Consider the following 57671-nt stretch of genomic DNA (forward strand, 5'->3'; position numbering starts at 1 on the left):
GTCTCGGAGATTGGAGTTTCCCTGGTTTCGGCCTTTCGCGACATGTATACTCTGGCTCTTGGCGTCCCCCAGCCCCTCTCATGGGGATGCTCCACGCACGTATCTCCGGGTAAATGACAGATTCGTCCATTTAGCGAAGGAATAGTCGATGTCTGTGGCGCAGAACCGTTCCATCCTATGGGACCGCATCTTCGTTTACGGATTCCTTCTGGCTCCGACCACAGTCATCTTTCTCATAACCTGGTGGTACTCCCTAGACTGGGATACCGTGATTGACGTGCCCGTCTTTTTGTACACGGGATTTCTCATGGACCATTTTAACATGGTCCCGGTGCGCGATTTCTTCACCTACAACCTTCTCACGACGCACGAAGTCTTCCGCTGGTTGTACCATTTTTTCGGGAGCAGCAACCGTGGCATGCGTATCGCGGATACATCCATCCTGGTGGTCATTCTTCCCCTTATGGCCCGGATGTTGGTCCCGTTTGGGCGGCGCGCAGTGTGGATTGGGGCCATTGGTTTCGGATTGCTTCATATTCGCTACGGTGCGCTCAGCTATCTGCAACGCGACTACCTCGCATTGGTGCCGCTGTCGCTTATGGTCCTTTCGGCCACAGCGTGGTTTGGCGCCAAGCAAAGACTGCGCTGGATATTGTCGGGTTTCTTCTGTGGAGCGCTTGTGACGATCAAGCCCCATCTTATTGTCGGCGGCATGGTCATCTATCTCTACATGATCATGGATCGGGATTCCGAGGAGCCGCTCAACTGGCGTCAATGGGGCAGCCGTGGGCTCAGCATCTTCTTCTATTTCAGTCTGGGCGGTTGTCTGCCACTATTGTGGATGGCCGCCTACTTTGCTTACTACGGTGTCTTGGGCGAGTTCGTCAGAACAATCGTCGAGTTCTTTCCGCTTCACGCCGATATCAGCGGCAGGCGATCCGTTTTTGAACCCGGAGAGCGTCTGCCGTATCTCGTGTACATGACGTTGCTCGTGACTCCGTGGGGAGATTTTCAGCTGGCCGTTGGGGCCGTTACTGGGGTGGCGCTATTCCTTTTCTTGCCAGGATTCGACAAGCGGGAACGCCGGTTCGGCAATCTGATGCTTGCCTTGCTGATCGTCTATTTGCTCTATCCGTGTTTGGCGGGTCGATTCTACGAGCACCATTACTATCCGTTCCGGTTCTTCGCGTGCGCATGGCTAGCATTCTGTTTTCGCAAGTGGCCAAGCGGAACCCCAGTCCGAGTGAATGTCTTTTCAAGGGCAGTCTCGGCGTACATCATCGTCAGCCTGTTCTATTCTGACCCTAGTCTCATGTTCAAGCCAGTTCAGACCTTGCCAAGCTCCATTGCGCCGGAGCCTCGCACGAAACGCATTGCCACGTGGCTGGAACGGCGCCTGCAGCCCGGCGATACGATTCAGCCTATTGAATGGGGATTCTGCGGGATCATTCACGCGGCCCTGCTGACCGAGGCCAAGGTGGCCACCGATATCATTTGGGCCGAAGGACTGTTTCACCACCTCTCCAATCCTTTCATACAGGACTTGCGAAAGAAATTTATCCAAGATCTCACTGAGAACAAACCCCGCTTTGTAATTCGCAGCAAGATGGACTGGGACTACATGTCGGGGCGCGATTGTTCGCAGGACTTTGAGGAACTGGACGCATTGCTTAAGCGAGACTATTTTTTGGCAATAGACTCGAGAGACTTCCGCATTTGGGAACACAACGATTCCCCTACTGCCGACGAGGATCGTGCTCGCGCGCCGGACGACAGCAACGAGAAGAGACCGGTCGATCCGCAGGAGTTCAGTCTTGAATAGCTATAGGTCCAAGGTGTCGTGATGGCACGTGACGCGAAAAGTCCATTCGGGACGTTCCGTCTCCTGTTCACGGAAAGTGTGTTGGTATATGGTCTCTTCCATGTGCCGATGGCGGTACTTCTCGCCTTGGGAATGTGGACTTCGTTGTCGTGGATGACGATTTGCGACGGCCCTATCTTCATGTATTCGGGATTCCTTATGGATCGATTTGGCATGGTGCCCGTCCGCGACTTTTTCACGTACAACCTAATCGGCACCCATGTGATGTTTCGATGGTTGTATCACATCTTCGGCGGGTCGGTGATGGGTATTCGCATCGCGGATGCCACGGTCATGCTGCTTACGATGATCCTTATGGTCCGCATGCTTGCTCCATTTGGCAGACGGGCAGGACTTGCCGCCGCGCTGATGCTAGGTCTGCTTCAGTACTTTTACTACGAACACGCGAGTCTGGAACGAGAGTACTTGGCGATGGTGCCGATTGCCCTAGCCGTGCTGTCGACAACGATCTGGTTCGCTGGCCGGCCGCGACTGCGCATGTTCATGACGGGACTTTTCTGCGGGGTTCTCGTGACCCTAAAGCCGCACCTGGCAATATGCGGAGCAGCGCTGTACGGCTATCTGCTCTTTGACCGCGATGCGAGTGATGAGGCGCGGTCCACGAAGTGGTTTTCGAGAGCATTGCATGTCGCATTGTGGTGTTCGTTGGGTGGCATCATTCCCATTCTGTGGATGATTGCTTATTGCGTCTATTACGGCATTCTGGGCGAGTACATGCGGACCATGACGGTGTTCTTCCCGCTGCACGCAGACATCAATCTGTGGAACCGCGTGTTTGAACCGGGCGAACGCTGGCCCTATCTAATCAAGATGGTTTTGAGTTGGCGACCCTGGGGTAATTTCTTATTGGCCACGGGGACAATTGCCGGTGTATCGCTGTTGATTCTATCTCCCACGACTACACCGAAGGAACGCAGATTGGGCTATCTCTACCTGGGTCTTCTGGGCGCGTACATGCTGTACCCGGCGTTCAGTCTGCGATTCTACGACTACCACTACTATCCGTTTTGGCTCTTCAGCTGTGTGTGGATGGGACTTTGTCTGAAGAAGTGGCCGGAAGCGACTCCGCTGCGCTATCGGGTCTTTTCACTCGTCCTTGCCGCGTACGTTGTCGGAGGACTCTTCTACACCAACGTCAGCGAAATCAAGGAGACGCCGCTTGAGCTTGTGAACCCGGCGGCCCGCACAAAACGTATGACCACATGGCTTGCAAAGCGTCTCAAACCCGGCGACACGATTCAACCGATAGAATGGGGCTTTTGCGGGACAATTCACGCCGCATTGGAAACCGAAGCCAAAGTTGCCACCCGCATTGTATGGGGAGAAGGTTTGTTTCATCATGTATCGAATCCCTTTGTTGTAGATTTGCGCAAGGGATTCGTGGAAGAACTTGAGACGGCGAAGCCGCGGTTCATCCTCAGAAGCGAAATGGACGTGGAGTTCATCAAAGGTCGAGATTGTTCTTCGAATTTCCCGGAATTGGATGCGTTTCTCAGGCGGGAGTACTTCCTGGCGCTAGAATCGAAGGACTTCAGTATCTGGGAATCAAATGAGTCTCCGACAGCGGAGGAGGATAGAGCCAGGCGCAAAGTAGAAATTGAGACTCAAAGAAGCGAAGGTATAGGGGAAGAGAATCTCCCTTCTATCCGAATAGCGCGATGACTCCAGGTCATTGAGGGTGTTGCGTGCGCTTCTTTGCTATGTTTGCTTTGCTGCTTTGCCCATGCTAGACTCCGCATCGAAGCGACGTCCCGCAGGTCGAGAGTCTATCTATCGAACGGATCGCGAACGCCCAATGGAGCAAGTCAAGCAAAGGGAATGGCACGACCAATGGACGTTGTTCGATGACCGCGAAGAGTTTCTCTTTCTAGACTGGATCCACCCCGCCACGCTTGAAGATTTTCGCGGCATGGACGTCCTTGAATGTGGGTGTGGCGGCGGACAGCATACTCGCTTGGTCGCTTCGCAGGCATCCAGTATCACGGCTGTCGACCTCAATACCATCGATATTGCCAGGGAGCGTACAAGGCAGTTCCCAAACGTCACGTTTGTCGAAGCCGATATCGCGACGATGGAACTGGGGCGGCAGTTCGACATAGTGTTTTCGATTGGCGTTATTCATCACACGGACGACCCCGACAAGACGGCAGCAAATCTCACGAAGCACGTTAAGTCTGGTGGCCGGCTCATCATTTGGGTGTACAGCAAGGAAGGCAATGCGCTTGTTCGCTGGGGTGTGGAACCAATCCGCCGGTTGTTGTTACGCGGGGCCTCTCCAAAGTTCTTGCTGTGGTTATCGAGGTTTATAACTGCGGCGATGTATTTGCCGATCTATACGGTGTATCTTTTGCCGTTACGCTTCTTGCCGTTTTATGAATACTTCCGGAATTTCAGAATGCTCGACTTCAATCGGAACGTTCTCAACGTATTCGACAAGTTGAGCGCGCCGCAAGTCGAATTCATCGATGAGGCCCGCATCCATCGCTGGTTCGAGCAGGACAACGCGTTTTCAGCCGTTCATATCAGCCGGTATTGCGGAGTGAGCTGGCGTGGATCGGGGATTAAGCGGTGACGCTTCAGCGACGAATGGCAGCAGTGCGCCGCGAGGAGGTTTAATGGCGTCCATTTCCGTGGTTATACCCGCATTCAACGAAGAGAATGGCGTGGGGGACACTGTGCGCGCCGTACGCAAGGCCTTCGAGACTACGTCGCACGATTTGGAAATTATTGTAGTCGATGACTGCTCGACCGACCGCACGCGACAGTTCGCCGAAGAGGCTGGCGCCTATGTAATCACGCATCCTCGAAATGCCGGTTACGGCAACTCCATTTCGACTGGCGTCCGCAATGCGCGCCATCCCTGGATTGGCATTACCGATGCCGACGGCACCTATCCTGTCGAAGAACTCCCTGGAATGCTTGAAGAGACGGTATCTCGCGATCTCGATATGCTCGTGGGGGCGCGCCAGGGAAAGCACTATCGTGGCAGCGCGATAAAGTCCTGGGTGCGCGTGGCTTTTAAGTTGCTAAGTGAATTTACAGTCGGCCAGAAGATCCCGGACATCAACAGTGGCCTGCGCGTGATGCGCCGCGATATGCTGTTACGTTTTGCGCCGGTAATGTCAGGCGGGTTCTCCTACACAACGACCATCACGATAATCGCGTTTCTTACGTATCACTTCGTGGACTATCGGCCCATCGCTTATCATCCCCGAATCGATGCGAGTCATGTTCGCTATGTCCGCGACACGTTGCGGGCCGCACAAATCATCATCATGACGATACTCTTCTTCAATCCAATTAAACTCTTCATTCTCGAATGCTTGTTCGCGCTGCTCTGCGGCTGCGTAATCGCTGTTTTGGCTTTCCTTATTCCACAGGTAGCCCCCGCGCTTCTAATTCTTGCCGTGACTATCGCCGCCGTGAACACGCTGGCCGGACTGGGTTTCCTTGCCGAGCAACGGCGCATCCAGTATTCGGGGATAGCCTTCCCCGAGCGTGGCTATGTGCCTCTTGACCGGCGCGGCCCCTAGGCGAAAGCGAATAGCCCGTGTGCGGAATCTGCGGTATCGTCTACACTGACCGAGCGCGAACTCCGGATCGCGATACGCTCGATTCGATGATCGATGCATTGCGGCGCCGAGGACCCGACGGCGAACGCATACAAATTGAGCGAGGCTTTGCCTTAGGGCACACGCGTCTGTCGATAATCGATATCGAAGGCGGTGCGCAGCCCATGTCGGATGAAACCGGTTCGGTGTCCCTGGTATTCAATGGCGAAATCTACAACTACCGGGAATTGCGTTCTCAACTCGAAGCGCGAGGTCGCGCATTTCGAACACAGAGCGATACCGAATCGATTCTCCACGCGTATCTGGAATGGGGAATAGACTTTCTCGACCGAATCGTCGGGATGTTCGCTATCGCAATTTGGGATGACCGAAGCGAAGAGTTGTTCTTGTTGCGCGACAGACTTGGCGTTAAACCGTTGTACTGGCTTGAACTTGGAGGCCAGCAAGGAATCGCTTTTGCGTCTGAGGTGTCGGCACTTCTCCAATCCGGCCTCAGTTCACGAAGGCTTAACCGCACCGCTGTCTGCAATTACGTCGCGCTGAGCTATATTCCTGGCGATGACTCGATCATAGAGGGATTGCACCGGCTTCCGCCGGCAACGATGCTCCGATGGAAACGGGGCGAAGCGCATACCTTGCGCCGGTACTGGGACTTGGCGGCGATATGGGGTAATGCGCATCCTGCCGTGCAAAATGAGTCGGATGTTGAAGCTGAGTTCCTTGCACGCCTCGAGAAGGCTACGACGCGTCGGCTCGTTTCGGACGTCCCTCTCGGCGCGCTGCTTAGCGGGGGAATCGATTCAAGCGTCGTATGCGCACTCGCTGCCAAGTCCAAGGAACGTCTCATCACGTTTAGTGTCGGATTTAGCGAAGCGACATTTGACGAGCTTCCATATGCGCGAGCGATGGCAAAGTTCCTCGATGCGGAACACCACGATTCTGTCGTGTCGTGCGACAGTCCTGATCTTTTACTTGAAGTTGCCGGGCGGCTCGATGAACCGTTTGCCGACACCTCAATTCTGCCCACATACGTTCTTTGCCGGACTGCGCGCAGTCGTCTAACAGTTGCACTATCGGGCGACGGAGGAGATGAACTTCTCGCTGGGTACACGACTCACACCGCCGACGCGTTGCTACGAACGATCGGTTGGCTTCCTCCATCGGCATTACGTGTCGCTGAGCGTCTTGCAGCCTTGATTCCCGATACACGGAGCAAAGTTGGGGCAGTCTTCAAGTTGAAACAGTTCTTGCGCGGCGCTTCACTCGACTCTGCTTCCGCGCATGCATCGTGGCGCATGTTGGCTGTTTTTGACGGCTTGCGTGAACTCATCAATCCGGACTTCTGGTCGCGGGATACCGACCCCTTCGGTCCCGCGCTTGCCGCGGATAGGGAAGCCCAAGGTCTCTCTCCGCTGGATAAGGCACTCTATGTCGATTACAAAACCTGGCTGCCCGACGATATTCTGACGAAGGCCGACCGTGCGAGTATGGCTCACGGGCTCGAGGTGCGCAGTCCGTTTCTGGATCATGAACTCGTCGAGTACTGCGCGGGGCTGCCGAGCCGATTCAAGATGCGCGGTCTTCAGCGCAAGTATCTACTTAAGCGCGTTGCCAGCCACTTGATTCCACGCGACATCGTGCGACGGCCAAAGCGCGGGTTCAATGCGCCTGTCAGCCATTGGATTCCAGGGCCATGGAGGGAGCTGAGCAATGATGTGCTGAGCAAATCGGCGTTACAGGCTGGGAGCGTATTCAATGCCGATGCTGTAGGTCGGCGCCTTCGGGAGCATGTCACCGGACAGCATGATCACGGGTTTCTGCTCTTTTGCATCTTGATGTTGTGTTTGTGGCAACAGCAACACAAGCTTTGATAGCACTGCTCTGGTCAAGCGCGACTACCCCGGATTTCCAAGTAGGCGACAAAATGCAGCTTGCGATCGAATAGAAGCGATACAGGAAATGGATACAAGCCCAATTTGCGCTCCATCCGATCTATTTTGAGTCCTGTCTGATTGAAGGCATTATTCCACGTTTGCCAATCCCAGTAGTCGTACACAAGTGTCACTCCGTGACCGCGATTGCCAAACCAATCCATGAATCTCAACGCTGCGATGTCCCAGCGGGATTCGGCGACATGATCCTTGATGACGATGCCCATCCTTGCCACGCGAACCGCCTCGCACAGTAAAGTTATCGGAGCTTTTGCATGATGAAGCACGTCACTTAGCAAGCATGCGTCGTACGCGCCATCGCCATGGGGAATCTTCGTCCCGTCAAATTCACGTACATCGATGAGGCGCTCTGGCCATAACATCGTATCAACGCCGTCGATCCTTACGTCAGGCCGGAGACCCATGATTGCCCTCGCCAACTTGCCGTTTCCTGCGCCGATATCCAGCACGCGAGAGGATTTCGGCAGCATCGACGCAATATGGCTTGACAAAGCACGCGCGCGGCGCTTCATGACCAGCCCCGAATGGAGGCGCGCCATTGCGCTCAAAGCCGACTGTTCGAGTGAATCGCTGCCCTTGCGAGTGACTTTCTTACGCATCGTGATTAGGTCCAGGAGCAGCGTCACGCCTGCCAGCATTGGCGGACTTGCTATTCTGGCTCAGGTGATATAGCGATAGGCAACAGAGCAATTGAAGAATAGGACCAAGTGGCGTGATGTAGGGCACTTTCAAGGTGTCGAAGGACATCACGGTGACAACACATAGCACCGCAGTCCGTGACGCGAAGAAGACAAGCAGAATCAGGTTGATGGTTAGTATCGGACTCAATGACCGCGAGCGAAGTGCACGTATGACCGTTACCGCAAACGCCAAAATGCCACACACGGTCACCACAGGGACAATCTTGAGAAAGTATGAGTTGAGCGCACGCAGTATTTCGAAACGGAACTCATTCAGGCGGGCCTGATTGGGGGGTGTTGGCGTAGCACCAATTCCTGTGGGATCAGGCGTCAAGCGCGCGCGCCCGATGTCGGCGAAGATCGCCCTCAGGTTAATCGGACCTGTCGATTCAAGTTCGCGCACCTCGACTCCCGTAAGCATCAGCTGGTTCCAAAGGCACTGAGACAAGCTATCCAGGAGCAGTGGGATGTACTCGTTTCGCCACGGGGGCATCATCGAAGAACGCTCCCTTCCGCATTCAAGACGCCCGTCTTCGCATGCAGCATTAATTTCGTCGGCGATGCGATCGAAATAAGATGCGGCTTCTATCGCGCTTGAGTAGTGCCCCTGGACATCTGTCGCCTGGCGCATGGCCCACACGAAAAATCCTCCACGTATATCTTTGGGACTGGGGGTTCCTCCCTCAAGCCAGGACTCTGCGCCCCTACCCCATGCTTCGCCGGGCGGACCTTCTAAGAAGCCCTTCAATTCCGCAAATGCCGGACTGACCTCGTAGATCTTCATCCGGACCTCTTGAGGGACGTTATCGTACTGGTTCCAGCTTTCGTGCTTTACACGCATGAGGGCGCCATTGGCCCGTTTGAATGCTGTGCTTTTGAACTCAGACAATTCAAAGACACCGTAGTGAACATAATTCAGCGCACAGACTGTGACCGTACCGGCTGCGCACATCAGAGCGGGCAAAACAAGTATCATGGTTTTGGGCAAGGCGCTGTCACGGCACCTCCAAACGATGTAAAGTGCATACCCCAGAGCAGCCAGCAATCCCGGCACAATCCAGACGGCCTCTTCGCGACTCGTCCAAAATGCGGCGAGGGTTGAGCCAAGAAGAAGTGACCATCTCAGCAAGCTGCGTGGCGAGCGGTCAAGCCTCGTCAAAATAGCAATCATTGCAGTGAGGATAATTAATGTCATCGGGGTGTTAATGGCGTCGCGAACAACGTGGGAGGCCATGTAGCTATACATGACCGGATCAAAAAGAAACCAAAGGAAGATCGCAAATCGAGTGGCTTGTCGTGGAATGCTTGGTCGTAGTGCCGCCGCAAGTAGGAGACAAGCACCCGCGTGCAAAAGCTGATAACTGACGAGCAGCGGGATGTTCAAATAGAACATCGCCGCGATCCAAATGGGAAAGAACGGACATTTTACCAGCGTATACGTGTCGTAGGTTCCAAGCCATTGTCCAGAGATGATGTTTTGGGCAAGGGACATAAAGAGCCGGTCATCTTCAGGGGCGTCTCCGCCAGCTCGCATTGCAAAGCAAAGGACCAGCCAAATTTTGACCGCAACCGCGAGCGTAAACGCAACGCGCACGAGATTGTTCATTGCCGATTCCGAGATATGAAACCGTGGCGGGGAGGGCTTGAGACTTGTGAAAGTAGCGGCTTCCGGAATTTCACTATTCGAAATGCTCACGGTCACGGCTCTTTCGCGGGGTTTAACCACGAATCATGGACGTCACGCGGAACGCGCTCGAGTTGGAACAATGTTCCAATTATCCTGCCGTCCTTCCTATTTGTAAACCCCTTCATCCCGGCCATATCAGCGCCGACAGTATTGGGATTCCAGAATTCCCAGACGACCTCTCCTTCCTTGGTGACTTCGATGGCTTTCCCTTCATTGCTGACAACGATGAGTGTGTTTTCATTGGCTAACCGTTCTGCGGTGCACGAGAACAATGAGAAGAACTTGTGCTTGGGATCGTTGCCCGAAACCTGCCACACGGGCCCTTGCTCTGGGTACGCGTACTCAAATACGTGCGATGCCTCGTCTTCCGGACCGTCAGGAGAGAGTCCGTTATGAAACAACAGATAGTTGCCGTTCGGCAGGAAGGTCGGCTGATGAATGCCCCCTTTCCAGGGGCCGAACCAGTTCCACACGACTCGTTCGCGTTCAAGATCGATAATGAAGATGCACGGATGCACCGGCGAGCAAAACACCGCATTGCCTTTCCTGAGCAATGGAGACACATTCGACAGGGATCCATCGAACACTTCAATGGTATTCGTGTGAAACGTCTCGACCGGTATCTTGGAGTCGTGAACCGTTAAGGCAACGAAGTCGCGAACCTTCTTTGTGATCGCAGGGAACCATTCTGTACCTCTAAAAGCATTATAGATCGAAAATCGTTTTATGCGTTTTCCAGTCGAGTCAAAGAGTACAACGGTGTCGTCAATGACCTCTTTTACCGGGTCAATCTCTGGGATGATCCCCACACGACGGCCGATTGCATAGACCATTCCCGTCGTATCAACAAAGAAATCATGATGTAGAAGATCTTCTCCGTCCGTATGCCAGATGAGTTCCGAAGTCCTATTCAACTTGATGATGCCGTTTGTGTCAACGCACGCATATAGATCGCCGTTCTTACACAAAAACACTCGCCGCCAATAGTCCTGTGTCGGATTGACTGGGTAGAGAGTTCCAGCGTTGAATTCCCACGTATGCAAGACTGTTCCGGACATATCGGTTAGAAATGCTGCTTGCGTGTGACCGGACGTATAAAGGTTGTACCCAGGCTGTGCTCGCCTTTCATCAAAAACAGTGACTCCAGTTTGCTCTGGCTGCTCGGTGTATCCGGCTAGATATCCTATTGAAGCAAGCTGATCGCGCGTCTCCTGATCCGGCATAGCATTACTATCTGAAGAAACACTTGGACTAACAGAGTGCGTTGATTCCCCGTTCGAAGGTGGAGGAATCTGAACAGGTTGACCCGACAGCGGTTTTGTGCAGCCGATCAATAGAAGCAGAACACAAGCAGAACAAATTGTAGAGAAATGGGCAGAACAAAATGACCTACTGTGGAAGCTGTGGTTCGATGTCGTCAGTCTAGGCAATCTTAGTTTCCCCAAAGATGTGCTTATTGAAAACGTTAAAGAGGTCAATATTCGCGGAAATGATATCCTGTTGTGATCACACGGATAGAAGCAGCAGCTGCAAGCGTCGCGACTAAGGTGCCGGTTTCGTGACCGTCACGACACGTGTTTGAGTGCGCAATAGGCATAAAGTCAGGCACTTAGTTCTCTTCAACTCTTTTTGCCATGCTATCGTAAGGCAAATATTCCTTTCAAGAACAGTGAGTGGAACTGATATCTGTGGGCAGTATTCGAAGTCAACCCTTCGACCCTGTGTCCAGCTTCTTGCGTTGCTCGGGAATCCAACGTTCCAGCAGGTCGCGGCAATTGAGGACTTTCTCGCCGAGATCGACATTCACGAAGAAATACTGGCAGGCCGCCTCGAATCCGATACGAGAGTCGTCGCTTTGGAGCTCGCGAAGGCGGCTGGCAAGCGCGATTTCGCTCTTGAGGATTTCTTCGAGGGAGTCCAGAAGTCCTTTGGCACCAGGGTTGGCGTCCCATGTGTCAAGCTGGATTAACTGGTCCCGTTTGATGACAAACCACGTTTGATTGGCTACGCTCTGGAAGTTGGCTGCGGATGCCTCGGCAATTCCCGCCTCCAACGTTAGCGCCGGATTAGTTTCTTTGCCTGTCTCGAACTTGAACTTTTCAAGCGTATCGCGAAATCCGCTCGCCACACGACCGAATTGGGCCGCGAAGACTTCCGGAGGATACGGACCTCGCCAAAAGTCGATCGCGTCGAATGGATACGCGAACCCAGTTGCACCACGCTCTCGATAGCTCGTCGTGGTGTCCCAAAGCAAGTTCGCGGGTCCCATGTGAACAGGGCTGTTGTACAGGACGGCGGTGGAGAAGGGGTATTCGCGCAGGGCGGCGCTATAGCCTTTCCATGCGCGTACAATCGCAGGTGCCGCGGATGCACCATAGCATCGAGTTGCTACGGTCATCAATGCATCGTCAACGGAGGGTTTGTCACGGCGCCCCATTTCAATGGCAGCTTCCATATTCACCGAGGGATACCCACCGAGCGTCCAGCTCATCATAAGACCGTTGATACCCGTGTCACGCAGATTGGCAACATGCTGAGCGACATTCTCGACGGCCGGGATGTAGGGCACGGAGCCGATCTCCCAACAGGTACCGGCCTGAATCTTCGCAATGGTCTGAAGACCTTGCTTGCGTGCCCACTCCCAGTGGCGTAGCGCGCGCGGACCGGGCCCAATCGTAGAGAGGGAGTATTCGCCAATCGTGCTTGAAATACCGCCGCGCGTAATCGGGAGGGACCACTCGCTGACACTCTGAAGGGCGGCATTCTTCGGCAGACGGTTGATGATGCCCTCGGCCCATTCGTCTTTCCAACCCCAATCCCAGACGATCAAGCGGCATGAGCTGCCGGACTCGGCAATGCCTTGAGCCATTAAGGTGTTGACCTCGGCGATGACTTCCTCGGGTGCGCGTTTACTACACCGCGGACATTGGTCTCCGCTCATGTGCGACCAGCAATTGGTGTAGTTCTCGGAGGCTGTAATGGTGAATATTCCTGCCAAATCCGGTACGGCCTTGCAGAGGTGCGAAATGCCGTCGCGGAGGTAGCCCGCGACTTCCGGAACGCTCGTACACAGTGTGGCTACCTGCCCAGCAATCACGCCGGTGTCGTCAACACCTTTAAGTTCGGGATGTTTCTCGAAAAAGGACATGGGCATTGGGCGCGGCTCGTTCATGTAGAGGTAAATGCCGATACCGCGTTCGCGGGCGCGCGCGACGAGGTCCTTCAAAATTCCGAGGCGGGCCTCATTGCCCTCGCTCAGTGCGGGATCCCATGGAAACGGAGCAAGATGGTAGAGGGGCTCGTGGAGCCACACCCCGTCGATTCCGCGCGCTGCGAGCTGGTCGAGGTAACCATTGGGATAGGGATCCTGCTTGCCGTTGAGCGGGTCGCGGAAAGCTCCGAAATAGGAGAAGCAATAGCGCGGCGTAAAGATGCTTTCTTTCGATTGCCTGATGTGCTCTTCAGGTTTGGAAGAGGAGAGCCGATCGATGAAGGAGAAGAGGGGATCGCGTGTCCGATCGACGCCATTCGGAAATACCTCGCTGATGATTCGAGCGATTTCTGCTTCGCGGGCCTTCGCCGCGGCATCCGGAGAGGAATAGCGTAAGGGGTCGAGTTTCGGTTTGTAGCCACCCATCCACCAAAGGAGTCCATCGCCTTCACGCAACGTATAATCCAGTTGGTCGAGTGGCCACTTCAGCAGTTCTGCAATCTGTTCGTAGGGCAACAAGTGCCAGTTCCTGCGAATGATGGTGATGTAAGTGCGCGCGAGTTGGTCGTCCGATATCGAGGGAGGATCGGAAAGGCCCATCGCTTTGCCTAGGGCAACGATATCCTCAGGCTTCGTGCCGACGACGGTTGCGAGCCGCTCCGTAGGGACCAGCGTCCAGTTGCGCCAAACATAAGCGTGCAGACGGTCAGGGAAGTGTTGAAATTCGGCTGGCTCCGGAGACCACCCCATGGGCAGGCTCGCGGAGACTGTGACAACCAGTAACAGTGTCGGCAGCATGGACATGGCCCCCCTTATCGAAGAGGTGCGTCTGTCGATGCCACGCATACACACAGACGCACCTCATATTTTAGACGCTACAACTCAACTATACGCATGTACTTCGATGAGAGTTTTTCCACACCTGTCTTCGTGACGCGGACGCCATTCTCCCAGCGCAAGCCAAAGTCCGAGCCTTGGAAGAATGTATCGACCTGAAATGTCATGTTCTCCTGGAGATCGTAGGTGGACGTCGATTCCATCCATGGGCGCTCGACTTCCATCATCCCGATGCCGTGGCACGGACCATAGAGCATGTTCTCTTTGAAACCGCGTTTCTCGACGAAAGCTTCGTACTCTTTTACGACTTGCGCGGCCGGTTTGCCGCCCTTCATGAGTTCGATGGTTTTCAAGTGCGCCTCAAGGCCGAATTCGACCAGGCGCTTCTTTCGCGGGGGCAGTTTGCCAATGCTGCACGGAATGCCAACGCTGGACGAATAGCCTCCCACGCGCGCGCCTATGTTGAGTTGAATGATCTCACCGCGTTTAAGTTTGTTGTGTGTCGGGCGTGAGATGGCGTGCTTGGTGCCGTGACCCGAGAAGCAGTACAGGGCGTGTCCTTCATATTCGCCGCCATGCTTGTAGATTTCGCGCTGAGCAATGCCTATGACCTGAAGTTCGGTCATGCCCGGCTTCATTTCACCGAGGATGGCGTCGATGGCGATTTCACTGATCTGGAATGCGCGCTTCATGAGTTTGATTTCATTCGCGCTCTTGGCAATGCGCAGACTCGACAATGTTTCATCGGCCTTGATTAACTTCACGTTGGGCAGTTCCCGCTGCAAGCTGAAGTAGACCGGAAGGGGCATTACGGAGAAGCCCACAAGGCCCAATTTCTTCAGTGCGCGTTTGCCCATCGCCATTTTCACCACGTCAGGAAAGTGCGCGACGGGGATGCCCGGATATTCAGGCTCGGCGGATTCGCGGTACTCGACCATCAATGCAATAGTCGGGATGACGCTGCGGCCTTGCGCATACGCTTCGCTTTCCGGGCCGATGATGAGGACCGGGGTTCCGGTCGCGGGAACGAACACCCCAGCCGCCTCGAACGTGGGCCAGTATTCGGTCAGGTAGCGAACGTTGGCGAAATCGGCTTCGTTGGCGTGCACCAACGCGGCGTCGAGCTTTGCCGCTCGAATGTTCGCCTGAAACTTCTCGATTCGTTGCAGGTACTCTTTCTTTGGAATAGCCAGCATTTCAGATCTCCTTTACCGCTTGCCGCGCCTGGATGAATTCCGCTTCGCGTTCCAGCAGCGCATTGATCAAACCATCCAATTGTTCTGCTGCGTACGGCCCACAATTCCTCACAATGAAGGGGTCCGGACGCACGGCTCCCTCTCCGTACCAAATCTCTCCTTCGGGCATCGGGTGAAATTCCCAAGGATGGAAATAGAAACACAGAAACGGCGCCGTGGCCTTCTCTTCGCAGTAGCGCGCATAACCGTCAATATGACGCATCACCGCGTGCGCACCTTCGGTGCGAAAAAGCGGCCACTGGTCCATATCGCGACCATAGGGGTCCTTCGAATCCATCGATAGGTCTGCGAAGTTAGGTAGTTCGACGATACGAAGGTCTCCTTCCTTCGTCCAATCCTCTCGACTGGGGTGATAGGGACGCAGGCGTTCGCGAAAGTAATACATGGGATAGGTCGCATCGGCCACGTAGCCGAGGTCTTCTAAAGCATTTACGACCGCCGTTGAACCGAAAAGACGCGGACAACGGAACGAGACGGGCCGCGTGCCTGCAATCTCCTCAATCCATTCTGTACACAGCCGTAGACGGTTGGGTACTTCTTCCGGGAGGATGGGCATCATGCCCGGTATTTCGAACAGCGATTCGCCGATTGTTTCGTGGAAGAGGGTGTGCGCCCCGATCTCATGGCCACACGCTTGAACCGACTGCACGACTTCCGGGTGCTTGCGCGCGGCATCACCGGTGAAGAAGAACGTGGCGGTGACGCCGTTGCGCTCAAGGACATCGAGAATGGCCGGCGTCCCGTTCACGAGGCCTTCGTAGAATGGGGTCCAACTGCCGACATCGGTTTCCATGTCGAAACCCAGAACCACCTGCATTCGACTCATTTCGATATCTCCGCTTACAAAGACGCCATTATGCAAAGAGCCGGTCCATTCGTTTGCTGAACGGAACCGGACCTTTCTGCGTGATTTCGTATCCCGTCTCGATGCGCGCGCCGTGCCATTCGGGGTGACCAAAGAAGCTCACGTCGACGCAGACCGCCATGCCCGGCCTCAGGGCGTCATCGCCGTTGGGACCAAAGAAGGGGGCCTCCGCCTCATGCAAACCGATGGTATGCGCGAACGGGCATACAAGATATTTCAGCAGGCCGTGTTTCTCGAAGTAGGCTCTTCCCGGCTTGTCGATCTCGCGTCCCGAATTGCCAGGTACCAGCATTTGCTTGGTCAGATGAAACACCTCTTTCAGGTGTTTAAGGGCCTCTGATTGGCTGCGAGAGCACGTGCCGGAGACGGGAATGCTGTCACCCACGACACCCGCATATCCGCGAACTTTGGGCGCGATACCAATCATCACCATCTCGCCCTTCTTGAGCTTCTTGGAGGTTGCGGTGGGTACCACCGCGTTTGAGCGCGCGCCTGAGCCAACGATTGCGCTGAAGCCAAAACCAGTCGCCCCGCGGCTGCGGGCGGCATACTCGCCGGCTGCGGCAACCTGAATTTCCGTGACGCCAGGCTTGATGGCGCCTTTCATCGCATCGTAACACTCGTCCGCCAGCGCAAATGCGGCGCGTATCTGCTGCAACTCCCACCGCGACTTCATATACCGAAGGCTGACGAAGTCCAACGTTATGTCAACCAATTCGACACCTTTGAACCCCTCCGCAATCTGCCGATAACACGCGGCAGGCATCCGGTCGCCGCCCACAAGGCCGATTCGCTTGATGCCCCGTTTGCCCCCCGCCGTCAGTTCACGGAATAAAGCCGGGAAATCGATGATGGTTGCGTTTGGGTATTCTTCGTCGGGGACCATGAATACGGGGAAGTTGCGCGTTTCCGTGATGGCGCTGTCCAGCTTCGCAAAGGGCTCGCTTTCGGGTCCTCCCAACAACATCGGCTTGCCGTTCTTGGGAATTAGCACTGCCCCGCTTTCGAACTGGGGACACCATCCTGTCAAGTACCAGCCGTTTCCGATGTTGAACTCGTCGTAATAGACGAGAGCCGCATCGAGCTTTCGCTTGCCTAGAATTTCCCGAACCTTCGTCAACCGCGCATTCATTTCGTCTGTTGTCAGATAGCCCATGTTATGCTCTCCCCCGGCGCGATGCCGTGCCCTGTGTTATTGAAACCCTATTTGAAAGCCCGGTCATAGGTCTAGCCCAAGTCGATTGACATCTGCTCCTGCTCGCCCAGTACCCTGCGCAATGTCTCCAGATTGCCTTTCATGATCGTCGTCTCGGACGTTAGTTTACTTGGCGCGAAGACTCCGTCCTCGACGTTCATCGCGCCGATCGTCTCCAACTCGTAGAAACCGAGTCCACCGCCGTTGAAAATACTGAACAGATCCGCCGCCGAGTGAGGGCCCTGTGGCTGGTCGTTGTCGGCGATGTTGAAATAGACACCGGGAGATTCTTTGGCGCGGCGCAGGATAAGCATGGAGCGGTTGATATCGAACGCGCCAATCAGTTCCGGAGACGAAGCTACGGTGACTCCGATCTGATGCCGATCCTCGCCGCCGAGGGCAAAGGTGAAATGCGTATCGGTGCATGCAATTCGATCGCCCGGTTGGCCGTAGAAATCGAAGTTGATGGCGTGCTTCGAGTCTTTGACCTTGCCGAAGGCAACGATACCTTCCGCACCGGGAAACTGCTCAAGCGACCACGGCGCAATGAGAACGTGTTCTGTCTCGTATTGACCAAGGGGAACGAAGCTGTCTTCCGTTTGGTAGGCCAGCGCCGCAAGACCATGGACGTTGGCCACATGGGGAAGATCCAAGAGTTTTACCAAGCGCCGCCACAGCAAGTCGATTGCATACCCTTTTCGATTGGTGAGCTGGATCTGCTTTTCGATTTGTACGGAGCAATGGTCCGCGTGTATTACCGATGCTGGCGTCCGATTGATGCCCGGTTGCACGTACCATTGGTCCGTTCCCGGGACATAGTTGAAGGCGAAGGGCCCGCCTTCAGGCGCCGGCCATAGACTGTTGCCGCCGACGTTGTTGAAGGCCGTATCCGATGGAGCAGATAGTGCGTCCGCATCCAATCGATGCACCAATTCGCCTTCCAGCGAACAGAAAATCCGCCCCTGAAGTCCCGGAGCCACGAGAACGCTCCCGCGATCGCATTCGAGTTCGACAAGCGACGGATCGCCGCTGCGTAACAATGAAAGCAAGACGTTTCCCCCCTCAGCCGTAAACGTTGGTCGGGAGACCGTGCACAGAACGTAACGAAGATGACTCTACCAAAACGTTCCGGTGCTAATCGATCTCTCCCTGCACCCCTTGCTGTTGCGGGCGCAATGCCTCACGGAAGTAGCTGCTTGAATAGCCCTTTTCACGCATGCCAGAATCCTCCCAAGGGGAAATTTCCCAAGGCCGCGCCGGTTCCTGACGGTATACGACAGGGGGGTACACGTGTCGCACTTCGGATGGCTTGACGGAAGTATCGTGGGATGTTACATCCTCGCCACGATGGTGGCAGGAATCGCTGTTCGCAAGTATGTGGGGAAAGTGGAGCATTTCCTCATTGCAGGCCGCGAAATGAACCTGTACCTCGGCATCGCGTCGCTCGCGGCTACCGAGTTCGGCGTCGTCACGTGCATGTACACCGCGCAGAACGGGTACAAATTCGGTTTTGCGGGCGCCACTCCCGGTATTCTGGCCGCCTTGGCGATGTTCTTTGTCGGCTACACCGGGTTCTGCGTCAAGCCGCTCCGCGACTCGGGTGTGATGACGATTCCCGAACTCTTCGAAAAACGATTTGGCTCGCGCATACGTTGGCTCAGCGGCGTCGTGATAGTTCTGGGCGGCCTGCTTAACATGGGCGTGTTTCTTCGAACCGGGGGAGATTTCCTGGTTGCCGTGTGCGGGTTCGATGCCAAGTATCTCGAAATCACCATGACCGCCCTTCTCTTGTGTGTGGCGGTTTATACGATCCTTGGCGGCATGCTGTCTGTGCTTATCACAGACTTCCTTCAGTTTGTTGTGATGAGTGTTGGTCTTATAGCTGTGACCCTTCTTGTCCTTGTAAATGTGGGGTGGGAACGTCTCACGTCAGTCGTCGCCGAATATCACGGGGCCGGTGGATTCAATCCATTCGTGAACTCGGAGATGGGCTGGGAATTCGTTGCCGCCAACAGCTTGCTGAGTCTTGCCATGGTGATGACATGGCAGACGACCATACAACGTCTGCTGGCAGCGAAGGACACACAAACCGGACTGAAGGTGTATACGCGAACCAGCTTCTTCTTCCTGTGCCGTTGGCTCATTCCCGTTATTTGGGGTATTGCCGCGCTGTCCATGTTCAGCCCCGAGGAAGTGGGCAAGGATACCCTGCTCGCGATGCCGCGCATGCTGAGTCAATTGGTGCCCATGGGGTTGATGGGAGTACTGATCGCGGCAATGCTGGCTGCAGATATGTCGACCGATTCGTCCTACATGCTCACGTGGTCCAGCGTCATCTACAACGATATTCTGGCGCCGTTTCACAAGAAGCAATGGACGGAAAAGCGTGGGTTGATTGTCAGCCGAAGCATCGTCGCCATCATAGGCGTGTTCTTGCTTGTGTACGGACTCTGGTATCCACTGCAAGGCAACCTTTGGGATTACCTCACCGTGACGGCCAACATCTACATGACGAGCATGTCTGTTCTGCTTGTTGCGTGCTGCTATTGGAAAGGCGCGAACAGTTGGGGAGCCGCGGGGGCGATCATCTTTGGCGCCATTATCCCCATTGCGTTTCTGGTCATGGAACAGTTGCCCAGCACGCAGCATTTCGCAAAGGAAGTGGTCGGCCCACACTTCGCGAATATCGGGGCATACGTCATCGCAGGAATGGCGATGGTCGTAGGTTCTTACTTGAAGCCGCGCACGGGAGGTCAACATGCCTGAGCATTTGTTTTGGCTGACGCTTACAACTGCGTGTATCGTCTGGTACTCGACCATAACGGTTTACGTCGCGGTGCGCGGCGTGCTGGACATCAAGGGGATGCTAAGCCGTTTAGCCGAAAACGGTCAGAAACCGGATGCCTGATCGAGGTTCATCTACGAGCTTTTGAATTGGGAGAGGATCGCTCCGCCTTGTCCCAGGAATGAACTGGTGAGGCCGATGATGGCTTGCAGCAGGTAGATCAGTTCCCACACAGGCTCCAATCCTGCCATGGAAGGGCGAGCGTGCGACAGCGTCCGAATGTGTGTTGACCGTTTCATAGTCTTAATCTCCTTGTACACTATCCATTTTCGTCCTTTGCATAGTGCGCGGCCAGCGAGGATGGGCTCTCTTCAAGCGCCACGGGATCGCGGCCAGGGCATCGGATGCCGCGCCGCTCCAACAACGATCCTTCCAAGCGATAGAGGTTCACAATGGACTTGAGATAGGCGGTTCGTGCCTGGACTTCGCCAATCTGGGCTGTCAGCAAATCCCGCTGGGCTTGCGTGACCAGCAACACAGTAGACCTGCCCAAACGGAACTTCTCAACCTCAGCCTGCATCGTTTGCTCCTGCAATTCACGCGTGGCCGTGGTTGCCGGAATCTGCTCCCACGCGCGCCCGACTTCGATGTAGGCTGCCCGTACGTCTTGTTCCACGAGCTGAGTCATATTCGCCAACGCGCGCATGTTCCGCGTGCGCGAAAGGTCGGAACGTGTGTCGCGCGCGCGCGCGGCGCGATTACCCAGCGGATAACTGAACTGTGCGCCAACCTGCGTCGTATAACGATCGTCATCTTCATCCTGGGAAGGTCCCTCGAACGACGCTGCGTAATTTGTTTCGCTGAGATTCTTGGAAATGTTGAGAAAGAGGTCGAGTTGAGGCAGTAGTCCGTTCTTTGTCTTGACTACTTCCAGATCGTCGCGCTTAATCTGCAGACGCGCTTGATTCAGGTCCGGGCGCATTCGTTGCGCCAACTGGATGGAAAAGTCCACGCCGCTGAGTCCAATTTGAGGTGTAATCGGATCGCTCTGCAGATTCAGATCGACTGGGCGCAGCGAATCGTTGTTGGGATTCACCAATCGCAACAGCGATAAACGCAGCGTGTCATAGGTGCTATGGGCGTCAATCAACGAACTCTTGCGCTGGGCAACTTCCGATACCGCACCCGCGCGCTCGACTTCCGGCAGTTTTCCAAGCCGAATCCGCTCTTCCACTTCATCGGCCTGCGCCTGCGCCAACGCCAGCGACTCTTCGTAGATCTTGATCTGACGCTGTGCGAGGATGCAGTCCCAATACGTTTGTTCAACTTGGGACACCAAGTCCTCTGTGAATCCGCGCAACTCATAGTCCGAGGCAAGCGTATCGAGCTTGGCTTGTCGAAGCGATGCGAGATTAACGCCCAGCCCACCGCCGCGAAGCAATTGCTGCGTGATAGACAGGTTGAGATTGCGCTCGTCACTGTCTGTATCTCTCGAAAACACGAGATTGGGATTGTTGGTGGAATTGCGCAACTCCGTATCCGTGCGGTCGTACGTCAGACTAATGTCCATGCCTGTCGGAAGATGCTGCGTAACGCCCACGCTTCCCGCTTCGGTCATGGTTTTCGCCTTTGTTTCGATCGGCGCGAGGATATTTACAGTTTGAGTGCCCGTTCCCGTGATATCCGGTACGGATAGAGGCGTCTGAACTTGAAAGTCGCGCGTGAGGCGATCTTCGGTCCGCGTGTAGCTGCCGACCAGAACCGGGTCGAACACCGAGCGCTGTTCGGACACAAACGTGTGTTGCAGGGCAGGATTCACTTCCTGAACGGAGAGGTTTTGATTGTGTTGAAGCGCCAGCACCAGCGCCCCCTCCACCGTTAACGAAAGGGGCTGTGTCTGTGTTTCAGTCTGAGCGGGCGCGTTTGTCGCGGACTCTTCAGCTGGCAGTGCAGGCGGCGTTACGTGTTCTATGGACCCAGCCGCGGATTGGACGGAAATCTCCGGCATCGCGCGTGATGGGCGGTACTCTACGGTTGCGCAACCGCTCACTGCGGCCAGAATTCCCGCCGCGCAAGCACCTTTGTAGATGAATCGGGGCGCCACGTCATCTCCTCACTCTGGGTAACCCGCTTTGGGCGACCAGCTACATCTGATTTCTACTCGTATCGCAACGCGTCAATAGGATTCAGTTTGGCGGCGCGTCGCGCAGGGTAATATCCAAAAAAGACACCGACGGCTGTCGCGAACAGCATCGCCATGACGATGCTCTGCATCTGCAGCACCGTGGTGAACGTTGTCAATCGCGATACCATGACGGCTGCGCCCACTCCGGCGGCCACACCGATGACGCCGCCAAGGCCGCTCATCAAGATGGCCTCAAAAAGGAACTGCCGCAAAATGTCGCGGTCCTTGGCTCCAATGGCCTTTCGTATACCAATCTCGCGCGTACGCTCGGTCACCGTCACGAGCATGATATTCATAATGCCGATGCCGCCGACCAGCAATGAAATGCTGGCGACAGCACCGAGCAAAACCGTGAACGTTTGTGTTACGGCGGAAGCCGTGGAGAGCAGATCGGCCTGATTGCGGATCTCGATGTCTGGCGGCATTTCCGGAAGGATGCGGTGACGTTTCCGAATCAGGGCAGTCACGTCGTCCTGAACCTTCATCAAGTCAGCCCCTGCGACGCATTGAATATCAATCTCGCGCAAATAATCCATGCCGAATAGCTGTTTCATCGCGGTGGTGTAGGGGATAACAATGTTGTCGTCGGGATTGAACCAGCCTTGATCTCCCTTGGATTTGGTTATGCCGATGACATGAAAGTTGATTCCGTTGAGTTTAATCGTCGCACCTACAGGATCGTCTTCGCCAAAGAGGTTTTGCGCCACGACCGGACCCATAATCGTCACTTTCGCCATCCGTTCCTCTTCTGCGTCCGTAAAGAGACGTCCCCGTTCGATCTCGAAATTTCGAAGTGGGATATATGTTACTGACGAGCCGATAACCGAGGTGGCGGTGTTCTTGTTGTAGTACTTGAGCTGGCCACGTCCTTGCACGACCGGCGCAACACGCAACACATTGGGGACTTCGGCCAGAATGGCCTGGGCGTCTTCTACGGTCAGGTTTTGCTGGGTGCCCGTCATGACGCCACCGCTTCCGTGTTGCGCGGGGCGCACAACCAGGAGATTCGTTCCCATCGCGCTGATAGTTGTCAGAACCTGTGCTTTCGCGCCTGCAGCAATCGCCAGCATGGCGATGACCGCGCCGACACCGATGATCACGCCTAACACCGCAAGAAAAGAACGCAGTTTGTTTGCGAATAGACTGTAAACGGCGACTTTCAGCAAGACCATGAAATACACGTTTCGGTCTCCGTCAGCTTTCCACGATGCGTCCGTCCAGGATGCGCACGGAACGCTCGCAATGATCGGCAACGTTTGCGTCGTGCGTCACGACAATGATTGTTCGGCCAGACGCATTCAGGCTCTTGAACAGGGACAGAATCTCCTGGCCCGTCTTGGAGTCCAAGTTCCCCGTGGGTTCATCGGCCAAAATCATAGACGGGTTTGAGACAATTGCCCTCGCAACGGCGACGCGTTGGCGCTGACCGCCAGACATCTGATTGGGTTCGTGATACATGCGGTCTTGAAGCCCCACCACTTCAAGCGCCTGCGCAGCGAGTTTCCTGGCATCTTGCCGCCGTGAATACAACAGGGGCAGCTCGACATTCTCGAGGGCCGAAAGACGGGGAAGCAGGTTGAACGTTTGAAAAACGAAACCGATATGTTGGTTACGGATTTCGGCCAGCCGATCGCGCGACAATCCCGCCACGTTTTCCCCGGCGAGCACATACGTTCCTGCGTCGGGCGTATCGAGGCATCCGAGGATATGCATTAACGTTGACTTACCGCTGCCGGACGGACCCGTGATAGCGACCATCTCGCCGTCGTTTACACGCATTGAGACATGATCCAGCGCATTGACGGTCGCTCCGCCGAGCACGTAGGTCTTGCAGACCTCCTGGACTTCAATCACCGGCGGCCACCTCCGCCGATGGTTCGCATCATCATCATGCGCCGGCGCGCATCGTTCTGTGCTCCGCCGTTTTCTGCGCGCCAACGGCTGTCTTCTTCCAGGCTGCGTACAATGACGCTGTCGCCTTCCGACAGCCCGCTTACGACTTCCAGATTATCTTTGTCGTGAATGCCTACTTCGATCTGTTTGCGCTCGCCGGGCGTTCCGTCCGATTTCGCAAGCTCCACATGCGCTCCGCCCTTTTGGTCAACGGCCTCGACCGGCACGACAAGGATATCCTGCTTGTCCGCGATGAGGATGTCCACGGTCGTTGTCATCATCGGTTTTAGAAGCGACTTGTTATCTCCCAGCACTTCGACGCGAACTTCAAACGTGACTACGTTCTGCACATTCAAGCCGTTGGTGGCAATTCTATCCACCCTTCCCTTGAACTTGACGCCTTGAAACGAATCCGCCGTAACTTCGGCTTCTTGGCCGATCTTGATTTGGCCGATATCTGCTTCATCCACGGACGTTAGGATGAAAATGCGCGAGAGATCGGAAAGCGTCAGGACCGTCGTGCCGCCGCCGACATTGCTGATCCCCGACGAAATGATCTGCCCGATCTGAGCCGTACGCTTTGCCACAACGCCGTCGATGGGCGAGAACACCTTGGTGTATCCAAGTTGCCGATTGGCAAGCGACAAGGCGATCTTGTCCGATTCAACTTGGGCTTCGGCGAGCTTGATCTGTTGCCTGCTCGTTTCCAGACTCAGTTCTTGTGCTTTGAGTGACTCCAATTGCGCCTTGGCAGTCTGTAGTTCTTGCTTCGCTTGCGCTGCCGTCGTCTGCGCAGTCTCCACGCCCTCTTGGCTGGAGTACTTCTTTTCCAGCAATTGCGCCTCGCGCTCGGCCTTTGCGGCCGCGTCGCGCGCACGCACTTCTGCAGCCTGAACGGCCGCCGAAGCTTTTTGCCTGTCGGCAATCAATGCTTGTTCCGCCGCCGCCAACGACGATTTGGCCTGCGCCAAGCGTGCTTCCGATGCAGACAACGAGGCCTGTGACTGCTGGACCAGACGTTCCTGATCGACGGGGTCCAGTTCAAGTAGTAGATCGCCCTTTTTCACCGGATCGCTCAGGTCAAACGGCAGTTTGATTACTTCTCCGCTCGCGCGGCACTTGATCTCGACGTCGAGGTTGGAAACGACCGACCCGGGAGATGAAACGACCTGGCGAATGTGTCCGCGGGTCACTTGAGCCGTCTTTAAGGTCGATGCTTCGGCCTCCGGTGTCTTGTCTTCCCCCTTCCACCACTTGAAGCCCCAGATACCGGCTCCCACCAACAAGGCTATCGTAATCAGTACCTTAATCGCCTTCTGCCAACTCATCCGACTTCCTCTTTCCGTGCTGGTGATACCGCAAAGCGAACGGGCGCGGGGTGTACCACGGTACGCGCTGCGCTTTTTCCAAACGCTCGCGCCTAGTATAGCATCGTCTCCGGCGGCTATTCGTATGAAGTACGCCTCGGCGTCTGCCTCAAGACGTCATATGAACCTGATGTACCCCGTGCAATGCCCCGTTGGGCTGGCACAAGTCAGATCCGCGCCGACTACTGTATAGTTGCCACGGAGTCGAAAGAAGGTTACACGAGCACTTGATGCGGGATTTCTGTAGGATAAAGACAACCGTGGCATTCAGGACTTGACGGCGCAACGCGGGAGTTCCATGTCTTCCGAACTGAACAAGACTCATCCTCATTGGAGTGTTCGAGCCCTTCGAGCGCTCCGGTATCGAGATTTTCGACTTTTTTTTGTTGGCCAGACCATCTCACTAGTCGGTACCTGGATGCAGATTATTGCGATGAGCTGGCTCGTGTACAGGTTGACCAATTCGCCTTTCATGCTTGGGCTGGTCGGGTTCTGCGGCCAGATTCCTTCCATGTTTGTCGCGCCGTTTGCGGGTGTATTGGCCGACCGATGGGAACGCCGGAAGATTCTCGTGGCCACGCAGACACTGTCTATGATCCAGGCGCTGGCGATCGCTTCCCTGGTGCTGACCGGCTGGATTTCGGTCTGGCAATTGATCCCGCTGAGTGTCTTCCTCGGTTGCATAAATGCCTTTGACATTCCCGCCCGCCAGTCTCTGTTCGTCGAGATGGTCGAAGATCGAAACGACTTGGGAAACGCCATCGCTTTGAATTCCTCCATGGTGAACGGAGCCCGGCTCATCGGTCCTTCCGTTGCCGGCATTCTTATCGCCATCGTGGGGGAGGGGGTATGTTTCCTTATCAATGGAATCAGCTTTCTTGCCGTCATCGGGGCACTGCTTGCCATGCGTCCGTCGCCCCGAAGACACGTAACCGAGCATCCCCCGGTATTGGCAAGTCTCAAGGAAGGATTCACGTACGCATTCGGTTTCTCGCCGGTGCGCTCGGTGCTGCTCCTGCTGGCGCTCGTCAGTGTCGTGGGGGTGCCTTACTCGGTACTCATGCCCATATTTGCAGAGAAGATTCTCCACGGTGGTCCCCACACACTGGGCTTTCTAATGGGAACCGCCGGTTTTGGAGCGCTGGCTGGCGCCATCTATCTGGCATCGCGTCCGACCGTTCACGGGCTGGGGCGCATACTCGTTATGGCGGTGACGCTGTTTGGCGTGGGACTGGTCGCCTTTTCCTTCTCGACAAACGTGTGGGTGTCCATGTTGCTGCTGTTGACGACTGGATTTGGAATGCTCATTGGCCTTGCGGGCTGCAATACCATTCTCCAGACCATCGTGGATGACGACAAGCGAGGCCGAATCATGAGCTTCTACACGATGGCCTTTATGGGGATGACCCCTTGGGGGAACCTGCTGGCTGGCGGGCTCGCGAGCCGTTTTGGAGCGCCGCTCACGGTGCGCATGGGGGGAATCGCTTGTATCCTGGGGGCGCTGATCTTTGCCACGCGCCTGCCCCGCATCCGCGAATTGGTGCGGCCTATATACGCCAGCAAGAACATTCTGCCGACGCCCGAAAGTGATGGGTAGGAGCACGGGAACTCTTACCCTAGGACGCTACATTAATCTTCTCAGTTGGCCTGATGGCTATCGGATTGTGGAGACACGACGATGCGGAAGTTCCACTCGCTGATAATCGCATTTGTGCTTTTCCATCCAGTCGCTTTGTCAGATGGCATTCCCGTTGACCGTGAAACCATGAAGATCACGGTACCCAACACGGAAATACGCCTTAGCTCCGACCAGATTGAAGAACTTGAGGTCTTGGGAACAGTGACCCTGACGACGAAGCAACTGAAGTCCCTGGCGGAAGTTGCGCCCGATACCCCCAAACGTCTTGAGAGAATCCTGTCTTTAGACTACAGCGGTTGTACGTGTGGCCCTGACTCGTATTGCATTCAGTTAGATCGAGACCGTATCGCCATTCTAAATAGCTCAAAAGACTGGGAAGCGAGCCTATGGGAGATGCCGAACGAATCCTACGTCATTCTGCGCGCGGATTCGAAAGGACTCTTCTACTACAAGGGGATGAAGGTTCCCTTCGAGGTGCTGTTAGATTGGGTGGGACGTAGGCCCGAACCGGGTAAGGCTCTATCTAGTCCAAGTCTTGACATCTTGTTACCGATGGGCATGCGCCGAGACGATCCTATTGTGAAGGAGCACATAAAGCAGCTCTTCGAGAGTGCGGCCAAGGCGGGGCGTGAACAAGTCCAAGAGGAGGAGTCTTTGGAGCAGGCGACGCTGGCAGACCAACAGATAAAACGGATGTAGTCACGTTTCCGCGTCAGGTGGCTTCATGCCAGCGGTGTTTGTTGCGTCAGAGGCGATGTCGCGATGTACCTTCCAGCCTACTTCCCGAATCACGTCTTATACGCGGTATCCGGCAGACTGGACGTGAAGTCTTCGCCGGGATTGATGAATCGATCCGCCTCAATTCGATACTGCTTATCGTAGAGTTGCCTGTAACGGCCGTCCAGTGTCATGAGTTCTTCGTGATTGCCGCGCTCTACGATACGGCCTTCTTCCAGCACAAGGATCTGGTCCGCGCTTCGAATCGTCGATAGCCTGTGGGCAATCACGAACGTCGTGCGGCCCCGGCGCAAGGCGCGAAGACCGTCCTGAATCAGCGCTTCGCTCTCGCTATCCAGGCTTGATGTCGCTTCATCCAGAATCAAAATGGATGGGTTCGCGAGTATGGCGCGCGCGATGGCAATACGCTGACGCTGACCGCCGGAGAGCCGTACCCCGCGTTCGCCGACGATGGTGTCGTACTTGTTTTCGAAACCACTTACAAACTCGTCGCAATGGGCAATTTTGCTGACTTCGAGGACTTCCTCCACCGAGGCGTTCGGTTTCGAGAAACGGATGTTGTCGAGAATCGTGCCATCGAACAGGAAGTTGTCCTGCATGACGATTCCGAGGTGCTCCCGGTAGTCGTGCAGGCGCAAGGTCTCCAGATCGCGCCCATCGATGAGGAGACGCCCCTTGTTGGGTCTGTTGAATGCCATGACCAAAGAGATCAAGGTGCTCTTGCCCGAACCACTGGAGCCCACCAGCGCCGTGGTCGATCCTGCGGGGGCATGAAAGGAGATGTTGTGCAAGACCGGCGTGTCGGCCACGTACTCGAATCCAACATCCTCGAAGGTCACATCCCCCTTCATGGATTCAATCGGCTCTCGTTGTTCGTCTTCCTCGCTTTCGGTCGCCATGGTCATGATCTCATGAATACGGTCGAGTCCCGCGAAGGCGTCGCTCAATTGTGTCGAGATGGAGGCGATTTGTACTACGGGCGCCGCAAGCAGCGCTGTGAACACAATGTAGCGCGTCAGTTCCTCGGCGCTCATGGTGTGATTAATGAAAGCGTGGCCGCCGATGACGATCATGATGAGGCTCACGGCTCCAACTACGACCGTGGAAATGGCCGTGCTGGCCGAGACACCCGTCATCGACTTGGCAATGTTGCGAAACAGCCGGTGGACTCCCTTTGCAAACACGAGATTCTCGCGGCGCTCCGCCGTGTACGCTTTGACGATTCGGATGCCGCCCAATGTCTCGGACAGACGGCCTGTGACATCCGCGTTGATGTGTCCGCGCTCCCGAAACACCGGACGCAGGGTCGAGAAGATATACGCCATGTACGCACCGAAGAAACCCAGCGCAACAAGGATGAGCACCGTAAGCAGCCAATTGGTGTAAACAAGGACCGCAAATGCCACGATTGCCGTCAAGGTCCCGCCGACGAGCTGCAGGATTCCTGTCCCTACAAGGTTCCGGATGCCTTCCGCGTCCGTCATGATGCGCGAGATGAGAATGCCCGTTTGGGTTTGATCGAAGTAACGAACCGGGAGCCGCGTGATGTGCTTCTGCACTCGGAGACGCATGTCCGCAATGGCGCGTTGTGCGGCCACGCCGATGATCTGCGAGTTGGCGAATGCGGTGACGGCCTGTACAACTGTGGCGATGGCGACCGCGATTCCCACTGGCACGAGCATTTCGCCTCGGCCCTTTGAAAGGTCCTTGACCACAATCTCCGTGGAGAAAGGGAGAACGAATCCCGCTCCACGATTGATGAGCATCATGGTCAGGCCTAGCGAAAGCCTGCGCCGGTGTGCCCATACCAACGACTTGGCATGCCGCCAGACTGAGGATAGTTGCAGTCTTTTCTTCGAGTCTTTGTCCGTCAACGCGTAGTTCCTCAATGATGAAATGGGCTGCGAGTGGAACGGGGGTGCAGCCTATGGAGAACGAATCAACCAAGAATCGCCGGTTCGGCGAAGCAACCTGCCATGCAAAACGAGAGTATACGGCGAGCGGGTTTCGTGTCTCAAAGAACTCGAACTCGCCGCGTCTTTCCTCTTTGGACTGCGCGAAGCCTCGAAACTTCCGTCTGGAAACAGTGGCCTACTTCTTGGGCTTATAAATATGCGTACCGTGACCAAAGATGAGGTCGGCGGTTTCCATGATTGTCTCGCTCAGCGTCGGATGCGGGTGAATGGAAAGACCCACGTCAGACGCAGTCGCGCCCATTTCGATGGCCAGCACACCCTGCGAGATAAGCTCACCAGCGCCGGGACCCACAATGCCCACGCCAAGCACCTGGCCGGAAGTGGGATCGGTGATCAGCTTGGTGAGGCCGTCGCTGCGATTCAACGTCGACGCACGGCCCGACGCGCCCCACGGGAAGCGCGCGATTTCCACTTCGCGTCCTTCTGCCGTGGCTTGCGCTTCCGTCAGTCCGCACCACGCCAGCTCGGGATCGGTGAACACGACTGCGGGAATGGCGCGCGGCTCAAAGGCCACGTTGTTTCCTGCAATGACTTCCGCCGCGATGCGACCCTCATGCGAGGCCTTATGCGCCAGCATGGGTTCGCCTGCGATGTCGCCGATCGCGAAAATATGCGGGTCCGACGTCCTTCGCTGAAGGTCCACTTCAACGAACCCTTTGCTGTTCACCGTCACACCCGTGTTGTTCAAGCCGAGTCCGCTCGAATTGGGACGGCGGCCGATACTTACCAAGACGCGGTCAAACTTCTCTTTGCGCGACTTGCCCTGCGCATCCTCCAGGGTGACAACGATCCCATCTGCGTCTTCCGAGAGGCCCTTGACCTTCGTCTGCAATAGAATCTTGTGGAATATCGTGCTCATTCGCTTTGCAAGGATGTTTACCAAGTCGCGATCCGCGCCGGGCAGCAAACCATCGGTCATCTCGACGACCGTCACTTTAGTGCCCAGTGCCGCGTACACCGACCCGATTTCGAGTCCAATGTATCCGCCTCCAATCACGAGCAGCGATTTCGGAATCTCCGGAATCTGCAGTGCCGAAGTGGAATTCATCACTCGCTCGGATTCGATTAATAGGTCGGGGATCGTGGCTGGGCGCGAACCTGCGGCCAGAATCGTGTAGTCGGTCTTGATCATCTGTTCTTTGCCCGATTCACTCGTCACTTTGACGAGGCGGGATTCTTCGAAATTGGCGCGGCCCTGCACATACTGGATCCTGCGCGCTTTGCAGAGCTGCCCCAGCCCGCCCGTCATCTTGGCAACGACCGAGTTCTTGCCTTCACGCATCTTGTCCAGATCGATTTTGGGTTTGCCGAATTTGATGCCCCAATGCTCGGCTTCTTCGGCATCGTTGATAATCTTGGCGCAGTGGAGCAATGCCTTCGATGGAATGCAACCACGATATAGGCAGACTCCACCGGGATTGGGTTCCAGGTCGATTATGGTTACGTCCAGTCCCAGATCGGCCGCCATGAATGCGGCCGCATAGCCGCCGGGTCCTCCACCAATTACGACTACTTGCTTGCCATTCGACTGCTCGCTCATTTCCTATCCTCAATGCGCCGGCGGGCGCTGGTTAGATATGCACACAGGCTCCGCGATTTCGCGCGGGTTATGCCTCCAGGAACAACAAGAACGGTTGCTCAAGCGCTTCGACTAAGAAGCGCGTGAACCGCGCGGCATCCGCGCCGTCGATAACGCGGTGATCGTACGACAACGACAAGGGCAGCAACGTGCGCGGCACGAACTGGCCGTCGACGTAGACGGGTTCGACCCGTGCGCGAGAGATGCCCAGGATCGCTACCTCGGGCGGATTGACAATGGGCGTGAACGACGTGCCGCCGATTCCGCCAAGATTGCTGACGGTGAAAGTCCCGCCCTGCATCTCTTCCAGTTTGCTTTTCCGCTGACGCGCGCGTTCCGCGAGTTCGTTCATCTCGATTGCGATCTCAATAACCGTTTTCTGGTCGACGTTGTGAATGACAGGGACCAGCAAGCCTCGGTCCGTATCCACCGCTACGCCGATGTTCACGTATTTCTTGAAAACGATCTCGTTGTTTTCCATATCAACGCTGGAATTGAATTGCGGGAACTTTTTCAGCGCTGTGGCAAGCACTTTGACGATGATCGCGGTGACCGTCAACTTCGCGCCCGCAGCTTCGCTGCGCTTGCCGTATTGCTTGCGCAGTTGCTCGATTTGCGTGATGTCGACCTTGTCGAACTGCGTGACATGCGGAATGGTCACCCACGCCGACGCCATGTTCTCGGCCGTGCGACGCCGCACGCTGTTCATGGCTTGACGTTCGATATCTCCCCAGCGTGTGAAATCGGGAAGCGGAACGCTTCCGGCGGCCATGCGGGGCGAAACGCCGCGAACGTCGGTATTCACCAGCCGGGCAAATGCCTTCACATCTTCGAGCGACACGCGCCCTTCGGGACCAGAACCTGGCACTTGGTTGATGTCTACGCCAATCTCGCGAGCCAAGCGCCTTACCGACGGCGACGCAGGGACAGGCACACCTCCGCCACGTATGATGCGCGCCTCAGCACCCTCCTCGACCTGTGCGGCCGGCTCTTCCGCTGCGACTTCTTGCGATGGCGCCGGTGCAGCAGGAACCACGCTTACCTTTTGCGCAGGTGCCGCGACTTTTGGCGCGGGCGCGGGGGAGGGAGCGCGCTTCGCCGCCGGTGCAGGTTCAGGTTTCACGGGCGCGCTCACCGCCGGTGCGGCTGCTTTCACCGCGCCGTCTTCCTTTACAACAAGCACCACATCGCCAACGCGCAGGGTCGCGCCTTCCTTTGCACGAATCTCGGTGACAGTCCCGGATACGCTGGATGGAACCTCCGCGGCAGCCTTATCGGTCTCGATCTCGAGGACCGTTTGATCCTTCGCAACGGTGTCGCCCACGGCCACGAACACCTTCGTGACAGTGACCTTGTCGACGTTCTCCGCGAGTACAGGCAACTTGAATTCAGTTGGCATAGCGATTGTCCTGTCTGTATCCAGCGTTCCACTCCGAAGGACGGCGCGTGCGCGCCGATGCCTCCGCGAACCACACTGACGTTATGGGGGAATATCATTCCCCCGTTGACTTCACTTCCGCGCCGTGTTCAGCCTAGCTCACCATCGGGTTGAGCTTGTTCGGATCGATGTCCAGGGTCTTCATGGCCTTCTTGACCACGTCCGGCTTGATTGCGCCTTCCTGCAACAATCCGTGCAACGTGGCCAGAGTCACGTACCGCGCGTCCACTTCAAAGAAATCGCGCAGCATCTTTCGGGACTCGCTGCGGCCGTAGCCGTCCGTTCCCAACGTAACCATTCGCTTCGGAACCCATTTGGAAATGCTGTCAGGCATGACCTTCATATAGTCCGACGCCGCAATGACGACACCCGGTTCATTCGCAAGGCATTGCGTTACATACGAAGCCTTCTGCTTCGCACCGGGATTCAGCATGTTCCACCGTTCGACTTCCAAGGCCTCGCGGCGCAGTTCTTTGTAGCTGGTAACGCTCCATACATCTGCGGCGACACCATAGTCTTCTGCAAGGATTTCCTGCGCTTTCAGCGTTTCGTTGAGAATCGCGCCGCTGCCCAGGATCTGCGCTTTCAGCTTCAGTTTCTTGTTCGCCGAAGGCCGCAGCTTGTACATGCCCCGCAGAATACCTTCTTCCGCGCCCTTGGGCATGGCGGGCATCGCGTAACTCTCGTTGCCCACGGTGATGTAGTAGAAGACACTCTCCTGCTCTTCGTACATCCGCCGGATGCCGTCGCGAATGATTACGGCCAATTCGTAGGCATATGCCGGGTCGTACGTCACGAGGTTCGGCACCGTCGATGCCAAGAGATGGCTATGCCCATCCTGATGCTGCAAACCTTCGCCCGCCAGCGTAGTACGGCCCGCGGTTGCACCCAGCAGGAATCCGCGGCAGCGAAGGTCGCCTGCTGCCCAAACAAGGTCACCGATGCGCTGGAATCCAAACATCGAGTAGTAGATGAAGAAGGGGATCATCGGTATGCCGTGCGTCGAATACGACGTACCCGCCGCGATGAACGACGACATCGATCCTGCCTCGGTAATGCCTTCCTCAAGAATCTGACCGTCCTTGGCTTCTTTGTAGTAGATGAGACTGTCGCTATCCACCGGCTCGTAGAGCTGCCCAACGTGGGAGTAGATTCCGATTTGACGGAACAGCGCTTCCATACCAAACGTGCGCGCTTCATCCGGCACGATGGGCACGATGTACTTGCCAAGTTCCTTATCGCGAAGCAGTTTAGACAAAACGCGCACGAAGGCCATTGTCGTCGAGATGGCCCTGTCTTCCGTGCCCTTGTGGAACTCTTCAAAGAACGATACCGGGGGCGTCTTCAGCGGCGCGCAATGCGTCGACCGCTTCGGTACGTATCCTCCAAGTGTCTTGCGTCGTTCCTGCAGATACAACATCTCCGGGCTGTCATCGGGCGGACGGTAGAACGGCGCAAGCGCAACGTCCTCATCGGAGATCGGCACGCCAAATCGCGTGCGGAACTCCCGCAATTCGTCTTCGTTCAGTTTCTTCTGCTGGTGAGTGATGTTCTTGCCTTCGCCACTCTCGCCGAGACCGTACCCTTTGATGGTCTTGGCGAGTATGACCGTCGGCGCCCCCTTGTGATTCACGGCCGCGTGATACGCCGAGTACACTTTTTCAGGGTCGTGACCGCCGCGCTTCAGTTTCCGCAGTTGTTCATCTGTCAGGCCTTTGGCGAGGTTGAACAGGCGCTGGTCGTTGTTGAAGAAGTGATCGCGAATGTACTTGCCACTCTCGACGGTGTACTTCTGGTACTCGCCATCGACGACCTCGCCCATACGTTTGACGAGAACGCCTTGGGAGTCTTTCGCCAGAAGTGGATCCCACTCCGATCCCCATATCACCTTTATTACGTTCCACCCTGCGCCGCGGAAGATCGCCTCCAACTCCTGCATGATCTTCCCGTTGCCACGGACCGGGCCGTCCAGCCGCTGCAAATTGCAGTTGATAACGAAGATCAGGTTGTCCAGCTTCTCGCGCGACGCCAGCGTGATTGCGCCCAAGGTCTCCGGTTCATCCGTCTCGCCGTCGCCGAGGAACGCCCATACTTTTGCGTCGTTCTCGGAAATCAGGCCGCGGTCTTCGAGATACCGGTTGAAGCGGGCCTGGTAGATACTCATGATCGGACCCAAACCCATCGAAACTGTTGGGAACTGCCAGAACTCCGGCATCAGCCACGGGTGCGGATAGGAGGAGAGGCCTCCACCTGGATGCAATTCCGCCCGGAAATTCTCCAACTGCTCCAGCGACAAGCGCCCTTCCATAAATGCGCGCGCATAGATGCCCGGCGCGGCATGTCCTTGAAAATAGATCATGTCGCCGGGATGGCCGCCGTCTTTGCCGCGGAAGAAATGGTTAAATCCGACTTCATACAACGTCGCGGCGGACGCAAACGTGGAAATATGCCCGCCGATGCCGCTTTCTTCGCGGTTGGCCCGCACGACCATCGCCATCGCATTCCATCGCACGAAGCTCTTAATGCGGCGCTCGATCTCGCGGCTGCCGGGATAAGGCGGCTGCTCGCCAGCCGGAATGGTATTGATATACGGGGTATTGGCTGTGAACGGCAGTCTGATTCCCGCCGCGTGCGCACGAATCTGTAGCTGGCTCAAGATGTGCGCCACATGCTCAGGGCCGCGCAGCTCAAGCAGATCGTTTAATGATTGGATCCACTCTAGCGTTTCGTCATCAAGCTCCTCATCGAGTGAGCTGTCGTAACCTATTGATTTTGCTTCCACTTACAGAACCTTCCGTAGCCGGACGTGGCATCAGGCGTGCTGATTCGTCGCAGCGGGGTGTGGCTGGCTCCGCTGTTTGCGCGGAATCCTACCTTATCCCTGAACACACAACTAAGAGGCGATATTCTAGCCCGCAATTTGCACCGGCGCAACTAAGCACCGGTGCAAATTGCTCACGTGCAAGACTTTGGGGTCATGCCTTGAGGACTCCTCAGCGCTTCTCCTGCACACTTAACGCACTCGGAAACTCAGAGTCCGCATGTTCCACTCAACTTTGCCCTCGTCGTGAAAAGGGTCTTGACAGAAGCATCTCGATCGTGTATTTTACCGATGGGTTAATTAACTGCAAGGTGAATTACAGATGCCTCAGGATACCCTCAGTACAACGTTTGCCGCTCTCGCCGATCCGACTCGCCGAGCAATTCTGGCCAGGCTGTCCACCGGTGAAACGTCCGTGACCGAATTGGCGCGGCCGTTCAAGATGACCATGCCAGCAATTTCCAAGCACCTGAAGGTGTTGGAGAGGGCAGGGCTGATACAGCGAAGCCGTGAGGCGCAGTGGCGTCCGTGCCGCCTCGACGCCAAACCGCTGGAGGGTGTTGCCGAGTGGGTGGAGCAGTACCGTCGCTTCTGGGAGGAGCGTCTGGACCGCCTCGAGATCTATCTCCGAGAGCTGCAAGAACAGGAGAGAAAACATGGCCGCAAGAAAAAGCCCAACCCCTGAAGTGACTGCCGACAGGGAAATCGTAATCTCCCGTATTCTGGACGCCCCGCGAGATCTCGTGTTTGCCGCGTGGACGGACCCCGATCAGATCGTCAAGTGGTGGGGTCCCGACGGATTCACCACGACGAACCACACGATGGATGTCCGGCCCGGCGGAACATGGAAGCTTACTATGCACAGTCCGGACGGTACCGATTATCCCAATACAATCGTCTATCTCGAGATCGTGAAGCCCGACCGCATCGTGTACAAGCACGGCAGAGGGAAGGGGGGCAAGTCAGGTGCCAGCTTCACCACGACGGCCACCTTTGAGCCCGTTGCCGGCAGGACGAAGTTGACCATGCGGATGGTCTTTGCGACAGCCGAGGCAAGGGACCTAGTCGTTCGCGAGCATGGGGCCATCGAAGGTGGAAACCAAACGATCGGCCGTCTTGCAACCTATCTGGATACTCTGCCCACGCACGAACTCGTTATTACGCGCGTATTTGATGCGCCACGCGATCTGGTTTTCAAGACGTGGACGGATCCCGCGCATGCCAAGCACTGGTGGGGTCCTAGAGAGTATCCCGCTTCGGAACTGGAGATGGACGCGCGACCCGGAGGCATGTGGCGCGCCCGCCTGAAATCGACGGCAGGGGAGAAGGACCTCTGGCACAGCGGTGTTTTTCGCGAAGTGGTTGCGCCGGAGCGCATCGTATTCACGTTCGCATGGGATGAGATGGGAGAGCGCGGCCTTGAAACCGTCGTGACGGTGACGTTGAAGGAACAAGGACGCAAGACCCACATGACGTTTCATCAAGCCCCATTCCGCTCCTCGGGCGTATGTGAAGGCCACGAAGGCGGTTGGGGAAGCTGCTTCGATCGTCTTGCAGAAAAGCTTGCCAAGCAATGCGAGGCCGCGTGACCGACGGCGAAACCTTGCGCGCAAATTCGATACGCCACCATCGTTGGTTATCGACGCGTAAGTGAACCCCAGATAGAGTGATGATTCAAACGCATTTCGAAACCGCTGCAATTCGAAATGCGATGCTGAAGAAGGGCATGAACAAAGGTTGGTCCGCAAATCTGGCCACGCTTGCCGTTCAACTTGCCCGCATGTAATTGCCGTTCGTAGGTGACCGAACGAAATCGAAGTCCTGCTAGGAAGTCCAGAAAGGAGACAACCATGCTTGTGAAGGTATTGATCGCGGCTGTCTTGATTGTCGGGGGCATTGTCGCATTCATTGCAACTCGTCCGGCGGAGTTTAGCGTGTCCCGAAGTGCCACAACCTCTGCGCCGCCATCCGCGGTGTTTGCGCAGGTCAACGATTTCCATAAATGGGACGCGTGGTCGCCGTGGGCAAAACGAGACCCAAACATGAAAACGACCCACGAGGGCCCGGCATCAGGTGTTGGCGCGATGTACTCCTGGAACGGAAACAAGGACGTGGGGGAGGGGCGCATGACGATTCTCGAAAGCATTCCGGATGAGTTGATCCGGATCAAGCTCGAGTTCATTAAACCGTTCGCAGCGACCAACACGACCGTCTTCACGTTCAAGCCCCGCAATAACGGAACCGAGATTACCTGGACGATGAGCGGACAGAACAACTTCATGGCAAAGGCCTTTCAGCTTGTCATGAGCATGGACAAGATAGTCGGCGGTGACTTTGAGAAGGGATTGGCGCAAATGACGGCCGTTGCGGAATCTGCTTCGTGAGAAAGGACAAAGACATCATGGCAATCACACTGGACAATCAAACAACCATTACTCCGGACGGCGTGATAGAGATCACGCGCGTGTTCGATGTCCCACGTGAGGTGGTGTGGAAGGCGTGGACAGACGCAGATGAGCTGCAACGCTGGTGGGGACCGATGTGCTTCACCTGCCCAGCCAGCCGAATCGATTTGCGCGTCGGCGGAACCTATCACCATTGCATGCGCGCACCGGATGGCAAGGATTACTGGAGTACGGGGACGTATAAAGAGATTGTTCCCTTGGAACGAATCGCCGCAACGGATTCGTTCGCCGACGAGAAGGGAAACGTAGTCTCTGCGGCAGACATTGGCATGGGCGATGCCTGGCCTCTCGAAATGCATTTCACGATTAAGTTTGAAGACCTCGGTGGAAGAACCCAATTCCGAATCCAGCACCAAGGCATACCCGAAGGGCCCGTACGGGAAATGTGCGCGCAGGGTTGGAACGAATCATTCGACAAGATGGCGGACTGCCTGTCAAACGCTTAGCGCCATTGCGCATTCATGTTCACGGCAAACAACCACTCAGAAGAGGAAACGACGATGAAAGTTCAGACCTATTTGTTTCTAGACGGCAGTTGCGAGGAAGCGATTGAATTCTACAAGTCGACACTGGGCGCTAAGGTCACGGCGTTCATGCGTTTCAAAGAGAATCCGGAGCCGGATCAGTGTTCGCCCGCACATGCGGAGAAGGTCATGCATGCAAGTATCCGCGTCGGGGAAACCGAAGTCATGATGTCCGACGGCCGGTGTGAAGGCAAACGCAATTTCCAGGGTTTCGCGCTGGCAATGTCCATCAAGGAAGTCTCTGAAGTCGAGAGAATCTTCTCACTTCTGGCCGACGGAGGACAGATTCAAATGCCATTGATGCAGACATTCTGGTCTCCCATGTTCGGAATGGTCGCTGACCGGTACGGAGTGTCTTGGATGGTCATGGCGGAAGCGGCGAACTAGAACTGACTGAATAGGTTGCTACCTTGCAGACGGCGGCATCGCGCGTTTAGAGGACTCTAAATATGAACGAAACAAGTGTGCTGTCCGGCGCCCCGCGTGTTGAAACGGCAGGGCCTTTGAACATTGCAGGTTTGAACGAACGCTACAATCACACAACCCGAGTGAACATCCCTGCACAGTGGCAGCGCTTCGCCCCCTATATCGGTGCTGTGCCGGGTCAAGTAGATGGAGTCGCTTACGGTGTGTGCTGGAGCGGCAGCGCGTCTGGAGAATTCAACTACCTTACAGGTGTCGAAGTCGCCGGCGCATCGAACCTCCCCGCGGGTTTTGAGTGCCTGACCATTCCGGCTCAGCGCTATGCAGTATTTACGCACCGTGGTCACATTGCGGGATTGCCGGAGTCGATACAAAGCGTATGGACCAAGGCACTACCCGCATCCGGATACCAAGCAGTCCAATCGCCCTTCATCGAACGATACGATTCCCGCTTTGATGCACAAACGGGTATGGGCGAGGTGGAACTCTGGGTGGCTATACACGACTAGCATAACCTCATCGTCTTGCACGTGAGCAACTTGCGGACTAACCAAGGAGCATCAGCATGAGTGAACCGATACTGCAGCCAACGCAGCAAGTCCACGGGACCAAGGTATTCCAGCATTCGCGAGTCTACGAAGCTCCGCGCGAACTGGTGTTCAAGGCGTGGACAGACCCCGACTGCCTATCGAAATGGTGGGGACCAAAAGGGATGCAGTGGATCGGCTGCACCATGGACCTGCGGCCTGGCGGGACGTTTCTATACGGACTGAAGGCTCCAAATGGCTTCGAGATGTGGGGCAAGTTCGTGTACCGCGAAGTCACGGTTCCCGAGCGGCTTGTCTACGTGGTCTCCTTCTGTGACAAGAATGGAGCAATCTTGCGGCATCCTTTGAGCGAAACGTGGCCGCTGGAAGTCTTATCCACGCTTGCATTCACTGAGCAGGACGGAAAGACGATTACCGATTCAACAGGCATCCCCATCAACGCAACCAAAGAAGAATGTGAAACCTTCGAGGGCGGATTCGACTCCATGCGCAAAGGCTTCACCGGTACCCTTGACCAACTAGCAGAATTTTTGAGCAGATCTTAGGGTTTACTCTCATGGCTGCTGGTGAACAGAGAATCCCTCTGCGTGCGTGTCGCGTAATACCTTGTGATGCTAGTCGCGCCGGTCTTCAGCCGGCATAGAACGGAGAATTCAATGGACTCACAGACTCCCGCAACACCGGTCTCAAAGAAGATGCTTTGGGCAGGACGCATTATGAGCACCTTGCCCGTCCTTATGTTGCTCATGAGCGCCACCATGAAGTTCATGCAACCTCCCGACGCCGCAAAAGGCTTCGAACACCTCGGTTGGCCCATCACCCTGGCAACCAAGCTCGGGATCGTTGAGCTCGCGTGCACGGCCCTCTACGTAATTCCCCAGACATCGGTCCTTGGCGCAATCCTGCTGACGGGATACCTCGGCGGCGCAACCGCCACACATGTCCGCGTCGAAGAAGCATTCCACATGCCCATCCTGCTTGGCGTGCTAATCTGGGGCGGCCTCTTCCTGCGCGACCCCCGCATCCGCGCGCTGATTCCGTTGCGCAAGAAATCGTCATAGAGCGGTGCTGGTCATGTGGAAACGAAGACCGCGTATTCATGAGTTCCTGGCCATCGTTACTCATCTAAAAATCTACTCGCCAGCGACTCCTCTCGCGAAAGCGATCAATCAAGTGGACGCGTAGATGGAATCCCCCAGTCTGCACCAGTGTCTGAAGCGTCCGATTAGTGGATCGCATTGAAGAGCATGTTGCAGGAGTCGCGAGTGTCAGGGCCGCGTGTACATGACGCGCGAGTGGCGGTCATCTACCGGCAACAAGGTGTGGAAGAATTGTAGACGGCTGAACGGAACTTCAGCCGCTTCACGAATCCGAAAACGAAGAACCCGTTGCTCGCGCCCTGGCGGTGTATCTCCTCATTCGGCTCATTATCGACCTGCGCTCAATGGCGCACTCGCGATTGGTCGAGAGAATTTCGGATGCACATAAGGAATCTATCGCACGCAATATTGCATCAATCACTTGACCACATCTTCGCAAGATCAACTCCGCAAAAATGTTGCAGTGGGTGAAGTGTGAAACCAAATTCTTCTTGCGGAGATCATGATCGGATGCTATACTGCGCATTGCTTATTCGCGGGGCGGACCGCTTGAATAAGTGGTCGCGACTGCACCGCACAAAACCGGTCTTCGCGGTGGCATCTGAAAGCTTCACTCCTCAGTACTTTTCGAGCTTATGAGGGTCTTTTGTGTCTCAACGCGGGAGGTTGTGGCATGCTCCCTTTGTGTACGGCGCAGTCCGAGATCATGTCGAGAAGCGGTACCTCCCTCCCCCTCCAAATTCATCGGCGGTCCGGCTATCCTGCAAAAGCGATTGATCGCTCTGTCCACTCTCGCGGTCCAATCGCAATAAGATCGATGCGCGAAGATCTTCGATCCTCCGCGACGAATTCGAGCGCATTGAATCCGATTCAACATATGCGGGCTTTGATCAGTACAAATCTGGCATTGCGCAGCGGCGCAAAACACGTGGGGTTCGCGCGTCGTAGTTTATGCCTTGACAGGCACCGTGTTCATGGTGCAAACTCCACGTCCATTTTTTGCGGATCGCCTGATTTTTCAGGCTTGTGGACGAATTGTGGATAAGTTGTGGATAAGCGATCGGGAGCGGAACTGGGTGCTGTGTGGGGTGATGGGATACGCGCGTGAGCGGCTGGATGCTATGGCAGACGGTTGTCGCGCGCGGCCTCGTGCCCGATAATGATCGCATGACGATGGGAAGGGGTTGACAAGTGTTGGCGTCTGAAACTTGACGCCGCGCGATGGGTAGGGGAACAAACGTGAGTGATTCAAGCTTTGCTACCGTGAGGTGCGCCGAGACCCAATGGCACGTCGAGGTGAAGCAGGCAAGGCGGGAAGGGGATCAGGCATTGCCCACTGAGGAGAACGTTGGGATGGTAGGACCGGTTTCGGGGAACCCCTGGGAATTGGCCCAAGACCGGCTCCAAAAGATACTCGACGAGCACAGTTACAAGAATTGGTTTTCTCAGACTCGTTTTCAATCCTATAACGACGGCAAGTTAATGATTGCCGTGCCCAGTCAGTTCTTCGCGGACTGGCTGCGCGATCACTATTTAGATGCAGTCAGTGCATGTGTCGGCGCGGTTGCGCCTGACTTGCGCGAAGTGGCCTTTGTTCCAACCGGCGAAGGATTGCCTCCGATTGCCGTGGATGCGCCGGCGCCGCATCGCGCGCGGCCGGCAAAAGACGTTCAGAAAATCGAAGGATTCAATCCTCGTTACGTGTTCGAACGTTTCGTAGTTGGCAGCGGCAATCGCTTTGCTCACGCCGCGGCTCGCGCCGTGGCCGAGAATCCGGCACGTGCCTACAACCCGTTGTTCCTTTACGGGGGAACGGGGCTCGGCAAAACGCACCTTATGCAGGCCATTGGCCAGGAAATTGTGCGCCGTAATCCGAGCGCAAATGTCGCATTCATTTCTTCGGAACACTTTACGAATCAGCTCATCGAGAGTATCGCAAAGAAGTCGACGATGCGGTTCCGCGCCAAGTACCGCAAGGTCGATGTCCTTCTGATTGACGATATTCACTTCATTTCCGGTAAGGAAGCTACGCAGGAAGAGTTTTTCCATACGTTTAACGCGCTCTTCGACATGCACAAGCAGATTGTCATTTCGAGCGATCGGCAGCCGAAGGAAATCCCCGGGCTTGAAGAACGCCTCATCTCTCGTTTCGAGTGGGGTCTGGTTACCGATATTCAGCCGCCCGATCTCGAGACCCGCATCGCTATCTTGCAGAACAAAGCCGCGCAGGAGAGCATCGTTGCGCCGCCTGAAGTGCTCAAGTACATCGCCACCTACGTCACCACGAACATCCGTGAGTTGGAAGGGGCGCTAGTCACCGTGATGGCGTTTGCGTCGTTGACCGGGCAGAAGATTACGCTTGCTCTCGCGGAGGAAGTGTTGCGCGACCTGATCGGACGCAACAAGGTGAAGCCGATCACCATCGAGACGGTTCAGCGCGTTGTCGCCGAGCACTTCGATGTCCGTATCAGCGATTTGCGCGGGCGCAGCCGCCAACGTCAGGTGGCCTATCCCAGGCAAGTGGCCATGTACCTGTGCAAAGACCTTATTCCGAGTCTCTCGCTCATGGAAGTAGGCGAGGCCTTCGGCGGCAAAGACCACACCACGGTCATCTACGCTTGCCAGAAAATCAGTCAGGAGATTCGCGAATCTGCCGAAGTCAGCCAGCTTGTCGGGCAATTGGAGCGCAAGATCCGCGCCTAGCATACATCACTCGTTTTTTTTGCGGCGTTTGTCTCTGTTGAGCGAACGCCGCACTTCTTTTATGTGTCCAGGTGCGACCTGTAAACCGAAAGTGGCCATGAAGCGTTCTTACCGTGATTGTACGTCCGAGTGTCATTGAGGTGTACAATAGAAATCGTCCGGTGTACGTGATAAGTCAGACCGACTGTGAGCACTACGATGGGAGGCAAACCATGCGCGCATTTCTCATTGCAGTAGCCGTGTTTGTTTCGACGTGCGTACCGTACCCTGCTTTTGCTGCCAGCGAGGAGGATGAGGCTACCCTTACCAAAGTCGGTGACGTCGCGCCGCCGTTTGACTTGACCACTCTTGATGGGCAACAAATTGACAATGCCTCCGTGAAGGGCAAGGTAGTTGTCCTCAATTTCTTCGCTACCTGGTGCGGGCCTTGCCAAGCAGAACTTCCACACGTGGAAGAACTGTGGAATCGTCTCAAAACGGAGGATTTGATCATCTTGGCTGTCGGGCGAGAACACACTCGAGAGGAAATGAAGCAATTCAATGAAGAGAAGAAGTTCACGTTTCTCCTCGCCCCTGATCCCGAACGTAAGGTGTATAGCGGTTACGCCACGAAGTCTATTCCGCGCACGTATGTCATCGACAGAGACGGGCGCATCGCTTATCAATCCATCGGATACAATAATGCGGAATTTGACAAGATGACTGCGGAAGTTGAGAAGCTCCTCAACACGAAGAAGGAAGAGAAGAAGAGCGAGGCGAAGGCCATCACTTCCTCCGGCGCGGATGAAGCTGATGCCTCGCTCCCGGGTTTGCAGCGCGTGGAAGTGCACGGGGAAATCCGAACCCGCGCACAAGCCTGGAAGGGCAGATCGCCGCGCATATAAACGGCGCGAACCTTGAGTCTGTTCTGGTGTCCAAAGGTATATGAAACGGGCGAGCATACGGCTTGCCCCATAGTGGAGGAATATGACTATGCGTAGTTTGGGGATTTGGATCGTGGCATTCGCGGCCAGCGTCTCCCTCTTTGCCGACACTCCTGCGATGACGAGTACCGAAGCCGACCAAAAAGACGTGGCAGTCACGATTTACAACAACGGGCTTGCCCTGGTTCGCGATACGCGTGATGTGAAACTTCCGTCCGGCGAAGTAAGCCTTCAATTCATGGATGTGGCGCAACAAATCCAGCCGCAGACAGTCGGACTGCGCTCGACTTCCGCGCCGGGTTCGGTCGCCATCCTCGAGCAGAACTACGAATACGACCTGATCAGCCCTTCGAAACTCATGGAGAAGTTCGTCGGGAAGCGTGTGAAACTCATCAACTTCAGCAATGAGGTCAACTTCGAGCAGATGGAAGCCGATCTGCTGAGTGTCAACGAGGGACCTGTCTACAAGGTCAACAACGAGATCTACTTGGGCTATCCGGGTAATGTCGTTTTGCCGGAAATTCCCGAAAACCTGATCGCAAAGCCCTCGTTGATCTGGCTTCTCGCCAATCAGGGCACGGACCAGACACTCCAAGTCAACTACCTCACCAACGGCATTTCATGGACAGCGGATTATGTTGTTACGCTTGCCAAAAGCGAGAAATCGCTCGACGTCTCCGGTTGGGTAACTCTCGACAACCAGTGCGGCGCGACCTTCACCAATGCGCAGCTGAAATTAGTGGCAGGCGATGTCAACATCGCTCAACCTCCGCCCGTGCCAATGATGGCTAAGGGCGCGAGAATGGCTGAGGCGGCCATGGCCCCGCCGATGCCGCAAGAGGAATCGTTCGCGGAATACCACCTCTATACCATGCCGCGCCGCACGACGATTAAGCAGAATCAGTCGAAGCAACTGGCGCTGCTGACCGGTTCCGGCATCCAATGCGCCAAGAAATACGAGTATCGCGGGCAAGTCCATTTCTTTAGCTCACCGATAGGCAGGCTGCCCGAAGAGAAGGTAGGTGTATTCCTTGAGTTCGAGAACAAAGAAGCCAACGGCCTCGGCATCCCGCTGCCCGGCGGCGTCATGCGCATTTACCAGGAAGACAGCGAAGGCATGCTGCAGTTCTCTGGTGAAGACCGCATCAAGCACACACCCAAAGACGAGAAACTCACTCTCAAACTGGGCAACGCATTCGATGTCGTCGCGGAACGCGTTCAAACCGACTTCCAACAACTCGCCGATCGCCTCACCGAATCCTCGTTTGAGATCACCATTCGCAACCACAAAGAGTCTGACATCAGCGTCGACGTTGTTGAACCGATGTCGTCCGATTGGCAGATCGTAACGTCGAGCATTCCGCACAAGAAGAAAGACGCGCAGACGGCGGTATTCACGGTGCCGGTTCCCAAGGATGGCGAAGTGAAACTCACCTACACAGCGCGTGTGAAATGGTAACTTCTGAAGCGGCAAGCGCAACGCTCCGAAAGGATCACTTTGTATGCAATATCTGAGGTTGTCGATGGTCGCCGTTATGCTCGGCGTGAGCATCTGCTACGGTCAAGACGCCACATCATCGCCGGCTCCCTTCTCCAGTTCATTGAGAGACCCGCTAAAAGGGTCTTTGAACACGACGGAGAGCACCTTGGCCGAGCAGACAGAAGTAGCCGTCACGGCGTACAACAATGACTTGGCATTGGTCCGCGACGTCCGAAAGTTGAAGCTTCTGCCAGGAGAGTTTTCCCTGCGATTCGCCGACGTCGCGCAGCAAATCCGTCCTCAGACCGTCAGTCTGAAATCCGCAAACGCGCCGGGGTCGCTACGTGTGCTGGAGCAAAACTACGAATACGACCTCATCAGCCCATCGAAACTTATGGAGAAGTACGTGGGCAAGCCGGTGCGTTTGCAGAACTTCGACAACCAGATTCGCGTAAGCGACGTCGAAGCCGAATTGCTGAGCGTAAACGAAGGACCTGTCTACAAGGTCAACGACGAAATCTACCTCGGGCATCCCGGTACCGTGGTCTTGCCGGATATCCCCGAGGAATTGATCAGTAAACCATCGCTCATCTGGCTGCTGGACAATGATCAATCTGAGCAGACGGTCGAGGTCACTTATCTAACCGGAGGTTTTACCTGGCAGGCCGATTACGTGCTGACCCTTTCCGAGGATGCCGCGAACCTCGATCTTGCCGGCTGGGTGACAGTGACGAACAGCAGCGGGGCCACGTACAACAATGCCCAGTTGAAGTTGGTCGCAGGCGAGGTGAACGTAGTACGGATACCTGAAGACCCAAGCGGTGGATTGGTCTTCGATTTGAACAGTGATGGTCTGGCGCGCAGTGTTCAGCCTACTGAAGAGTCTTTTGCCGAATACCACCTCTACACCTTCCCGCGAAAGACGACTATCAAGCAGAACCAAACCAAGCAGCTCAACCTATTGCAGGCGAGTGGCGCGAAGTCCGTCAAGAAGTACGAATACCGCGGACAGCCGGAATTCTACTTCACTAAATTTGGTCCGCTTCCCGAGCAAAAGGTGGAGACATACCTCGAATTCGACAATAAAGAGGCGAATCAGTTGGGTATGCCCCTGCCTGCCGGCACCATGCGCGTGTACCAGGCCGACAAAGAGGGTATGCTTCAATTTGCGGGTGAGGATCGCATTGAGCACACTCCGAAAGACGAGACCATTCGACTTAAGCTTGGCAACGCGTTCGACATCGTTGCGGAACGCGTCCAGACCGACTTCCAGCAGTTGGCTCCCAATCTCACGCAGTCGTCCTTTGAAATCACCCTGCGTAATCACAAGGACCAAGACATTGTGGTAGACGTCGTTGAACCGATGGTGGGGGACTGGTCCATTCAGGCGAAGTCACACGAATTCACCAAGAAGGATGCGAATACCGCCGTCTTTAGCCTGCCGGTACCCAAGGACGGCGAAACCAAGCTCACCTATACGGTGCGCGTGAAGACCTGACGAACGTGGGGGAGAAGTTGACTCATCTCACGGCTGCGCAGATGCGAGAAGCGGACCGGCGTAGTATCGAAGAACTGGGTATCCCCGGCGCTGTCCTCATGAACAACGCCGGGGCTGCTGTCTTCCGCGAGATCCAGCGAGGTCCCGTTGGGATTGTGTGCGGCAAGGGCAACAACGGTGGGGACGGGTTCGTCGTCGCGCGACTTGCTCTGCTGGCGGGTCTGGACACACGCGTCGTTCTACTGACTTCGCCGGAGGCAGTCACCGGCGATGCCGCCACGTTTCTTCAGGCCTATTTGCGCTTGGGGGGACATTTGGAGGCTGCCGAAAACGAGCAAGAAACGCGGAACGCCGTCGCGGGTCTGCGTGATTGTGCCGTATTGGTTGACGCCATGCTCGGAACGGGCGTCAAGGGAGAAGTACGAGGTGTATTCCGAGCCGCCATCGAAACTTGGCCCGGCGTGCCAACTATCGCGGTGGACTTACCTTCAGGTCTTGACGCAGATACCGGCGAATGCCTGGGGTGCTGCATTCGCGCCCATACCACCGTCACGTTCCAGTTTCCCAAGTGCGGCTTTCTAAACCCGGCCGCCCATCCATATCTTGGTCACGTCGTCGTAGCTGATATCGGCATTCCATACATATGTGCCGACGATGAGGCCTATCGTGCGCTCTGCCTTCAGCGATAGCGCCCGACCTCACAGCGATTCCCCTCATTTGAACTCACGAGTTCAAGTTAACTGTCCCGCATACTCCGGGCCACACCCGTACCAATCCGCGAAATGTGTAATAGCCTCACTCCTAATTTGTATTTCCGATAGCAGGATGGTAATCTTGTGATGCTTGCGCACTCGAACCCTGTAAACGCTTTGCCAATGGTAAGTTAGGTATTGTCTTCGACGTACAGGGGCGAGGTGGTGGGGAAGGCGCCGGCTGAAACCAGTTCCTTTTTGCGTAAGTCTGTACACCGGAAGGTGTTTTGTCGGCGCGAGGCCCAAGTCCATTCAGGATCGCAAGGTAGGTTTGCCCGTTCTCGCGGCCGGAAGCCCCGGTTGAGAATCGAGCGAATCGCGGAGTCGATGGTGGCGACATCTGCTATTGAGTTTGGGAGCATGAGTGAAACAATCTCGCATATCGATGTCACTGAAGAATGTGCGCCGATTGTTCTCATGAAGAACATAGCCAATCGATCGCGTGGTTTGTTTAGGGAGTGATGGATGACTCAAAAGAACTGGACTCATACCGACGTACGCCCGTTCCCCTCACACGCGGACAAACAGACCGCTAACCGGAGTTCCTGGCTGTCGCAGATCGAATGTTCCGCCGTTTCGATGGTTGACCTCCTGCGTCAACGGGCGCTAAGGCGTCCCGACAGAACCATCTATACCTTCTTGACAGACGGCGAAGAGATTGGTTCTTCCCTCACGTATTCGCAATTGGATACGCAAGCGCGCGCCATCGCTGCGACGCTGCAGGAGTTCTGCAAACCTGGCGATCGCGCATTGCTCGTTTTCCCTCCCGGGCTTGAATATGTATCCGCATTTTTCGGCTGTTTGTATGCCGGTGTGTTGGCCGTACCCGTCTATCCGCCCGACCCTTCGCGCTTGAAGCGTACGTTGCCACGGTTCCGCGTCATCGTTGACGACGCACAGCCGTCCGTGGCCCTGACGTGCGCGGCCCTCCTGAACATGGAGCAGGCCCTGGCGCACGCGGACCCAAGTCTTTCTACACTCCGGTGGATTGCGAGCGACAAGGTGAATCCCAAGCTCGCGGAAGCGTGGGAAGACCCCACGATCATGCCGGACCACATCGCCTTTCTGCAGTACACCTCCGGCTCCACGGCCAATCCCAAAGGCGTGATGGTCAGCAACGGAAATCTCCTCTTCAACTTGCACGACATGAGCCGGTATTTCGACGACACGGAAGAGAACTGCCTTGTAACGTGGCTGCCAACGTACCACGACATGGGCCTCATCCACAGTCTGCTGCATCCTTTATACAAAGACTATCCCTGCTACTCCATGTCTCCGATGGCGTTTCTGCAACGTCCTTACCGATGGTTGCGCGCTATTTCCAAGTTTCGGGCTACCACAAGTGTGGCTCCGAACTTCGCGTACGACCTGTGCGTGAGAAAAATTACCCCCGAACAGCGGGACGTGCTTGACCTGAGTAGCTGGCGTTCGGCCGGAAACGGAGCCGAACCGGTTCGCCCCGAAACGCTGGAACGGTTCTACAACACCTTTAAGCAGTGCGGATTCCGGTGGCGTGCCATTACGCCCGGTTACGGTTTGGCGGAAGCGACGCTTGAGGTATCCCAGACCTCGCACGAGGAAGGTCCGACGTTTCTGCCCATCAAATCGGATGAGCTGGAGCGGCACCGCGCCGTCGAGGCACAGAAGCCGGGGCCCGGTGTTCGCGTGCTGGTTAGTTGCGGGCGTCCTTCCAAGGATACACGGGTCATTATCGTCGATCCGGAATCGTGCCTTCAGTGTACCCCCGATACCGTCGGCGAGATTTGGGTAGCTGGCCCGACCGTCGCACAGGGGTATTGGCGTCGCGCGGAGGATACGCGGGAAACCTTCCAGGCTTGTCTAGCCGACTCCGGTGAAGGACCGTTCCTGCGGACCGGCGACCTGGGCTTCATGAAAGACGGCTATCTTTTCGTTACGGGCCGCATTAAGGATATGATTATCATCGATGGGTTCAACCACTATCCCCAGGATATTGAGCGGACCGTCGAACTCAGCCATTCGGCCGTGCGGCCGGGGTGTTGCGCCGCCTTTTCCATTGAGGAAGGCGGCCAGGAACGTCTCATCGTCGTCAGCGAAGTGGCTGAAACCGTCCAGCGCGACGTATCGGCTTCCGCGGACAGCGGCCAGACCCAGGGGATGGTGGAGCCGAAGGAAGTCATTACGGCGATTCGCCGGGCAGTTTCGGAGTGTCACGACCTCCGTGTGTTTAAAGTATGCCTGATCGAACCAAGAAGTATTCACAAGACAACCAGCGGGAAAATCCAGCGGCAAGCGTGCCGGTCGGCTTTTCTCGATGGGGTGCATCGGGTGGTAGCCTGCGAGTGAGGCGGCGCGTGGGTGCGTCGCATGGCGCCATGACCCGCGTGCGCATGATTAGCCTGTCTTCGCGCGTTTCCGCGCATTGGTGGAGTTTATATTCATCGTGAAGACCAAAGAGGTCATTCAAGAATGGCTTGTGTCGCGTCTTGCCGAAGAACTCGGTATCGACAAATCGGCCATTGATCCACGTGAGTCATTTGACAGCCTGGGATTGTCCTCGCGCGACGCCGTGACCCTTTCCGGGGACCTTGAGGATTGGCTCACCCATCGGCTATCGCCAACCATCCTATGGGAATACCCGACCATTGAGACCATGTCGCGTTACCTCGCCGAACTGGATGCGGGCGGAAACGGCAAGACGCAAACGTTTGAAAGCCCCGCCCCGGCGGAACCTCGTACGAAGTCATTGAACGAACCGATTGCCATAGTCGGCATCGGTTGCCGGTTCCCCGGCGCATCGGGTCCAGACGAATACTGGAAGCTCCTTTGCGACGAACGCGATGCCATTCGCGATGTGCCCGCAGACCGCTGGGACAACGACTCGTTGTATCATCCCGATCCTGCCACGCCCGGGAAGATGTACACGCGGCGGGGCGGATTTGTCGACGCCATCGATCAGTTCGATGCGTCATTCTTTGGCGTGTCGCCGCGAGAAGCTGCGCGCATGGATCCCCAGCAACGCCTGCTTATGGAGACGGCCTGGGAGGCCCTCGAACATGCGGGCATCGCGCCCGATTCGCTAGCGGGCTCAGCCACGGGCGTTTTCGTCGGCATCAGTTCCAACGATTATTCGCAGCGTCAATTCAGCGACGTGGCCCACGTGGACGCGTATGCCGGTACCGGGAACGCGCACAGCCTCGCCCCAAATCGTATCTCCTATTTCCTGGACCTGCGCGGTCCAAGCTACGCGGTGGACACCGCATGCTCTTCTTCGCTTGTGGCCATCCACAACGCGGCAATCAGTCTGCGCCTTGGCGAATGCAACCTCGCCATCGCGGGGGGCGTCAACGCGCTGCTGTCGCCTGAAGTCAATATGGTCTTTTCCCATGCCCGCATGATGTCGCCAGACGGCAAGTGCAAGACCTTCGATGCCTCCGCCGACGGCTACGTGCGCGGTGAAGGCTGCGGCGTCGTCATACTCAAGCGTCTCGCCGATGCGCAAACCGATGGCGACACGGTCATCGCCGTAATTCGCGGTACCGCCGTGAATCACGATGGCCGCAGCAATGGCCTTACGGCGCCCAACGGCCTCGCTCAGCAGGCCGTGATTCGGCAAGCCTTGGCCAACGCAGGCATCGAACCGGGTCAAGTGGGATACGTTGAAGCCCACGGAACCGGCACCTCGCTCGGCGATCCGATTGAGGTCGATGCGCTGAAGGCCGTCCTGCTCCCGGGCCGGGGCCGAGACCAGCGCTGCTTGCTTGGATCCGTGAAGACCAATATCGGACATTTGGAAGCGGCCGCCGGCGTGGCTGGTTTGATTAAGACGGCCCTTATTCTCAAGCACGGCATGATTCCGAGTCATTTGAACCTGAAGCAGGTCAATCCGCTTATCAAACTCGACAACACTCCCATTGAAATCGTGACCTCGCCTCAGGTCTGGGCGCGCGGCAATGACCGGCGGTTTGCGGGCGTGAGTTCATTTGGTTTTGGCGGGGCCAATGCGCACGTCATACTTGAAGAGCCCCCGCAGCAATTCCCGGATTCGCGTGAGACCACCGAGTCTGGCCCGCGTCGCCGCGTGTTGGCGTTGTCTGCGCAAACCGATACGGCGCTGAAGGCCCTTGCGCAACGATACGCCGAATGTCTTAGCGAGAACCCGTCGTCCTCGGTCGCCGATGTGTGCGCGACGGCCAATTCGGGCCGCGCTAGCTTCGACCACCGTATCGCCGTAGTTGCCGATACGACGCACGAACTGTCCGATCGCCTCGCCGCGTATGCACAGAGCGGAAAGAGCACGGGAGTATTCATCGGAGAAACCAAGCGTTCTGAATCGCCGAAGATCGCCTTTTTGTTTACGGGGCAGGGCGCACAGTTTGCTGGCATGGGCCGCCAATTGTTCGAGCTAGAGCCTGTGTTTCGCGAGGCCCTGCTCGAGTGTGACGAGATTCTTCAGAAGTATTTGACGCGGCCCCTCTTGTCGGTCATGCATCCCAAGGAGGGCGAGTCCTCGCCTATCGACGAGACCGCGTTCACGCAGCCATCTCTCTTTGCGTTCGAATACGCGATGGCGAGATTGTGGATGTCGTGGGGAATCGTCCCCGACTTTGTTCTGGGCCATAGCGTTGGCGAATACGTGGCGGCCTGCATTGCAGGCGCGATGAGCCTGCCCGACGGACTTCGCCTCATCGCCGAGCGCGCCCGTCTGATGCAAGCGCTGCCTGCTGGCGGGGCCATGGCTGCCGTCATGTCCGATCGCGACACCGTAGCCGCCGTTCTCGAACCCTACCGCGATCGCGTGTCCATCGCCGCCGCAAACGGTCCCAAGAATACCGTCGTGTCCGGCGCGGGCGACAGTGTTGATGCCGTGCTCAAAGCGCTGGAAGAGAAAGGCATCGCCAATCGAAAGCTCGTCGTGTCACACGCGTTTCACTCGCCGTTGATGGAGCCGATGCTCGACGAGTTTGAATCTACCGCCGCCCGGTTGCAGTTCGACGTTCCGAAGATTCCTGTTATCTCTAACCTGACGGGTAAGCTCGTGGACTCGTCGTTCCGGTACGACGCCATGTATTGGCGCAATCATGTGCGACAGGCGGTGCAGTTTGCCGATGGCATGAACGCCCTCAACGATGCGGGCGTCCAGGTTCTGCTCGAAGTGGGACCGCAACCGGTTCTCATCGGCATGGGCAAGAAGTGTGTGTCGAACAACAGTCTTGTCTGGATATCGTCTCTGAAGAAGGGGCAGGAGGAATGGGCTTCTGTCATCGACGGCGTTGCTGAACTCTACGTCCGTGGCGCGCGCTTTGACTGGAAGCGCTTCTATGCGAGCGCGAATCCGAAGAGAGTGGCGTTGCCGACCTATCCCTTTGAGCGCAAGCGTCATTGGCTCGATGTTCCGCGCAAGCAGGTGTCCGCGGACACTACGGCTGCTCCCCAGCCAGACACAGCACCGGATACGCCGGTGGCGGACCTTCTTTACGAAATCCAATGGCGGCCAAAGTCCAACTTGGACAGAATGCCCATTCGACGTCCAATCGACTTTGTGCCCGAACCTCAGACTATCAAGCACGCCGTCGACACGCACGCGGCCCGTTTGGTCGAGGAGCATCAGTTAGCAACGATTGCGGGCGTAAACGATGCGCTTGAGTCCCTAAGTCTGTCTTATATCGTCGAGGCGCTCGGACAACTCGGTTGGAATCCCGGACCCGGCGAACGTTTCTCTGCGGCGAGTCTGTCCGCGAGCTTGGGTGTTGTTCCTCTCCACGCGCGCCTTTTCAAACGGCTCCTTGAGATCCTCGCCGAAGAAGGATTTCTGCGCGCCGATGGCGAAGACTTTGTTGTCGATAAACCCATCGCTGCGGCTCCTTCCACGCGGATTCATGCAGAAACGTTGCGTGCCTATTCCGTTTCGGAAACCGAACTGACGATGCTGGGCCGATGCGGGGCGAACCTCGCCAATGTATTGAAAGGCACGGCCGACCCGTTGCAGGTGCTTTTCCCAGGCGGTTCATTCGACGAGGCGGAACGCCTGTACGAGCAGTCTCCGTTCGCGCGCGTCTACAACTTGCTGGTCCAAGAGACGATTACCCGCGCGCTTGAGCGCTTGCCAAAGAACAAGGTTGTGCGTGTGCTTGAGATTGGCGCCGGTACCGGCGGAACCACTTCTTACGTGCTCCGCGCTTTACCAGACGCCAGCGAATATGTATTCACCGACATGTCGAGCATGTTCCTTGCGCGTGCTGAGAAAAAGTTCGCCTCGCACTCGTGCATGCGTTATGCGCTGCTCGATATCGAATCCGACCCCGTGACCCAAGGTTTCTCTTCTCATCAGTTTGATGTCGTCGTGGCGGCCAATGTACTCCATGCCACCGCCGACTTGTCGCGTACGCTTGCGAACGCGCGAAAACTGCTCGCTCCCGGCGGCTTGATGATTCTGTTGGAAGGCACTTCGCCCATCCGTTGGCTCGATCTTACGTTTGGACTTACCGAAGGGTGGTGGAAGTTTACCGACACTACGCTGCGTCCAAACCATGCGCTGCTCCACCCGACCCGCTGGATGCAGGTCCTGCGCGCCCAAGGTTTTTCAGACGTTGTCGCTATGCCACCCGAAAATATCGCCGGCGTCGACATGACGAAGCAGACAGTCATCCTCGCGCGCGCATCGGCGGACACTTCGGAAAGCGAGTCAATGCCTGTTGTCTCGAAGTCTTCGGACTCGTGGATGATTCTCGCGAACGAGGTTGATGCGGCGAAATCGGCTTCCGATTGCATCCTCAATCGAGGCGGACAATGCGCTATTGTGCGAACTGGCGAGGCCTTCGCGCACAACGCGAATGAGTGGACCATTCGCGCGGACAACGCGTCAGACTACGAGCGGGTGATCCGAGAATGCGGTGAGGCACTAAAAAGGCCCATAGACCGAATACTATGTTTGCCTGCGTCGAGCGCCACCGATAATTCGGCACTTCATGCAATGCATGCCAGCCTTTCGGCGACCTTGCTTGTGCAGTCCCTCGCCAACGTGCGTCCCCCCACGCCACCCCGTGTCTATTTCGCCACGCGAAATGCCCAGAGTGTTGCGGGTGAATCGACTGACTTCGCGTCCGCATCCGTTTGGGGCATCGGCCGGAGTCTGGCCGCCGAACATCCTGAATTCTGGGGTGGACTGATTGACCTTGACGCCGGAGCGGCCGCGAGCGATCTAATTGACGCTGTGCTAAGCGCGGAAGGCGAAGATCAGATGGCACTGCGCGATGGCACGCGATTTGTCGCACGGCTTACGTCCTGCGCCAACGCCACAAAGGCACCTTTGTCGCGCACGTTCGACGCAAACGCGGCGTACTTGGTGACGGGCGGCTTGGGCGGAATCGGCTTGCGTGTGGCCAAGTGGATGGCTGAACGCGGCGCGCACCACCTATTGCTTGTCAATCGTACGCCACTCCCTGCTCGCGATCTGTGGCCGCAACTGGAACCTGGTTCCGATGCGCGTGCGCGAGTGGACGCCATTCAATCGCTGGAGGCGCTCGGAGTAAAGGTATATACGCCGTCGTGCGACATCGGCGACCAACACGCGTTGGATGCGATGTTGCGTGCGTTCCGTGAAGAGTCCGGATTGACCATCAAAGGTGTTGTGCATGCAGCGGGCGTGCTGAAGAATCAAAGCTTCATAAACTCCGATAACGATACGTTACGCGCCGTCATGCGGCCAAAGGTAGATGGCACTCTTGCCTTGCACCGTGCGTTTGCTGACGCTTCGCTCGATTTCTTCGTTCTGTTTTCCTCCGGGACCTCCGTTTTCGGTTCTCCCGGTCAGAGCAACTACGCCGCGGCCAATGCATTCATGGATTCGCTGGCGCACGCGCGCCGCGCCGCCGGTCTGCCCGCCGTGAGCATCAATTGGGGGCCGTGGGCCGAAGTGGGCATGGTTGCGGATTTGGATGAACAGTCGCGCCAGAACATGCCCGGCGTAGAGTTCCTTCGACCGGAAGTGGGAGTGCGAGCATTCGAAGCGGCACTTTTACTTGATTCACCGCAAGTCACAGTGCTGCAAATCGACTGGTCTCGCTTCTTTCAGGCATTCGGCGGCGAATCGCCCAGTCCTCTCCTAGACACCTTCGCCAAGAGGGCCGCGCGCAAATCGCCTGCCGCCATGCCGCAGCTTTCTTCGTCTCAATCTGCAGGCTTGCTCGCCAAGCTGGCGAGCGCGTCCGCAAGCGAACGTCAATCGCAGCTTGAGTCGTATCTCAAGGAACATCTCGGGCGAATCCTGATGATTGACGCTGCTTCCATTCGCGAAGACGCGAACTTCATGGAACTGGGTCTCGATTCGCTCATGGCTATGGAATTGCTGAAGAGCATCGAGCGCGAGTTCCGTTTCCATATCTATCCGCGCGAGATCTTCGACCGGCCCAACGTGCGCGCGCTTGCCCAATATCTTGCGGGCGAAGTGGAGCGTGCGACCGGTCAAGTCAGGCCCGCCGCGGATGCCGCGTCAGACGCGCGCGAAGTGCAGAAGGCGCTTCAAGCCGGGTCCGGCTCGCTTAAAATCAAAGCGTCGGCAGTCGCTCCGTCGAAGAAGATCCCAGGCGCGGTGTTCCTGTTATCGACGCCCCGCGCCGGTTCGACGCTCCTACGCGTCATGCTTGCCGGACATCCCCAGTTGTTCTGTCCGCCTGAACTTCATCTTCTGCCTTTTGCATCGATGAAGGAACGCGCCGAAGCACTTGGTATGAGTTATCTCGACGAAGGCGTGCAGCGCGCGTTCATGGAATTGAAAGGTTTGGACGCTGATGCTGGTAAGCGTCTGATCGACGAAATGACGCAGCAGGACGTTCCGATTCAGGACGTGTACGCGCAGTTGCAGCAAGCCGCGAATGGCCGAATAATCGTCGACAAGTCTCCGTCGTATGCAGCGGATATCGAGACGCTTGAGCGCGGTGAGTTGTTGTTCGATGGGGCGAAATACGTCCATCTGGTGCGTCACCCCTACTCGATGATCGAGTCGTACGTTCGCATCCGCCTCGACAAACTCATGGGTGCCGACAAACTAGATCCCATTGCCGTCGGCGAGCACGTGTGGGCCTTGAGCAATAGCAACGCGTTGCGATTCGGAAGACAAATCGATCCGAGCCGGTTCCACATCGTGCGCTACGAAGACCTGGTCTCGAATCCGGAAGCCGTGATGCGCCGCTTGCTCGAGTTTCTGGGACTTCCCTGGGACCCGAATGTCTTGAAGCCGTACGAAGGAAAGCGGATGACCGACGGCATCTACGCAGAATCTCGGCCGACCGGCGATCCTCGTTTTCACTTGCACAAGAGCATTGAATCTGAGCTTGGCGAGGTGTGGCGCAAAATCGATCTGGGAAGGCCCCTCGGCGGATTCGTGCGGCGCATCGCGCCCGAATTCGACTATGAATTGCCGAACGAGAACATCAAGCCGAAGTCTCAACAGACTCCTTCGGATACGCTTGTGCCCATAAAGCCGGTCGGTTCAAAGCCACCGTTGTTCCTGATACATCCAGCGGGCGGACTCGTGTTTCCGTACTATGCTTTGATCCCGTACTTTGATGCGGATCAACCCTGTTACGGCATCCAGGATCCCGCGCTCGAAGCGGAGCACGTGGAGCAAGCCAAGACGGAGGACATGGCCGCGCGGTACGTGGAGATTATTCGCGGCATCGAACCGAAAGGTCCGTACTACCTTGCAGGCTGGTCCTTT

Annotated in this window: 41 protein-coding genes (1 of these 41 running past the window's edge); 24 read left to right on the plus strand and 17 right to left on the minus strand. The window is 56.3% G+C overall.

What is annotated here, in order from left to right; all coding sequences use genetic code 11:
* Positions 1 to 148 precede the first annotated feature (148 nt).
* The 5 genes from K1Y02_02530 (at position 149) to asnB (ending at position 7325) form a co-directional block, all read left to right on the plus strand.
* Positions 149 to 1822, plus strand: a complete 1674-nt coding sequence (locus tag K1Y02_02530; protein ID MBX7255212.1) for a hypothetical protein — start codon at positions 149 to 151, stop codon at positions 1820 to 1822.
* A 21-nt stretch (positions 1823 to 1843) separates the two neighbouring features.
* On the plus strand, positions 1844 to 3544 hold the full coding sequence (locus K1Y02_02535) for a glycosyltransferase family 39 protein (protein ID MBX7255213.1): 1701 nt from the start codon (positions 1844 to 1846) through the stop codon (positions 3542 to 3544).
* Between the two features lie 133 nt (positions 3545 to 3677).
* Positions 3678 to 4454, plus strand: a complete 777-nt coding sequence (locus K1Y02_02540; protein ID MBX7255214.1) for a class I SAM-dependent methyltransferase — start codon at positions 3678 to 3680, stop codon at positions 4452 to 4454.
* 43 nt (positions 4455 to 4497) lie between these two features.
* Positions 4498 to 5415: a glycosyltransferase family 2 protein gene (locus tag K1Y02_02545; protein MBX7255215.1), complete on the plus strand. Its 918-nt coding sequence runs from the start codon at positions 4498 to 4500 to the stop codon at positions 5413 to 5415.
* Between the two features lie 17 nt (positions 5416 to 5432).
* Positions 5433 to 7325, plus strand: a complete 1893-nt coding sequence (asnB, locus tag K1Y02_02550; GenBank protein MBX7255216.1) for an asparagine synthase (glutamine-hydrolyzing) — start codon at positions 5433 to 5435, stop codon at positions 7323 to 7325.
* Positions 7326 to 7339: 14 nt separating this feature from the next.
* On the opposite strand, the gene K1Y02_02555 is transcribed toward asnB, so the two are convergent.
* From K1Y02_02555 to K1Y02_02590, 8 genes are all read right to left on the minus strand, one after another.
* A complete protein-coding gene (locus tag K1Y02_02555) occupies positions 7340 to 8044 on the minus strand; it encodes a class I SAM-dependent methyltransferase (GenBank protein ID MBX7255217.1) in 705 nt (234 codons plus the stop codon).
* Complete coding sequence (locus K1Y02_02560) at positions 7998 to 9782, minus strand: hypothetical protein (protein MBX7255218.1); 1785 nt, start codon at positions 9780 to 9782, stop codon at positions 7998 to 8000. Before K1Y02_02560 ends, K1Y02_02555 begins: the two co-directional genes overlap by 47 nt.
* A 2-nt stretch (positions 9783 to 9784) precedes the next feature.
* Positions 9785 to 10747: a hypothetical protein gene (locus K1Y02_02565; protein MBX7255219.1), complete on the minus strand. Its 963-nt coding sequence runs from the start codon at positions 10745 to 10747 to the stop codon at positions 9785 to 9787.
* Positions 10748 to 11478: 731 nt separating this feature from the next.
* Complete coding sequence (locus K1Y02_02570) at positions 11479 to 13782, minus strand: hypothetical protein (protein ID MBX7255220.1); 2304 nt, start codon at positions 13780 to 13782, stop codon at positions 11479 to 11481.
* A 77-nt stretch (positions 13783 to 13859) separates the two neighbouring features.
* The gene (locus K1Y02_02575) at positions 13860 to 15017 is read right to left on the minus strand and encodes a Xaa-Pro peptidase family protein (GenBank protein ID MBX7255221.1); all 1158 of its coding nucleotides are present in this window, start codon (positions 15015 to 15017) and stop codon (positions 13860 to 13862) included.
* A 1-nt stretch (position 15018) separates the two neighbouring features.
* On the minus strand, positions 15019 to 15903 hold the full coding sequence (locus tag K1Y02_02580) for a polysaccharide deacetylase family protein (protein ID MBX7255222.1): 885 nt from the start codon (positions 15901 to 15903) through the stop codon (positions 15019 to 15021).
* A gap of 28 nt (positions 15904 to 15931) precedes the next feature.
* The gene (locus K1Y02_02585) at positions 15932 to 17098 is read right to left on the minus strand and encodes a Xaa-Pro peptidase family protein (protein ID MBX7255223.1); all 1167 of its coding nucleotides are present in this window, start codon (positions 17096 to 17098) and stop codon (positions 15932 to 15934) included.
* Between the two features lie 71 nt (positions 17099 to 17169).
* Complete coding sequence (locus K1Y02_02590; protein MBX7255224.1) at positions 17170 to 18186, minus strand: hypothetical protein; 1017 nt, start codon at positions 18184 to 18186, stop codon at positions 17170 to 17172.
* Positions 18187 to 18484: 298 nt separating this feature from the next.
* Between K1Y02_02590 and K1Y02_02595 the strand changes: the two genes are divergently transcribed.
* A complete protein-coding gene (locus K1Y02_02595; protein MBX7255225.1) occupies positions 18485 to 19903 on the plus strand; it encodes a sodium:solute symporter family protein in 1419 nt (472 codons plus the stop codon).
* Positions 19896 to 20045, plus strand: coding sequence for a hypothetical protein (locus K1Y02_02600; protein ID MBX7255226.1), 150 nt, complete (start codon positions 19896 to 19898; stop codon positions 20043 to 20045). Before K1Y02_02595 ends, K1Y02_02600 begins: the two co-directional genes overlap by 8 nt.
* Positions 20046 to 20056: 11 nt before the next feature.
* Here the strand turns inward: K1Y02_02600 and K1Y02_02605 are convergent, their stop codons facing one another.
* The 5 genes from K1Y02_02605 to K1Y02_02625 are packed head-to-tail and all read right to left on the minus strand — an operon-like array spanning position 20057 to position 25328.
* The gene (locus K1Y02_02605) at positions 20057 to 20221 is read right to left on the minus strand and encodes a hypothetical protein (protein MBX7255227.1); all 165 of its coding nucleotides are present in this window, start codon (positions 20219 to 20221) and stop codon (positions 20057 to 20059) included.
* Positions 20222 to 20241: 20 nt separating this feature from the next.
* On the minus strand, positions 20242 to 22026 hold the full coding sequence (locus K1Y02_02610) for a TolC family protein (protein ID MBX7255228.1): 1785 nt from the start codon (positions 22024 to 22026) through the stop codon (positions 20242 to 20244).
* A gap of 53 nt (positions 22027 to 22079) precedes the next feature.
* Positions 22080 to 23288 (minus strand): ABC transporter permease, encoded by a 1209-nt coding sequence (locus K1Y02_02615; GenBank protein MBX7255229.1) that lies wholly within the window; start codon positions 23286 to 23288, stop codon positions 22080 to 22082.
* 13 nt (positions 23289 to 23301) lie between these two features.
* Positions 23302 to 23961 (minus strand): ABC transporter ATP-binding protein, encoded by a 660-nt coding sequence (locus K1Y02_02620; protein MBX7255230.1) that lies wholly within the window; start codon positions 23959 to 23961, stop codon positions 23302 to 23304.
* Positions 23958 to 25328, minus strand: a complete 1371-nt coding sequence (locus tag K1Y02_02625; protein MBX7255231.1) for an efflux RND transporter periplasmic adaptor subunit — start codon at positions 25326 to 25328, stop codon at positions 23958 to 23960. The genes K1Y02_02620 and K1Y02_02625 overlap by 4 nt, the downstream gene beginning before the upstream one ends.
* Before the next feature lie 337 nt (positions 25329 to 25665).
* Between K1Y02_02625 and K1Y02_02630 the strand changes: the two genes are divergently transcribed.
* On the plus strand, positions 25666 to 26964 hold the full coding sequence (locus tag K1Y02_02630) for an MFS transporter (GenBank protein ID MBX7255232.1): 1299 nt from the start codon (positions 25666 to 25668) through the stop codon (positions 26962 to 26964).
* An 81-nt stretch (positions 26965 to 27045) separates the two neighbouring features.
* The gene (locus K1Y02_02635) at positions 27046 to 27705 is read left to right on the plus strand and encodes a hypothetical protein (protein ID MBX7255233.1); all 660 of its coding nucleotides are present in this window, start codon (positions 27046 to 27048) and stop codon (positions 27703 to 27705) included.
* Positions 27706 to 27794: 89 nt separating this feature from the next.
* On the opposite strand, the gene K1Y02_02640 is transcribed toward K1Y02_02635, so the two are convergent.
* The 4 genes from K1Y02_02640 to aceE form a co-directional block, all read right to left on the minus strand.
* On the minus strand, positions 27795 to 29513 hold the full coding sequence (locus K1Y02_02640; GenBank protein ID MBX7255234.1) for an ABC transporter ATP-binding protein/permease: 1719 nt from the start codon (positions 29511 to 29513) through the stop codon (positions 27795 to 27797).
* A gap of 322 nt (positions 29514 to 29835) precedes the next feature.
* On the minus strand, positions 29836 to 31260 hold the full coding sequence (gene lpdA / locus K1Y02_02645) for a dihydrolipoyl dehydrogenase (protein ID MBX7255235.1): 1425 nt from the start codon (positions 31258 to 31260) through the stop codon (positions 29836 to 29838).
* Between the two features lie 67 nt (positions 31261 to 31327).
* Complete coding sequence (locus K1Y02_02650) at positions 31328 to 32698, minus strand: 2-oxo acid dehydrogenase subunit E2 (GenBank protein MBX7255236.1); 1371 nt, start codon at positions 32696 to 32698, stop codon at positions 31328 to 31330.
* 133 nt (positions 32699 to 32831) lie between these two features.
* Entirely contained in the window at positions 32832 to 35504 is a 2673-nt protein-coding gene (gene aceE, locus K1Y02_02655; protein ID MBX7255237.1) for a pyruvate dehydrogenase (acetyl-transferring), homodimeric type, read from the minus strand.
* A gap of 376 nt (positions 35505 to 35880) precedes the next feature.
* Here aceE and K1Y02_02660 point away from each other — a divergent pair, with 376 nt between their 5' ends.
* From K1Y02_02660 to K1Y02_02730, 15 genes are all read left to right on the plus strand, one after another.
* Positions 35881 to 36243, plus strand: coding sequence for a metalloregulator ArsR/SmtB family transcription factor (locus tag K1Y02_02660; protein ID MBX7255238.1), 363 nt, complete (start codon positions 35881 to 35883; stop codon positions 36241 to 36243).
* Between the two features lie 346 nt (positions 36244 to 36589).
* Positions 36590 to 37147, plus strand: a complete 558-nt coding sequence (locus tag K1Y02_02665; GenBank protein MBX7255239.1) for an SRPBCC domain-containing protein — start codon at positions 36590 to 36592, stop codon at positions 37145 to 37147.
* A 261-nt stretch (positions 37148 to 37408) separates the two neighbouring features.
* Positions 37409 to 37942 (plus strand): SRPBCC family protein, encoded by a 534-nt coding sequence (locus K1Y02_02670; GenBank protein MBX7255240.1) that lies wholly within the window; start codon positions 37409 to 37411, stop codon positions 37940 to 37942.
* A 17-nt stretch (positions 37943 to 37959) separates the two neighbouring features.
* The gene (locus K1Y02_02675) at positions 37960 to 38469 is read left to right on the plus strand and encodes an SRPBCC domain-containing protein (protein MBX7255241.1); all 510 of its coding nucleotides are present in this window, start codon (positions 37960 to 37962) and stop codon (positions 38467 to 38469) included.
* Between the two features lie 54 nt (positions 38470 to 38523).
* The gene (locus K1Y02_02680) at positions 38524 to 38934 is read left to right on the plus strand and encodes a VOC family protein (GenBank protein MBX7255242.1); all 411 of its coding nucleotides are present in this window, start codon (positions 38524 to 38526) and stop codon (positions 38932 to 38934) included.
* A gap of 62 nt (positions 38935 to 38996) precedes the next feature.
* Entirely contained in the window at positions 38997 to 39479 is a 483-nt protein-coding gene (locus K1Y02_02685) for a GyrI-like domain-containing protein (GenBank protein MBX7255243.1), read from the plus strand.
* A gap of 56 nt (positions 39480 to 39535) precedes the next feature.
* Positions 39536 to 40063: an SRPBCC domain-containing protein gene (locus K1Y02_02690; GenBank protein MBX7255244.1), complete on the plus strand. Its 528-nt coding sequence runs from the start codon at positions 39536 to 39538 to the stop codon at positions 40061 to 40063.
* Positions 40064 to 40213: 150 nt separating this feature from the next.
* Positions 40214 to 40579, plus strand: coding sequence for a DoxX family protein (locus K1Y02_02695; protein MBX7255245.1), 366 nt, complete (start codon positions 40214 to 40216; stop codon positions 40577 to 40579).
* Positions 40580 to 41971: 1392 nt separating this feature from the next.
* Positions 41972 to 43321: a chromosomal replication initiator protein DnaA gene (gene dnaA, locus K1Y02_02700; protein MBX7255246.1), complete on the plus strand. Its 1350-nt coding sequence runs from the start codon at positions 41972 to 41974 to the stop codon at positions 43319 to 43321.
* A gap of 212 nt (positions 43322 to 43533) precedes the next feature.
* Positions 43534 to 44205: a TlpA family protein disulfide reductase gene (locus K1Y02_02705; GenBank protein ID MBX7255247.1), complete on the plus strand. Its 672-nt coding sequence runs from the start codon at positions 43534 to 43536 to the stop codon at positions 44203 to 44205.
* A gap of 88 nt (positions 44206 to 44293) precedes the next feature.
* The gene (locus K1Y02_02710; protein MBX7255248.1) at positions 44294 to 45703 is read left to right on the plus strand and encodes a DUF4139 domain-containing protein; all 1410 of its coding nucleotides are present in this window, start codon (positions 44294 to 44296) and stop codon (positions 45701 to 45703) included.
* A 43-nt stretch (positions 45704 to 45746) separates the two neighbouring features.
* Positions 45747 to 47222: a DUF4139 domain-containing protein gene (locus tag K1Y02_02715; GenBank protein MBX7255249.1), complete on the plus strand. Its 1476-nt coding sequence runs from the start codon at positions 45747 to 45749 to the stop codon at positions 47220 to 47222.
* 5 nt (positions 47223 to 47227) lie between these two features.
* Complete coding sequence (locus tag K1Y02_02720; GenBank protein MBX7255250.1) at positions 47228 to 47911, plus strand: NAD(P)H-hydrate epimerase; 684 nt, start codon at positions 47228 to 47230, stop codon at positions 47909 to 47911.
* A gap of 528 nt (positions 47912 to 48439) precedes the next feature.
* The gene (locus tag K1Y02_02725) at positions 48440 to 50299 is read left to right on the plus strand and encodes a fatty acyl-AMP ligase (GenBank protein MBX7255251.1); all 1860 of its coding nucleotides are present in this window, start codon (positions 48440 to 48442) and stop codon (positions 50297 to 50299) included.
* Between the two features lie 97 nt (positions 50300 to 50396).
* Positions 50397 to 57671 carry the 5' portion of an SDR family NAD(P)-dependent oxidoreductase gene (locus tag K1Y02_02730; GenBank protein ID MBX7255252.1) on the plus strand. 672 nt of this gene lie beyond the right edge of the window, so only the first 7275 of its 7947 coding nucleotides appear in the window; it begins with the start codon at positions 50397 to 50399; the stop codon falls past the right edge of the window.

The sequence above is a fragment of the Candidatus Hydrogenedentota bacterium genome (assembly GCA_019695095.1).
Classification (GTDB): domain Bacteria; phylum Hydrogenedentota; class Hydrogenedentia; order Hydrogenedentales; family SLHB01; genus JAIBAQ01.

Coding starts and splice junctions, on each gene's coding strand:
- K1Y02_02530 (MBX7255212.1), top strand. CDS start 149: ATGTCTGTGGCGCAGAACCGTTCCATCCTATGGGACCGCATCTTCGTT.
- K1Y02_02535 (MBX7255213.1), top strand. CDS start 1,844: ATGGCACGTGACGCGAAAAGTCCATTCGGGACGTTCCGTCTCCTGTTC.
- K1Y02_02540 (MBX7255214.1), top strand. CDS start 3,678: ATGGAGCAAGTCAAGCAAAGGGAATGGCACGACCAATGGACGTTGTTC.
- K1Y02_02545 (MBX7255215.1), top strand. CDS start 4,498: ATGGCGTCCATTTCCGTGGTTATACCCGCATTCAACGAAGAGAATGGC.
- K1Y02_02555 (MBX7255217.1), bottom strand. CDS start 8,044: ATGCTGGCAGGCGTGACGCTGCTCCTGGACCTAATCACGATGCGTAAG.
- K1Y02_02570 (MBX7255220.1), bottom strand. CDS start 13,782: ATGCTGCCGACACTGTTACTGGTTGTCACAGTCTCCGCGAGCCTGCCC.
- K1Y02_02575 (MBX7255221.1), bottom strand. CDS start 15,017: ATGCTGGCTATTCCAAAGAAAGAGTACCTGCAACGAATCGAGAAGTTT.
- K1Y02_02580 (MBX7255222.1), bottom strand. CDS start 15,903: ATGAGTCGAATGCAGGTGGTTCTGGGTTTCGACATGGAAACCGATGTC.
- K1Y02_02585 (MBX7255223.1), bottom strand. CDS start 17,098: ATGGGCTATCTGACAACAGACGAAATGAATGCGCGGTTGACGAAGGTT.
- K1Y02_02595 (MBX7255225.1), top strand. CDS start 18,485: ATGGTGGCAGGAATCGCTGTTCGCAAGTATGTGGGGAAAGTGGAGCAT.
- K1Y02_02600 (MBX7255226.1), top strand. CDS start 19,896: ATGCCTGAGCATTTGTTTTGGCTGACGCTTACAACTGCGTGTATCGTC.
- K1Y02_02605 (MBX7255227.1), bottom strand. CDS start 20,221: ATGAAACGGTCAACACACATTCGGACGCTGTCGCACGCTCGCCCTTCC.
- K1Y02_02625 (MBX7255231.1), bottom strand. CDS start 25,328: ATGAGTTGGCAGAAGGCGATTAAGGTACTGATTACGATAGCCTTGTTG.
- K1Y02_02630 (MBX7255232.1), top strand. CDS start 25,666: ATGTCTTCCGAACTGAACAAGACTCATCCTCATTGGAGTGTTCGAGCC.
- K1Y02_02635 (MBX7255233.1), top strand. CDS start 27,046: ATGCGGAAGTTCCACTCGCTGATAATCGCATTTGTGCTTTTCCATCCA.
- K1Y02_02640 (MBX7255234.1), bottom strand. CDS start 29,513: ATGATGCTCATCAATCGTGGAGCGGGATTCGTTCTCCCTTTCTCCACG.
- lpdA (MBX7255235.1), bottom strand. CDS start 31,260: ATGAGCGAGCAGTCGAATGGCAAGCAAGTAGTCGTAATTGGTGGAGGA.
- K1Y02_02650 (MBX7255236.1), bottom strand. CDS start 32,698: ATGCCAACTGAATTCAAGTTGCCTGTACTCGCGGAGAACGTCGACAAG.
- K1Y02_02660 (MBX7255238.1), top strand. CDS start 35,881: ATGCCTCAGGATACCCTCAGTACAACGTTTGCCGCTCTCGCCGATCCG.
- K1Y02_02665 (MBX7255239.1), top strand. CDS start 36,590: ATGGTCTTTGCGACAGCCGAGGCAAGGGACCTAGTCGTTCGCGAGCAT.
- K1Y02_02670 (MBX7255240.1), top strand. CDS start 37,409: ATGCTTGTGAAGGTATTGATCGCGGCTGTCTTGATTGTCGGGGGCATT.
- K1Y02_02675 (MBX7255241.1), top strand. CDS start 37,960: ATGGCAATCACACTGGACAATCAAACAACCATTACTCCGGACGGCGTG.
- K1Y02_02680 (MBX7255242.1), top strand. CDS start 38,524: ATGAAAGTTCAGACCTATTTGTTTCTAGACGGCAGTTGCGAGGAAGCG.
- K1Y02_02685 (MBX7255243.1), top strand. CDS start 38,997: ATGAACGAAACAAGTGTGCTGTCCGGCGCCCCGCGTGTTGAAACGGCA.
- K1Y02_02690 (MBX7255244.1), top strand. CDS start 39,536: ATGAGTGAACCGATACTGCAGCCAACGCAGCAAGTCCACGGGACCAAG.
- K1Y02_02695 (MBX7255245.1), top strand. CDS start 40,214: ATGCTTTGGGCAGGACGCATTATGAGCACCTTGCCCGTCCTTATGTTG.
- dnaA (MBX7255246.1), top strand. CDS start 41,972: ATGGTAGGACCGGTTTCGGGGAACCCCTGGGAATTGGCCCAAGACCGG.
- K1Y02_02705 (MBX7255247.1), top strand. CDS start 43,534: ATGCGCGCATTTCTCATTGCAGTAGCCGTGTTTGTTTCGACGTGCGTA.
- K1Y02_02710 (MBX7255248.1), top strand. CDS start 44,294: ATGCGTAGTTTGGGGATTTGGATCGTGGCATTCGCGGCCAGCGTCTCC.
- K1Y02_02715 (MBX7255249.1), top strand. CDS start 45,747: ATGCAATATCTGAGGTTGTCGATGGTCGCCGTTATGCTCGGCGTGAGC.
- K1Y02_02725 (MBX7255251.1), top strand. CDS start 48,440: ATGACTCAAAAGAACTGGACTCATACCGACGTACGCCCGTTCCCCTCA.